At 68.8% G+C, this 57,241-nt stretch carries 54 protein-coding genes and 3 pseudogenes (1 of these 57 cut by a window edge); 6 read left to right on the forward strand and 51 right to left on the reverse strand.

The genetic code is table 11. From position 1 onward, the window contains the following. Positions 1–1,323: pseudogene (locus tag ACFWGJ_RS03600) on the forward strand (hypothetical protein); the annotation flags it as partial. A gap of 130 nt (positions 1,324–1,453) precedes the next feature. Here the strand turns inward: ACFWGJ_RS03600 and ACFWGJ_RS03605 are convergent. Further along, positions 1,454–4,840 (reverse strand): hypothetical protein, encoded by a 3,387-nt coding sequence (locus ACFWGJ_RS03605; protein ID WP_387320683.1) that lies wholly within the window; start codon positions 4,838–4,840, stop codon positions 1,454–1,456. Positions 4,841–4,845: 5 nt separating this feature from the next. Further along, a complete protein-coding gene (locus ACFWGJ_RS03610; RefSeq protein ID WP_381832917.1) occupies positions 4,846–5,208 on the reverse strand; it encodes a hypothetical protein in 363 nt (120 codons plus the stop codon). Positions 5,209–5,402: 194 nt separating this feature from the next. Here ACFWGJ_RS03610 and ACFWGJ_RS03615 point away from each other — a divergent pair. Both ACFWGJ_RS03615 and ACFWGJ_RS03620 read left to right on the forward strand, forming a co-directional pair. Further along, positions 5,403–5,936: pseudogene (locus ACFWGJ_RS03615) on the forward strand (DUF4262 domain-containing protein). Positions 5,937–6,215: 279 nt separating this feature from the next. After that, positions 6,216–7,067, forward strand: coding sequence for a pentapeptide repeat-containing protein (locus ACFWGJ_RS03620; protein ID WP_387320684.1), 852 nt, complete (start codon positions 6,216–6,218; stop codon positions 7,065–7,067). A gap of 196 nt (positions 7,068–7,263) precedes the next feature. On the opposite strand, the gene ACFWGJ_RS03625 is transcribed toward ACFWGJ_RS03620, so the two are convergent. The 21 genes and pseudogenes from ACFWGJ_RS03625 to ACFWGJ_RS03725 all read right to left on the reverse strand — a co-directional run bounded on the left by ACFWGJ_RS03625 (position 7,264) and on the right by ACFWGJ_RS03725 (position 28,883). Continuing rightward, positions 7,264–7,725, reverse strand: a complete 462-nt coding sequence (locus tag ACFWGJ_RS03625) for a pilus assembly protein (protein ID WP_387320685.1) — start codon at positions 7,723–7,725, stop codon at positions 7,264–7,266. A 53-nt stretch (positions 7,726–7,778) separates the two neighbouring features. Beyond that, positions 7,779–8,195, reverse strand: coding sequence for a TadE/TadG family type IV pilus assembly protein (locus ACFWGJ_RS03630; RefSeq protein WP_387320686.1), 417 nt, complete (start codon positions 8,193–8,195; stop codon positions 7,779–7,781). A gap of 2 nt (positions 8,196–8,197) precedes the next feature. Beyond that, on the reverse strand, positions 8,198–8,404 hold the full coding sequence (locus ACFWGJ_RS03635) for a hypothetical protein (protein ID WP_387320687.1): 207 nt from the start codon (positions 8,402–8,404) through the stop codon (positions 8,198–8,200). Between the two features lie 50 nt (positions 8,405–8,454). Then, positions 8,455–9,354: a type II secretion system F family protein gene (locus tag ACFWGJ_RS03640; protein ID WP_387320690.1), complete on the reverse strand. Its 900-nt coding sequence runs from the start codon at positions 9,352–9,354 to the stop codon at positions 8,455–8,457. Then, positions 9,351–10,265 carry a type II secretion system F family protein gene (locus tag ACFWGJ_RS03645; protein ID WP_387320692.1) on the reverse strand — a complete coding sequence of 305 codons (915 nt, stop codon included), beginning with the start codon at positions 10,263–10,265 and terminating at the stop codon, positions 9,351–9,353. Before ACFWGJ_RS03645 ends, ACFWGJ_RS03640 begins: the two co-directional genes overlap by 4 nt. Next, positions 10,262–11,623 carry a CpaF family protein gene (locus tag ACFWGJ_RS03650; RefSeq protein ID WP_387320694.1) on the reverse strand — a complete coding sequence of 454 codons (1,362 nt, stop codon included), beginning with the start codon at positions 11,621–11,623 and terminating at the stop codon, positions 10,262–10,264. Before ACFWGJ_RS03650 ends, ACFWGJ_RS03645 begins: the two co-directional genes overlap by 4 nt. 232 nt (positions 11,624–11,855) lie before the next feature. Then, entirely contained in the window at positions 11,856–12,758 is a 903-nt protein-coding gene (locus tag ACFWGJ_RS03655) for a hypothetical protein (protein ID WP_387320696.1), read from the reverse strand. A 2-nt stretch (positions 12,759–12,760) separates the two neighbouring features. Continuing rightward, positions 12,761–13,363, reverse strand: coding sequence for an SAF domain-containing protein (locus ACFWGJ_RS03660; protein ID WP_387320697.1), 603 nt, complete (start codon positions 13,361–13,363; stop codon positions 12,761–12,763). 136 nt (positions 13,364–13,499) lie between these two features. Beyond that, positions 13,500–14,399 carry an ATP/GTP-binding protein gene (locus ACFWGJ_RS03665; RefSeq protein ID WP_387320698.1) on the reverse strand — a complete coding sequence of 300 codons (900 nt, stop codon included), beginning with the start codon at positions 14,397–14,399 and terminating at the stop codon, positions 13,500–13,502. Beyond that, on the reverse strand, positions 14,393–14,986 hold the full coding sequence (locus ACFWGJ_RS03670) for a hypothetical protein (RefSeq protein WP_387320699.1): 594 nt from the start codon (positions 14,984–14,986) through the stop codon (positions 14,393–14,395). The genes ACFWGJ_RS03665 and ACFWGJ_RS03670 overlap by 7 nt, the downstream gene beginning before the upstream one ends. A gap of 247 nt (positions 14,987–15,233) precedes the next feature. Further along, positions 15,234–16,162 (reverse strand): annotated as a pseudogene (locus ACFWGJ_RS03675) (replication-relaxation family protein). Further along, positions 16,153–18,783 (reverse strand): ATP/GTP-binding protein, encoded by a 2,631-nt coding sequence (locus ACFWGJ_RS03680; RefSeq protein WP_387320700.1) that lies wholly within the window; start codon positions 18,781–18,783, stop codon positions 16,153–16,155. The pseudogene ACFWGJ_RS03675 and the gene ACFWGJ_RS03680 overlap by 10 nt, the downstream one beginning before the upstream one ends. Further along, a complete protein-coding gene (locus ACFWGJ_RS03685; protein WP_387320702.1) occupies positions 18,759–19,400 on the reverse strand; it encodes a hypothetical protein in 642 nt (213 codons plus the stop codon). The genes ACFWGJ_RS03680 and ACFWGJ_RS03685 overlap by 25 nt, the downstream gene beginning before the upstream one ends. Further along, on the reverse strand, positions 19,397–20,506 hold the full coding sequence (locus ACFWGJ_RS03690; RefSeq protein ID WP_387320704.1) for an NlpC/P60 family protein: 1,110 nt from the start codon (positions 20,504–20,506) through the stop codon (positions 19,397–19,399). Before ACFWGJ_RS03690 ends, ACFWGJ_RS03685 begins: the two co-directional genes overlap by 4 nt. Before the next feature lie 38 nt (positions 20,507–20,544). After that, entirely contained in the window at positions 20,545–23,271 is a 2,727-nt protein-coding gene (locus ACFWGJ_RS03695; protein ID WP_387320705.1) for a hypothetical protein, read from the reverse strand. Further along, the gene (locus tag ACFWGJ_RS03700) at positions 23,272–23,658 is read right to left on the reverse strand and encodes a hypothetical protein (protein WP_387320706.1); all 387 of its coding nucleotides are present in this window, start codon (positions 23,656–23,658) and stop codon (positions 23,272–23,274) included. Positions 23,659–23,675: 17 nt separating this feature from the next. Next, positions 23,676–26,330, reverse strand: a complete 2,655-nt coding sequence (locus tag ACFWGJ_RS03705; protein ID WP_387320707.1) for an ATP-binding protein — start codon at positions 26,328–26,330, stop codon at positions 23,676–23,678. Next, a complete protein-coding gene (locus ACFWGJ_RS03710) occupies positions 26,327–26,893 on the reverse strand; it encodes a hypothetical protein (RefSeq protein ID WP_387320709.1) in 567 nt (188 codons plus the stop codon). The genes ACFWGJ_RS03705 and ACFWGJ_RS03710 overlap by 4 nt, the downstream gene beginning before the upstream one ends. Further along, positions 26,890–27,222 carry a hypothetical protein gene (locus tag ACFWGJ_RS03715; protein WP_387320711.1) on the reverse strand — a complete coding sequence of 111 codons (333 nt, stop codon included), beginning with the start codon at positions 27,220–27,222 and terminating at the stop codon, positions 26,890–26,892. Before ACFWGJ_RS03715 ends, ACFWGJ_RS03710 begins: the two co-directional genes overlap by 4 nt. Continuing rightward, positions 27,219–27,776, reverse strand: coding sequence for a conjugal transfer protein (locus ACFWGJ_RS03720; protein WP_387320713.1), 558 nt, complete (start codon positions 27,774–27,776; stop codon positions 27,219–27,221). Before ACFWGJ_RS03720 ends, ACFWGJ_RS03715 begins: the two co-directional genes overlap by 4 nt. Before the next feature lie 885 nt (positions 27,777–28,661). After that, a complete protein-coding gene (locus tag ACFWGJ_RS03725) occupies positions 28,662–28,883 on the reverse strand; it encodes a hypothetical protein (protein WP_387320715.1) in 222 nt (73 codons plus the stop codon). 1,056 nt (positions 28,884–29,939) lie between these two features. Between ACFWGJ_RS03725 and ACFWGJ_RS03730 the strand changes: the two genes are divergently transcribed. Then, on the forward strand, positions 29,940–30,932 hold the full coding sequence (locus tag ACFWGJ_RS03730) for a hypothetical protein (protein WP_387320716.1): 993 nt from the start codon (positions 29,940–29,942) through the stop codon (positions 30,930–30,932). 29 nt (positions 30,933–30,961) lie between these two features. Beyond that, positions 30,962–31,408, forward strand: coding sequence for a hypothetical protein (locus ACFWGJ_RS03735; protein ID WP_387320717.1), 447 nt, complete (start codon positions 30,962–30,964; stop codon positions 31,406–31,408). A gap of 334 nt (positions 31,409–31,742) precedes the next feature. On the opposite strand, the gene ACFWGJ_RS03740 is transcribed toward ACFWGJ_RS03735, so the two are convergent. The 7 genes from ACFWGJ_RS03740 to ACFWGJ_RS03770 form a co-directional block, all read right to left on the reverse strand. Further along, complete coding sequence (locus tag ACFWGJ_RS03740) at positions 31,743–32,657, reverse strand: replication-relaxation family protein (RefSeq protein ID WP_387320718.1); 915 nt, start codon at positions 32,655–32,657, stop codon at positions 31,743–31,745. 117 nt (positions 32,658–32,774) lie between these two features. Continuing rightward, positions 32,775–33,032: a hypothetical protein gene (locus tag ACFWGJ_RS03745; protein WP_387320719.1), complete on the reverse strand. Its 258-nt coding sequence runs from the start codon at positions 33,030–33,032 to the stop codon at positions 32,775–32,777. 222 nt (positions 33,033–33,254) lie between these two features. After that, positions 33,255–33,971, reverse strand: coding sequence for a hypothetical protein (locus ACFWGJ_RS03750; protein ID WP_387320721.1), 717 nt, complete (start codon positions 33,969–33,971; stop codon positions 33,255–33,257). A gap of 158 nt (positions 33,972–34,129) precedes the next feature. After that, positions 34,130–34,288: a hypothetical protein gene (locus tag ACFWGJ_RS03755; protein WP_381833199.1), complete on the reverse strand. Its 159-nt coding sequence runs from the start codon at positions 34,286–34,288 to the stop codon at positions 34,130–34,132. A 220-nt stretch (positions 34,289–34,508) separates the two neighbouring features. Continuing rightward, the gene (locus ACFWGJ_RS03760) at positions 34,509–35,099 is read right to left on the reverse strand and encodes a hypothetical protein (RefSeq protein WP_387320723.1); all 591 of its coding nucleotides are present in this window, start codon (positions 35,097–35,099) and stop codon (positions 34,509–34,511) included. Between the two features lie 275 nt (positions 35,100–35,374). Beyond that, positions 35,375–35,716 (reverse strand): hypothetical protein, encoded by a 342-nt coding sequence (locus tag ACFWGJ_RS03765; RefSeq protein ID WP_381833048.1) that lies wholly within the window; start codon positions 35,714–35,716, stop codon positions 35,375–35,377. A 43-nt stretch (positions 35,717–35,759) separates the two neighbouring features. Next, entirely contained in the window at positions 35,760–36,194 is a 435-nt protein-coding gene (locus tag ACFWGJ_RS03770) for a hypothetical protein (RefSeq protein ID WP_381833045.1), read from the reverse strand. A gap of 310 nt (positions 36,195–36,504) precedes the next feature. Here ACFWGJ_RS03770 and ACFWGJ_RS03775 point away from each other — a divergent pair, with 310 nt between their 5' ends. Next, positions 36,505–37,386, forward strand: coding sequence for a hypothetical protein (locus tag ACFWGJ_RS03775; RefSeq protein ID WP_387320724.1), 882 nt, complete (start codon positions 36,505–36,507; stop codon positions 37,384–37,386). 139 nt (positions 37,387–37,525) lie between these two features. Here the strand turns inward: ACFWGJ_RS03775 and ACFWGJ_RS03780 are convergent, their stop codons facing one another. The 21 genes from ACFWGJ_RS03780 to ACFWGJ_RS03880 all read right to left on the reverse strand — a co-directional run. Continuing rightward, positions 37,526–40,165 carry an ATP-binding protein gene (locus tag ACFWGJ_RS03780; RefSeq protein WP_387320725.1) on the reverse strand — a complete coding sequence of 880 codons (2,640 nt, stop codon included), beginning with the start codon at positions 40,163–40,165 and terminating at the stop codon, positions 37,526–37,528. Next, on the reverse strand, positions 40,162–40,587 hold the full coding sequence (locus ACFWGJ_RS03785; protein WP_387320727.1) for a hypothetical protein: 426 nt from the start codon (positions 40,585–40,587) through the stop codon (positions 40,162–40,164). The genes ACFWGJ_RS03780 and ACFWGJ_RS03785 overlap by 4 nt, the downstream gene beginning before the upstream one ends. 276 nt (positions 40,588–40,863) lie before the next feature. Continuing rightward, positions 40,864–42,264: a hypothetical protein gene (locus ACFWGJ_RS03790; protein ID WP_387320728.1), complete on the reverse strand. Its 1,401-nt coding sequence runs from the start codon at positions 42,262–42,264 to the stop codon at positions 40,864–40,866. Positions 42,265–43,403: 1,139 nt separating this feature from the next. After that, the gene (locus ACFWGJ_RS03795; protein WP_387320729.1) at positions 43,404–43,787 is read right to left on the reverse strand and encodes a helix-turn-helix domain-containing protein; all 384 of its coding nucleotides are present in this window, start codon (positions 43,785–43,787) and stop codon (positions 43,404–43,406) included. Next, complete coding sequence (locus ACFWGJ_RS03800) at positions 43,787–45,016, reverse strand: tyrosine-type recombinase/integrase (RefSeq protein WP_387320730.1); 1,230 nt, start codon at positions 45,014–45,016, stop codon at positions 43,787–43,789. The genes ACFWGJ_RS03795 and ACFWGJ_RS03800 overlap by 1 nt, the downstream gene beginning before the upstream one ends. A 632-nt stretch (positions 45,017–45,648) precedes the next feature. Then, positions 45,649–46,551: a hypothetical protein gene (locus ACFWGJ_RS03805; protein ID WP_387320732.1), complete on the reverse strand. Its 903-nt coding sequence runs from the start codon at positions 46,549–46,551 to the stop codon at positions 45,649–45,651. After that, entirely contained in the window at positions 46,548–47,066 is a 519-nt protein-coding gene (locus ACFWGJ_RS03810; protein WP_387320733.1) for a DUF6248 family natural product biosynthesis protein, read from the reverse strand. The genes ACFWGJ_RS03805 and ACFWGJ_RS03810 overlap by 4 nt, the downstream gene beginning before the upstream one ends. Continuing rightward, the gene (locus tag ACFWGJ_RS03815; protein ID WP_387320734.1) at positions 47,063–47,332 is read right to left on the reverse strand and encodes a hypothetical protein; all 270 of its coding nucleotides are present in this window, start codon (positions 47,330–47,332) and stop codon (positions 47,063–47,065) included. Before ACFWGJ_RS03815 ends, ACFWGJ_RS03810 begins: the two co-directional genes overlap by 4 nt. Positions 47,333–47,413: 81 nt before the next feature. Next, positions 47,414–47,650 (reverse strand): hypothetical protein, encoded by a 237-nt coding sequence (locus ACFWGJ_RS03820; protein WP_387320736.1) that lies wholly within the window; start codon positions 47,648–47,650, stop codon positions 47,414–47,416. A gap of 126 nt (positions 47,651–47,776) precedes the next feature. Further along, a complete protein-coding gene (locus ACFWGJ_RS03825; RefSeq protein WP_387320737.1) occupies positions 47,777–48,997 on the reverse strand; it encodes a hypothetical protein in 1,221 nt (406 codons plus the stop codon). Between the two features lie 8 nt (positions 48,998–49,005). Beyond that, entirely contained in the window at positions 49,006–50,124 is a 1,119-nt protein-coding gene (locus tag ACFWGJ_RS03830) for a DNA-processing protein DprA (RefSeq protein WP_387320739.1), read from the reverse strand. Between the two features lie 134 nt (positions 50,125–50,258). Further along, complete coding sequence (locus ACFWGJ_RS03835) at positions 50,259–50,729, reverse strand: single-stranded DNA-binding protein (protein ID WP_387320740.1); 471 nt, start codon at positions 50,727–50,729, stop codon at positions 50,259–50,261. Positions 50,730–50,745: 16 nt separating this feature from the next. Next, complete coding sequence (locus ACFWGJ_RS03840; protein ID WP_387320741.1) at positions 50,746–51,585, reverse strand: hypothetical protein; 840 nt, start codon at positions 51,583–51,585, stop codon at positions 50,746–50,748. A gap of 30 nt (positions 51,586–51,615) precedes the next feature. Then, positions 51,616–52,227: a cell envelope biogenesis protein OmpA gene (locus ACFWGJ_RS03845; protein WP_381833785.1), complete on the reverse strand. Its 612-nt coding sequence runs from the start codon at positions 52,225–52,227 to the stop codon at positions 51,616–51,618. A 62-nt stretch (positions 52,228–52,289) separates the two neighbouring features. Then, on the reverse strand, positions 52,290–52,721 hold the full coding sequence (locus tag ACFWGJ_RS03850) for a hypothetical protein (RefSeq protein WP_387320743.1): 432 nt from the start codon (positions 52,719–52,721) through the stop codon (positions 52,290–52,292). Positions 52,722–52,882: 161 nt separating this feature from the next. Continuing rightward, entirely contained in the window at positions 52,883–53,245 is a 363-nt protein-coding gene (locus tag ACFWGJ_RS03855) for a hypothetical protein (protein WP_387320745.1), read from the reverse strand. Between the two features lie 84 nt (positions 53,246–53,329). Further along, positions 53,330–54,802: a ParB/RepB/Spo0J family partition protein gene (locus ACFWGJ_RS03860; RefSeq protein ID WP_387320746.1), complete on the reverse strand. Its 1,473-nt coding sequence runs from the start codon at positions 54,800–54,802 to the stop codon at positions 53,330–53,332. A 174-nt stretch (positions 54,803–54,976) separates the two neighbouring features. Further along, entirely contained in the window at positions 54,977–55,327 is a 351-nt protein-coding gene (locus ACFWGJ_RS03865) for a hypothetical protein (RefSeq protein WP_387320748.1), read from the reverse strand. Positions 55,328–55,716: 389 nt separating this feature from the next. Further along, positions 55,717–56,208, reverse strand: coding sequence for a hypothetical protein (locus ACFWGJ_RS03870; RefSeq protein WP_387320749.1), 492 nt, complete (start codon positions 56,206–56,208; stop codon positions 55,717–55,719). Positions 56,209–56,350: 142 nt separating this feature from the next. After that, the gene (locus ACFWGJ_RS03875) at positions 56,351–57,049 is read right to left on the reverse strand and encodes a hypothetical protein (RefSeq protein ID WP_387320751.1); all 699 of its coding nucleotides are present in this window, start codon (positions 57,047–57,049) and stop codon (positions 56,351–56,353) included. 45 nt (positions 57,050–57,094) lie between these two features. Then, positions 57,095–57,241 carry the 3' portion of a hypothetical protein gene (locus ACFWGJ_RS03880; RefSeq protein ID WP_387320753.1) on the reverse strand. 93 nt of this gene lie beyond the right edge of the window, so only the last 147 of its 240 coding nucleotides appear in the window; the start codon falls outside the window, past its right edge; its stop codon occupies positions 57,095–57,097.

A 57,241-nucleotide genomic window follows, 5' to 3' on the forward strand; every position in this document is an offset into this window, starting at 1 on the left:
AAGCTGGAGCAGGAACGACTCGTCTACCAGGCGCGGCTGCGCTCCCGCTTCGGCCGCTCCTGGCGCCGCAAGGCCCCGGTGGAGTCCCTGATGCCCCTGCGGCTCGCCCGCTACGGCGTCCCCCTCGCCGAGACCGCGCCCTCCGGCCTCGCGGCGGCGGGCATCGAACCCGCACTACTCCCCCCAACGCCGCAGCAGCAGACGGAGCTTGAGCGTATCGAGGCGCCTGCGGCCGTGACGGATCAGGGGCAAGAGATAGCGGAGCCAGAAGCTGCAGCAGCGCAACCGGTGAAGGCGTCCACAGCACTGTCGGAACGGCCAGGGGGGCCGCAGGGGCCGCCATCCAGCGCAACGGAGGAGCGGTTCACTGAGGCGTACCAGGAGTTCGTCGCACGGTTCCAGGCGGAGCCCACTACAACCCAGTGGGCCCTATGGCTCCGAGACCAGCACGGCATCTCCAACGGAGCCGGCGAACCGCTCTCCGAGGAGCAGCTGCAACCACTGCTCCTTGTCCTCCAGCACCGCTACGACGTACCCGACGAGCAGGCCAGTGCCGAGGAACAGGCGTCGGACCAGTCCTGGTCCGACTACTTTCTGAGCGCCTGGCACAGCTACGAGCAGGAATTCGGTATCTACCCTGACGCGGCCAACCTCGCGTCGTACGTGTACGAACGGGACGGCATCACAGGCGCCGATGGCCAACCCATCGCGGGCGAGGACCTCAAGGCTTTCGTCGCGGACTTCCAGCAGCGCGAGTTCGGCCGTTCAGAGCCCCACACTCAGATCCCCGCAGTCGATCCGGCCGAGCAGGAGGTCGACGAGCGGGACGCAAAGGAACCCGAACCGCAACAGGCACTCGTCAACCTTCCGGCCCAGGCGGCCAAGGAACTGCGCGACCCTCAGGCGGATGCTCCTGCCGGCGAACCCTCACACGCTTCGACCGAGGCCTGGGCGCTTACTGCTTCGGATCGGTACTACCTCGCGTGGATGAAGTACCAGGACGAGCAGGGGAGCGAGCCCAGCGACGAGCAACTGTCGGTCTACTGCGCACAGCAGGGACTGCTCGGCCGCGGGAACAAGCCCATCAGCACGGCGAACCTGCGCCGGCACTTCGTGCGCTGGCGCGTCTACAACGTGTGGGCCGAACAGCGAGAGCACACCGAGAACCCTGCGCATTCGGACGTTGCGCAGATGTGCGCGGATCGGGGGATCACTGCCCAGTACAAGCGGCCCCTCACCTCCGTTTACATCGCTGAAGAGGCCAATGACTTCGAGCGGCGCTGGCAGGCCCTCACCCACCACCACGCTCGAACTCAGCTCTAGACACCGCAGTCTCGCCGTGCGCACAGGCGCTCACCTTGTTTGCGCACCCAGAAGAAACACCTGCTCAGAGCCACAATGCGCAGGTCTGAGGACTCTTGCGCAGACTTGCCCGCACCGGCACTGCAGCCGGCTAGGACCCAGCGCGGACCGTCGTGCCCGAGCGGCTGAGGAGCTCGTTGATGAGTTGCTCGGTCTCGATCTCCAGGGAGCAGTCCAGCATCCGGTTGATCTGTTGGACGCGGGAGATGACGGTGTGCAGGCCCGAACGGTTTCCTGCCGCGGCCTCGATCCGCATGGCGTCTCGGTAGAGCAACTCCGCGGTGTCGTCGATGTCGAGCCCGGTCGCGACGGCTCGCCGAGCCGCGTCGAGGTCCTGGTGCGGGCCCGGTGCGGTGCGGTGAGTGGCCACGGTGTGCGCCACGTCGATGATGCGGGTGGTCATCTCCTGTTGGTGGGGCTCGGCCCAGGGCAGTGGCCTGCCGCCGAACGGCCGGCCCCGAACCATGGCAAGCGCCCTCTCCAGATCCGGCAGCCCGTCCGCCCCCAGGGGCAGGGTGTGCTCGACGACGTGCAGGAAGTGTGTCCAGTCGCAGCGCACACCGGGGGAGAGCCGGTAGGGGGACTCGCCGGAACGGCGGCGTGGCACGTAGGGATGGCCGGCGGGGTCGTTGCCCAGGGAGCGGCGCAGTCCCTGCAGCCGGGCGTTGAGGGTGCTGGACGTCCACGGGCTGGCGGGGTCCATGTTGGAGCACAGGACGTCTGCGCTGCGTCCGGGCCGGAAGTAGAGCAAGGCGGCGAGCTGTGCCATTCGGGGGCCGTGGCCGGTGCTGTCCACGCCCGTCACCTTGACCGGGCCCAGCACCTGGATCTCCGGAGCGTGCGGGTCATGCGCCTCGCCCTCGCCACCCGCTATCGCCGGACTGCCCTTGACGGACTCCTCCTGTGCGTCGCCAGCCCCGGCCTTTTCAACGCCGGGCGCCTTCGCGAGCGACGGGGGCCCCACCTCGCTGCCCGGGCCGCTCCCAGCGGCGGTCGGATGCGCCGTCCTGGCGGTGGGCAGGCGAAGTCCGGACGGGTCCGTAGTTGCGGCGAGCAGGGCTGGGAAGACCTCACCGCTCGCGTCCGCCTCTGATGAGGAGCGGGTGGCGTCGGCGGCTGCAGGTGGGCTGGGCGCCTGCGCAGTCGGCTCGGCGGGCTCGCGCCCTCTGACGGTCTCCTTGGGGACCCCCTTCCAAGGGCCCTCGGCCGCGTGCGGCGGCTGTCCGGACACCTGCAACGCGGTGATGATCTGCCGGTAGGCGGCGTGTTCCAGGCGCTGCACCGTGATCCTGGTGTCGGCGTAGCCGAGGGTCTGCGGCGCACTGAGTGAGGCGTCCAGGACCTCCGCGTCGGGGAAGTGCGCGGCCGTCGAGGACGCTGGAGCCACCAGCGCGACGGGAAGCGTTCCTGCCTTGTCGATGACGTCGGCGAACGCCCAGGCCGTGTCCGCATCCAGAGCCGACGCGCACAGCAGCAGATACGGCTGATGGCGGGTCTGCGGCAGCTGGCGGGCTTCCAGCAGCCGTTCGCTCAGGTCCCGCAGCGCGTGCTCGGGGTGGCGCATGTGGGCGATCCGTGCGGTGGGCAGCAGCTGCGGCAGGTCCTCGCCGAACCCGATGGTCACGATCTCGACCTCGCTCGCCCATGGGCTCATCCCGAGTTCGAGGGCGAGGGCGGTGCACACCTCGGTGATGTGGAGCGGGTCTCCGTCGAGCAGCAGCGTGCGCAATTGGGGCAGGTTCACCAGAAGGAGGCCACCGTCGTCGGTGCTGCCGAGGGTCACCAGCCCCGCATACGGCGGCGCCACTCCGCGCGCGGCCCCGTCGTCCAGGAGCTCGGCGTCTTGTGGCAGCACCCACCAGCCCTCGCGTCCGGCGGTGAACGGATTCGGCGCTTCCACGGTGAGATCGTCGGGCAGCACCTTCAGCGATCGTGTCCCAATCCGTACGGCCCGCAGTGCGGGCACAGTGGTGCCGTCCTTCACGTGATGGGCCAGCGTCCGCAGGGCCGCATCCAGACGGGACGGCCCGGCAGACTCGGCGGCCGCCGCCAGTTGCGCTTCGGCCGGCGCGGTCTCCGACGCGATGGCGATCGTCTCGCCGGGCTTGCGGCGTCGGCGTTGCAGCATGCGGCGCGTGGCAAGGGCCCCGGTCACCGCGGCGGCCAGCAGCGCACCGGCGCCCAGCACCAGCCGTAGTCGCGGCTCCTGGCCGTCGGGCGACGACGAGGGCGGCTCGGACTCCGACGTCGTGGGCGTCGCCGATCCGGCCGACTCGCCCGAGGAGGGCGCGGTCGACGCACCGCTGCTGGCTGACGGTCCGGCAGCGGCGCCCTGGCCCCGGCTGGGCCGCTCGGTCGGACCGCTCGACCCGCTCGGCGCGGGAGGTTTCGCTCCCGAAGTGGCGGACCGGCTCGGTGCCGCCGACGGGCCACCGCCCGGAGCCCGCTCTGCGGCGTCCTCGCGCGGGGGAACGGAATCCTCACCGGCGGAGCCGTCGTCCGTGCCCGGTCGAGGACGATCGGGTCGCTCAGGTGCCGCCCCGGGAACGGTGACCTGCTGCCCTGGATAGATCAAGTCCGGATCCGTGATCCTCGGCAACCCATCGGGCTGCGGACTGCCCCGGCTGGCCTCGAACAACTGCGGCCACTTATTGCCGTCATGGAGTTCCTCGGCCGCGATCTGGGAGAGGGAATCGCCGGGCTCCACGGTGACGACACTCCCTTCCTTGTCTGGCGCCGCGTCCCGCGCGTTGGAGACGAGCTGAGTATCGAGGCCGGAGTCCGGCGCTTCGCTGAGCACCACGGCGTTCTCGGGCACGCGCAGGGTTGTACCCTGCGGCACCACTGTGGCGGTCGTGGGCACCTCGGGGTTGAGGCGTTGCAGTTCGATGGAGCGGGTGCCGTCTCCCAGGAGCTGCTCGGCCAGTTCCCACCAGGTGATGTCCTCCGCGCCTACGGTGAACTCCTGGACCTTCCTAGCCAGTGCCGTCTCCTCCGATGCCGTGCTCGGGGCGTGGGTACTCTGCGCGCTCTTTGTCGCCTGGTCGGCCGGCGGCGCGTGGGGTGCTGTGGCAGTGACCGCCTGGGTGGCGGCACTGGCTGCTGCGGCGGGGGTGGCCAGCACGATGCTGCCCAGCAGGAGGCCGGCCAGCCGCTGACCGGCCGCCATGCCCGGAAGCCGCGGTGTGGTCCGCCGGGCCAGGACGGCGACGACCTCGATCAGGACGGGGACCACCAGCCACAGCCATGCGACCCACGCCGCCACGGTCATCGTGGCCAGCAGCCCGGATCCATCCTCGTCCGGGCGCAGCAGCATCTCGCGTGCCGCGTCCAGCGTCGGCACCGCTGCGGGCAGCGTGCCGGCGGCCAGCAGCAGCACGGGCACGCCGCCGAACAGAGCGGCCAGCGCGGCGAGCGCGACCAGCCCGCGCACGACACCGTGGCCGCGGTGGTGTAGGGGGGTGGGGGAGTGGGGCATGCGGGTCAGCCTCCGGGCTGGTGGAGCAAGGTGGCAGAGCCGGTCCCTGTCAGCGACAGCTCGCCGACGCCGAGCAGGGATGCGAAGTAGGGCTGGTAGTTGGCGTGCACGGTCACCGTCAGGCTCTGCCTGTCCTCGGCGACCGCGACGTCACCGTCGACGCCTTCGTTCCTGAGGAAGGCGCCGGCGGCTGCCTGTGCGGCGTCCGGGTCGACCATGAGGGCTTCCCCGGTGATGGCCTGGCCCGGATCGATCTGCTGGGCGCCGGCCCGGGCGGCCTCCTGCGCGAGGTAATCAGCCTCGGACATGCGGTCCAGGGCCAGCCCGCCATCGATGACCAGACCGATGATCAGGAACGCGATCAGCACGGTGCCCGCGTAAAACACCTCCAGCCCGCCCCGATCCGGGCAACTGCCGTGCAGGCCAGGGTGCCGACCCCATCTGGTCATGTGCCACCCCGTGTCAGAAAAGTCCTCAGTTCGGCAGCCATCGCCACTCCGTCGGCGCGCCCCAGCCCCTCCCGCCGACCCTGCGGCCAACCAGCCCCCATAGCCTCACGGCTATGCCCACCGGTCACACCGCCTGCCACTGCGTCGTCTGCCAGGACGTCAACGAACTGGATCCCCGTACCCAGTCGACCGTCGACACCATCCATCAGCACGGCTGGCAGGTCATGATGATTCCCGCCGACGACCAGGGACCGGGCTGGGCCTACACCATCGGCCTGTGGCACCAGCACCGGATACCCGAGCTGGCACTGTTCGGCCTGGACATCTCGCAGATGCAGACACTCCTCAACGATCTTGCGAAGCGGGCCAGTGAGGGGTAGTTGCTGGAAGCCGACCAGGAGTGGCATGACATCGCGAACGTCCCGGTCGTCCTCAAAAGCGTCGACTACCGCTGCTACAAGGCGTTCTTCGGCACCGCGATCGGCTACTACCGCAAGCCCCCGTTCCCGTTCCTCCAAGTCGTCTGGCCCAACCGCGACGGATCCTTCCCCTGGCAGCCCGGTGGAGACGACTTCCTCGACCGCCAGCCCCACCTGTCGCTGCGCCCAGACGAACACCCAGTCGGGGTCTGGACCCAGGATCTGTGAGAAACCTCCACCACTGGAAACGACACCCGCTGCCTGTATGACGTGTGCGGGTTGAGCATCTGCGCTGGCACCTGCTCCCGTCCTTTCAGATACCGCCCACATTCCTGGCGGCTTCCAGAGCACGGAGACTGACGGCCCTTGTAGTTGGGCAAAGGTACGCGTCCAGACTCGTCGGTAGGGGGGAACGTGGCACCAATGCGGTCGCATCCAAGGGCGCTTGGCACATTGGGTGGAGTTGCCATACTGATCGCTCTGGCTGCCGTCGTCTGGCTGCCCCGAATGATCTATCCACCCCTCACGTCGCGCGAGCTGGGTCATGTGGCAAGCGCAGAGAAGCGCGTCGAACTGCAACAAGCCCAGTCCCAGGTACAGAATGACTTCCGCGGCCAATTGCTGCAGGCCATAGGCGGGTTGGTCGTAGTTGCGGGCGCAGCCGTCGGCTGGCAGCAACTCCGGCTCGCCCGCGAGGGGCAGATAACGGAACGCTTCACCCGCGCGATCGATCACCTTGGCAGCGAGACGCTCGATGTTCGGCTCGGGGGCATCTACGCCCTTGAACGGGTCGCCAAGAACTCCCCTGACGACCGGCCGACGGTCACCGATGCCTTGTGCGCATTCGTCCGTGAACACGCTCGGTGGCCGGTCGGAGCCCCTGACGGACCAGAACACCCCACGCCCACCGTGGACCGCCAAGTGCCTTGGCTGACCACCCGGGCCCCAGACGTACAGACCGCCATGCACGTGCTGGCCCGCCGTCCTGGGCATTCTCAGGAGTACACGTTGTACCTGTCGCGAGCAGATTTGCGCCGCGCACAGCTCTCCAAGGCACAGTTGAAGGGCGCCAACTTGCGCCATTCGAATCTGTCCCGTGCCTACATGCCCAATAGCAACTTGGAGGACGGCCAATTGGTGAACGTTGATCTCCGGCACGCCCACCTTCGAGGCGCCCGGTTGGCGCACGCTGACCTGCGCGACGCGCATCTGGAACACGCTGACCTGCGGCAGGCAATCTTGCACGGTGCTGATCTGCGGGGAGCCAACCTGTCGGATGCCTACTTGGATGGTGCCGACCTCACCGATGTCCGCGCCGACGGCACGACGACCTGGCCCGACACCCACCGCCGCACATAGTTTGCGCAACTGAGCTGGGCGGAAGTGCTCCCCTGACTCCTGCCAGTCGGTTTGTACCGGTGGTTCCAGGCCGACAGAACACCGCAGCTTCCCACACGGAACGAACTGGCGTGGCAGCCACGGTGTGCCGTCACCGTCGCCACCGATGCTGGACTGTGTCCAAAGCGGGGAGGATGGAGTTAGCGAACCCATGTGGTCAGCCACCATCCTCACATCCCTCGGCGCCTGAGTTCCGCAACAAGGCCACCTCGGAGTTGGCGAACCCAAGAGCTCTCGTTGCCCAGGTGTCAACGACGGACGTCCTCGTGCTGGTGAGCGTTTTCGACCCGGCGACGCCGGGCAGCGCCAGTTCGCTCAGCGGTGCGGTGCATGACACGGTGGCCGTCACCCGGGCGGCCTGCCCGACCGGCGCGGCGAGTCCGCTGGTGTCCAACTCGACGCGGATGGCGGCACAGCGGATGCCGGAGATGGCCAGACTGCTCTGCGCCGCCCGGCGGGCGGCCGCCTCGCCTAACGCCGGGTCGCCGGCCAGTGATGCGGTGCGCGCGGCATCCCGGGCGGCCGCGTCGGCGGCGCCCTCGGCCAGAGCCACCCGCCCGCAGGCGATCGTCAAGCCGATCAGCATCAGCGCCACGGGCACGAAGATGGCCGTGGTCAACGCGGCGCTGCCGCGGTCACGGTCTCCCCGGCTGGGCCACCGCCCTCGGCAGGTCATGGCCGGAACTTTTCGACGGGGGCCTGCACGCTCTGGTGGACGTGTCCGCTCCATCCCGGCACCAGATTGATCACGCTGCCTTCCACGAAGACGCTGACGGACTCGCCGTCGTCGCTGACCTGTACGGACGCGCCGTTCAGGGAGCCGCCCATCCGGGCCAGGAATGCGTCGGCGGCCGCCTTGCCCGCGCCCGGCGCGGCGTTGTAGGCCCGCTGCGCGTCCACGGCCTGCTGAGCGGCGTGCTGCGCCACCGACCGGCCGTGGAACCAGAGGCCGCCCTGGATCAGGGTGAACAGCAGCAGAAACGCGAGCGGAATGACCATCGACATGTCCAGGGCCGTAGCGCCGCGGTCTCCCCTCCAGCACCGTCGGCCGGCCAGATGCAGCCAGGGGCGTGTGCGTGTCGTCGGCATGGTCAAAAGCCCAGTATTTGTGCGGCTTTCTCGCCGACCGTGGTGTTGGCCGCGGCGTACACGACGCCGACCATCGTGCCCCCGGCGGCGAGGATCAGGCCCCACTCGGTGGCTGAGGCGCCACGGTCCTGCACCTGGGCCCGGGCCAAAGCGCCGTGCCGACGCAGCGCGTCCAGCAGACGGGATAGGCGGGTACGGACGGTGTGCATGGTCTCCTCCAGAGATTCACGGCCCGGCCGCGACGGCACCGCCGGGCGAGTCAGAACGACAGGATGCGGACGAGGGCCGGAGCCAGAAGGAAGACGGCCATCAGGAAGACGATCGCTAGCGACGGCATATGCATCTTCTCCGTGGCCACGTTCGCCCTCTCCTTGCGGTCCGCGAGCAGACCCCGCCGCACGACCTCGGCCTGGGCCTCCAACTGGTCGTAGACGGCTGCCTGTTCCTCCCCGGCGAGACTGAGTGAGGCGGACAGGCGGGACATGTCGGGCACGCCGAGTTCGGTACCGAGCCGGCCGAGCGCATCCCAGGGGCTGAGGCCGGCCAAGCGGGCGTGCTCGACGGTGTCCCGGATACGGACCGCGGCGCGTCCGTCCCCCGACTCCACGGCCCGGGCGAGGGCCTCGGCCGCGCCGGCGTCGGAGCTGCGAGCCAGGGCGACGCGCTCCAGAACGGAGGCGATGTAGTAGCGGTACTCAAGGCGTGCGTCGGTGGCCTTGTCACGGACGTCGTCCAGGCACTTGAACACCATGAACAAGGCGACGCCCACCCCAGCGGCCGCGGGAATGACGAACGGCAACGCCAGCCCGCCCACCCGCAGCAGAAACAGGATCCACTGCGGGATGAGAAACCCACCCAGCCCATACAGGGCGCAGCGGCCCAACAGCGAAGCAGGCGCCATCTCCAGCAGACTCAAGTCCCGGGCGGGCAGCCGGGCCAGGAACGCATCAGTCTCCATCAGCCGGGCACCGACCCGCTCCGCCCACCCCGCAGACCCCTTCGTCACCCTCCCCGTGGATGCGGCACGTGGGGCTGGGGCGTGCGTACGGTCCAGGACCTGATCAAGCGGGGTCCGCTGGGGCAGCAGGCTGCGCACCGCGAGCGTGCCACCGAGCGCGGTTACGGCGCCCAGCAGCATGCCGGGGACGGACACACTCATGCCGCCTCACCCTCTTTCTCCTTCGCCCGTTCCTCGGCGGTGAGCAGGGTGCGCGGCTCGTCCTCCAGCATGGCCATCCGGCGCAGCCACAGCAGTGACGCGACGAACAGCACCCCCAGCACCAGCAGCCCGAGCTGGCCCAGCGCGGTCGCGAACGGCTGTGAGTAGGAGCCGTTGACGAGAATCACCGTAACTACGGCGATCGCGAACAGGGACACCCGTCGGGCCTCGGAACGGGCCTTGGCGCGCTCGGCGTTGATGTCCCGCAGATCCGTGCCCTGCCGGGCCACCAGGGCGGCCTGGGCGGACAGTGCGCGTGCCAGGCCCGGGCCGCGGCTGGTGACGTGGTCCATGAACAACTGGGCGATGTCGTCGCCGATCCGGCTGTTGAGGTCATCGGCCAGTCGCCGGTAGGCCCGCCGTGCCGGCACGCCGGAGCTCAGCCGGTCGGCCAGCTGGCGGACCGGCCGCTCCAGCAGCGCCGGGGCCGTGTCCAGGTCCACGATCGTGGCCTCCAGCGGTTTGCCGCCGGCCCGCACACTGGCGAGCTGCTGCAGCCACTCCGCGATCGCCTCCAGCCGGGCCACCTCCCTACGGCCGGAACCGCCCGGGTACAGCACGAACGGCAGCCCGGCCACCGCCGCGAACGCGAGCAGCCCGTGCACCGGCCACCCGGTGAGCGACCACATCAGCGCGCCCGCTCCCGCGGCCCCGGTCAGCAGCAGCCGGTAGTTGTCCCGCCAGCCGGGCGGCAGCTCCTCCACCACCCGGACCAGCCGGCCCCGTATCAGGCCGCGCCGCACACCGCGCACCTCGGGCCGCCAGCCGCGCAGTGCGGCGACGACCCCGGTCAGGCCCAGGGCGACCACCGCACCGGCGAGCATGCCGAGCGCAGACAGATACGAGGTCACGCGGCACCTCCCGCTCGGCGCATTGGCCGCCACTGTCCGTTCGGGTAGTCGACGAGCCAGCGCCGGTGGAAGCCCTTGCGTTCCAGCTTGCGCATCCGGCGCTCGTTCATCGGCGTCCGGGCAGGCATCGCGCGCATCTCGCCCTCGTCCTCGCGCGGCCCGAAGAGCTGCGACAACGCCACACCACCGCCTTCGCCGCGGCCAGCTGTCTCCCACACGTGCGAGACGAACCGGTGCACCTGGTCGCCCCGGTCGGTCTCGTCGATCGCGTCGACGTACACAATCAGGTCGACGGCAGCGGAGATGAGCCGGTAGGAGGCCTGGTCGCTGAGCCCGGCCCGGGCCAGCGGCACCATCAGCCGGTCGATGACGGCCTCGGGGTCCTTGGCGTGCAGCGTGCACATCGAGCCCGCCCCGCCCGCGATCATCGCCTCCAGCATGGCCACGGCCTCCTGGCCGCGGACCTCGCCGACCATGACCCGGGTCGCCTTGTAGCGCAGGGACACGGGCACCAGGTCGGCGAGCGTGACCTGTCCGGTGGCGTCCTTCTCGCCGTTGCCCTCCCGGGTGCGGAAGGCCAGCACGTGTGCGTGCCGGTCGGGGGCGTCGTGGTTCAGCCGCAGCTCCGGCTCGCTCTCCAGCGTCGCCAGCCGTTCGTGCGCGGGGACTTCGCGGCCCAGGGCCCGCATCAACGTGGTCTTACCCGTCGCCATGTCGCCCGCGATGATGATGGACAGGCCAGCCTTCACCGCCGCCGACAGGAACGAGGCGACGAGCGTGTCGAGGGCGCCCCACGCCTCCAGATCAGCGAGGGTCGCCGCTTCCGCCACGTGGCGGCGGATCGCGATCGTCACGTCGTCGGTCAGCAGGGTGGCTGCCACACGGGAGCCGTCCGGCAGGTCGAACTCCACCTTGCCGGTGGCGTACGACAGCAGCCGCTCACCGTGCCCGGACGTCGCGGCCATCTGGTTGACCCACTCCACGGCCTGCGTCTTGCCGGAGAACGGCGAGCGGACCCGTTCCCGCGGCCTGCCCTGCGAGTCGACGTACATCCATGCCCCGTCGACCAGAATGTCCTCCACGCCCGGCCGGTCAAGGACCCGCTGCAGCGCACCCGCCAGGAAGATCAGATTGAAGACCTCGATGCGGACCCGATCCAACTCCTCGCCCGACAGCGGCGGGTGCGTCAGCGACCACGCCTGCGCCCACTGCGCGACCCGGCTGCGCACCCGTGCGCGCACTGCCTCCTCCAGATCCTTGGCGCCTAGCGGGGCGCCGGCCTGGCGCCGGTCCCTCTTGACCTGGTCGGCGTCCTCGGCGACCTGCTGCCGCAGTTTCGCTATCTCACCCCAGGGCACCGGAAGCGCCCCAGGCAGCGCAGCCGCCGCGGCAGTATCGGCAGGCCCGGCCTCCGGCGAGGCGTGTACCGGCATCGAAGGTCCGGACGATGCCGGTACCAACGGTGCAGCCCCCGGGGCGGGATTCTGAGGTTCGGGGTGTGCGGGCGGGCAGGTCGCGGCATGGTCGGCCAGCAGACCTCCCAACCGGGTGGCCACGTGCCGTCCGTTGACCTCATCCGGGTAGTGCCGCTCAGCCATGACGCACCGCCCGCTGTCCGAGCTGCTGGACGATCCGCTGCACCGCCGGGTTGGCCGCCTGCACCTGCCGCATCTGCAGGTGCAGCCGCCGCCGGTCGGCGTATTCCCGCAGCGGCTCCATGGCGTCCCGGGCGGCGCGCATCAGTCTCGAACGGGATACCCCGCGCGGCATCCGCCCGCCGGTCCGCAGCCACGCGGCGGCCGCCGCATCCCACGGCAGAGCCGCCAGTACCGGCGCTTCCAGGCCCCGGGCGACGTCGTCGGGCCGGTAGCCCTCGCCAAGCACGAGCAGCCCCAGGGCCCGGGCACCGGTTCCCTGCGCGGCGAGGTCGTCCTGCAGCGCGCGCACCATCGGGTGGGCGAGCGCCTGGGATGCCTCGGTGGTGCGGACCACCAGCAGCACCAGGTCCGCCTCCCACAGCACGGGCGCGGGGGTCAGGACCGGGTGCAGGTGGCCGCCGTTGAGCACGATCCTCCCGCCGTCGACCAGGACGTCCCAGCCCAGTTGCTGGTCCGTCAGCTGCAGCACGTTGAGTAGGGTCGGCCAGGTCGACGCCAAGGAGGCGGCCTGCCGCGGATCGGTCAGTCCCGGCAGCGCCGTCCGGTAGTCGCTGTCGTCCAGCGGCCACAGGTGCTGCGCGACCTGCGGCGTGAAGTCCTGCTCGGCGCTGACGCGTTCCCAGTCGGCCTGCGGCAGGCGGTGCAAGCCTATGCTCCCGTCCAGGCGTTCGCGATGTTCCCCGCGGGGCACGTCGCGCAATAGGCCGTGGCGCAACGTGCCGCCGGCCATGTCGAGCTCGGCGAGCAGCACCGGTCTGCGGCTGGCCAGGGCCAGGGCCGCCGCGGAGGTGGTAGCGCCGTCCGACTTCGCGGACACCAAAGCGATCAGAGCCACGGTCAGCTCCCGCTCTGCCGGGGCTGCCGTACGAGCGCGATCTGCTTGGCCGCAGCCTTCGTCGCCAGCAGGGGACCGTCCGCGGGCGCCACCACCAGGTTGACGACCAGGGCACCGGTCGAGTCCGGGGTGCCGACCGACTTCACCGTCGCGTCGATCGTGTCCGGTACTTCGCTCCCCGTGACCCCAGATCCCGTAGATCCCGAGTCCGCTCCCTGGGCGGGAAGGACAACGGCGGCTACCTTGTCGCCCGGCCGCAGCTCGCCGCGCGGCACGAAGCCCCGCTTGAGCTCGACGCCGACCACCTGATCGGTGTCTCCCAGCCCGCCACGCGTACGCAGCTGCGAGCGCGTGAGCAGCTCGCCGGGGTGCAGGTCAGCTGCTGCGCGCTGGCCTACGACCGAGGCGCGCTGGGCGGCGGGGATGGGGGACAGGCCGGGATCGTCGGCGAACGACACGACCTTCACGTCCTGTGCGGTGACCTGCTGGCCGACCGGGACGTCCCGCGCGACGGCGAGGACATCGACCCGGTTTCCGGCCCGCGCCACGACGACCGCCCCACCGAGCGCACCGATCAGCGTCACCAGCACCAGCAGAACGGGCACCGACCATGTACGGCCTGATCGTTTCTTCGTGCCGGTGCTGACCGGCAGATCAGTCGGCCGCTGTGCTTCATGACGCGGCGCAAAGGAGGTCTGAGTGCTGTCCATCGGACTGCAGCCCTTCCATCGTGTGCGGCGTTTACGAATTGACGGCTTGCGACTCGATGATGGCCACCGCCACCGAGGAGGTGCGGATCTCGGTCAGTTGGCCGCTCGCACCGCCGCCCTGCCAGTTGATGACCCAGGTCGACGTCGCGGTGACCGTGTACGTGCCACCGGATGTGTCGGCCGACGGCCGGGTGTAGACGTGACCGCAGTCCGGCGAAGCCTTCAGGCCATACGACTTCCGGTAGACCGTGCCAGGACCTGTGCAGGTGACCGAGGAGCCGTCACCCATCGCCCACATGACCTTCGCCACCTTCGCCGTCGCGGTCACGGTGACCCCGCCGGCCGCAGCGCTTGCCGTGTTCGGCCCCCAGGTCGTCGGCGCCTTGTCCACGGCCATCCACACCGGCATGCCGACCAAGCCCGTACCGCCGGGCCTGGGATTGATGTTGATGTCGGGGCCCAGCAGCGTCATGGAGTCGACGGCCCGCTGCGCCAAGACAGCCGGGGCGACGGCCTCCTGCCCGGGCGGCTCAGCCAGCCACACCATCTCAGCTACCCACAGATCCTCTTCGCCGTCGGGGGCCACCGAGCAGGACTTCTCGTACACGGCTCCGTCACCAGGCTGGTGGCCTTCCCAGTCCAGGCTGCCGGCGGGTGGCTGCGGGTCAGCCAGGGTGTAGGTGCACACCTTGTCGAGAGTGCCGTCAGGATTCTCGTAAGAGCCGCCGGCATCGCCGCCGGGTGATCCGCTGCTGCCGCCTTCCTGGCCGCCGGCCTGCCCGGGCACCTCGACCTCGACCTGACAGTTGTACAGGCCGCACTCGATGCCACCGCCGCCCTTGGGGTCGTCCTCCGCAGAGCTGCTGACGGGTGCGGCGAACACCGTGGCTACGACGATTGCTGCGGTGACGGCGATGCGGCGGGTCAGCATGTCGTCCCCTGCGGCTCATCGCGGGTGACGCGCCACCCCTCTGGGTACTTCTCCACGGTGCTTTCGATCCGGTACTTCGTCAGCCGGTCGGCCGCGAGAGACACAGGCCTCTTTGTTTTGGCATCGACGGTCTGCCAGTTGGAGATGTCCAGGCAACTGGAGACGATCGCGTTGGGGATCTTGCCTGTGGCGTTGACCTCGGTCACCGTCTGGTCGGTGACGACGACGCTGCCGGTGTAGATGCGGCCGCGGTCATGGGCGCGCTTGGCGTCTGTCTCGGCGTTCTTCAAGGCAGCGGAAGCGGCGTACTCATCAAGGCGCCCGCTCTTGCCCGTTCGGTCGGCGTAGAGCTTTTCCATCTCCTGCCAGTAGGCCGCGTACGCTGCGATCGCTTCCCTCTTCGCGGTCTCCTTCGGATCGGCGCTGGCGGACGCTGTCGGCGACTGTGTGACGGATGACGACTCGCCGCTGGCCTCGTCCTTCCCGTCGGACGAGCTGCACGCGGCCAGGGCAAGTGCAGCGCACAGCGTGAGGGACGCGGCGGTCTGTCGGTATTGGATAGCGGAGTGGGTTGCGCGTCGTTTCACGATGCCTCCCCGTACGACGCGGTGCGGCAGACCGCTGCCCCAGATGCCGTTCTGCACCCCAGACGTGCGGGCTGATCCAGCTGCGGATACGCGTGTGCGTAGTCGCAACGCTACGCATCCGCTTCTCAACAGCCCAGCACGGCCAGCTCGTTCACCCGTACAAATCGGGATGTATCTACTCTTTTTCGGCAGCCAAAGTCGATTTATCTTCTAACCTGCTTTTGTGCCCCTTGCGTGAACAACCTCCTCAGGCAAACGCGTCTCCGAATGCGGCCGTTCGGCGAGCCGTTTGGTGTTCCAGCCGCGTCCACGGGCACGGCTCGCCGCCGACAAGCGGCACCCACACGTCGGAGGTGGGGCCGTGCTCTTCGAGGTCGTCCAGAGAGGCCGCCCCCAGCGGCACCTCATGGGCCAGGTCGGATACGAGCGGATGGTGGGCGACCGCGGCCTGGAGGTCGCTGATCCGGTTGGTGATCACCTGTCGTCCCGTGTCGGTCAGTACGAAAAGGATCCGGGGAAACACCGGATACCAGCGCAGCCAGCCGGCTGTGGCTCATACGCCCACAACCTCGCGTATTCGATCAGCTTGGCTGTCAGGCGTTCGCTGCTCATGGTGGCCCGGTCGACTTCCACGAATGCCCACAGTTGTTGCCGCTGATGGCCGTCGACGAGCGTGTAGTGCATGAGGGCGTCAGCGACGGTCTTCTCGTTGTCGTCGATCGGGTGCACCACCTCAGGGGGCCAGTTGAGGCGGTCGTGCTCGTCGCCGCAGCGGCGGGCATCGGCGACGAACCCCAGGTGGGTGCGCAGGACAGTGAGAGAGTGCGGGGCCCTCAGTGAGGCGGCCGTGGCCGAGGTGATCGGGTATGGCGGGCGGCCGCGCAGCGCCGGCCAGGCTCTGGTGAGCCGGGCACCCCTCGCAGTGAGGTACCAGACGCGGGTGTGGTTGGAGCGGGGGAGGACCAGGAAGTCGACCAGGTGGTCTCGCAGCAGCCGGTTCAGCGGCTTCGACACCACCTGGCGGGAGCAGCAGGGCCGCAGCAGTTCGAGGAGCTGGCGGGTGGTGGCCATGCGGTGTTGGGCGAGTGTGGCCAGGAGCCGATGCGGGAGCGGCTCCACGGGGCTGGGCGCGAAGCCGGGCGACGTACGGTCGGGTTGTGTGGTGGTCAGGTCCATCCGTTTCCCTTCGACAGGTGGACGGCTGTGGTTCTGGCGGGGGTGAGGTCGGTGAGGAGGGTGGTGACGCGATCGAGCTGGGCTGCGGCGCTGGCGGTGAGCTCATTGAGGGGGAGGGTCCCGGCGTGTGCGCGGGCGGCCCGCTCCAGTGCGGGGATGTCCTGCGGGCGGGCGTGGTCGGCGAAGACGTCGTTGAGGTGGGGTCCGCGGAGCTGGACGGGGCCGATGCGGTGTCCGTGGACGGTCATGGACACGTAGTGCTCGAAGCGCTCCATGGTGGCGATCCGGTGTGGGCTGGGTTCATCGCCCCACTCGGCGGTGACGGGCGCGATCGCGGACATCGAGCCGGCGGTGGTGGCCAGCGTGGACGCGTTCTGGACCAGGGACAGCCGGACCGGTGTGGGCAGGCGGGCCAGCAGCTGGGTCATGCCGTGGACGTGGCACCGGTACTTGCGGAAGTCCTCGAACATGGCGGCGATGGTTTCCGGTGCCGCGCCGGTCAGGGTGATCAGTTCGTCGAAGTACGGGCGGAACGGCACCCGCCGCTCCTGGGGTGTGTCGCGCCGGGAGCGTGCGGCGCGCAGCAGGTCGCGGGCGAGGAGGGCGGTCAGGAGCCGGTGGGTGGGTCCGTTGCCGCCGGGGCACACCCACACGATCTTCTGGGTGTCCATCGCTGTGCGGATGTTGTAGGCGCCGGCGGGCTGGCCGAGGAAGGCGCGGGTGACGGGGTTGGCGGCGAGGCGGGCGATCGGGTTGAGGACCACGGCGAACGCGTCGGGCGGCAGGGTGGGGAACACCGCCTGCCACCAGGAGCGGGTTTCCGCATCCAGCCGCTCTGCCACCACGGCGAGTGCGGTCCGGCGGAAGGCGGTATCGGTGAGCAGCGCCCGGACGTGGAAGAGCGTGGCCTGGTCCTCGGGCCGGCCGGCCCGGCAGGCCGCCTCGTTGACGGCGACCAGGACGGTCAGCGCGGCGGTCAGGATGGTGAGCGCGCGCGGCGCCGTCGCGTCGTCCCAGGCCAGCACCGAGGCGTAGGCGTCGGCGACGGCTTCGACAACCTCATGCGCCACCTGCTTTTGGTGCATGCCGAGCGGATTCCACGCACCCATCTGCGGGTGTGGGCCGAGGGCGTTGAGGTCGAACAGTGCGATCCGCTCCATCAGGGGCTCGTGGGCCAGGAACGGGGCGGCCCGGGGCCAGGAGTCGCGGTGCGGGTCGACGAAGACCAGTCCGCCGTCGGCGTGTGCCCAACCGATCGCCTGCGCGAGGGCGCGTTCGGTCTTGCCGCCGCCCGCCTTGCCCACGGCGACCTCGAACAGGGTCTCCTCGGCATAGGTGGCGACCAGCCGCGGTCTGCCGTCCGGGCCACGGTAGGTGCCCTGCAGCAGCAGCGCGGGATCGCCGAAGGCGAAGGTCGGCAGGTCCCTGGCGAACATGGGCAGACGGCAGTGCACGGTCGGGGGCTTGAGCAGACCGGTGATCTCTTCCAGCCTGACCCAGTTCGCGCGGGGCGGCTGGCAGTGCCCCCGATCCCAGCGGCGTATGAAACCGCGCCGGGTGGGCCAGCGGTCCGCGCCGATCCGCCACGGCCCGATCCGCCATCCGCGCATCGCCCACCGGGAGCGGCCGCCGAACACGTCGAGAGCAGCCTGGACTTGGGCGAGCCGCGCCTGAGCACGGCCTTCGACGTTGGACGCGCACATCACCAGGAGCTGGACGCGAACCAGGTGGTCGTTCTCGGCGAGCTTGCCCAGCGCCTCGGCAGGCTCCACCCGGCGGGGCACCGGAGGCATCACCAGCCGCCGGCTGGTCCCCGGGCCGGGCCTGTTCCACAGGAGCTGCTGTAGCTGCCCGCTCCAGGAGTCCTCGATGCCGCCCGCATCCTGGCGCAGCCAGCGCGCGGCCCGCTGAGCCTCCCGGCGCTCGGTGCGGCGCGCGGCACCCATCAGCTGCAGGCGACGCGCCCGCAGCGCCCACTTGGGGGCGCGCTGGATGTCGAGCCGGAGCTCGGCGAGGTCGCCGAGGTCGGCACGCAGGTCGGCCACGGCGTCGACGAGCGGCTGGAGCGGATCGGGGGAGAGCGGGACGTCGCGCAGCGGAGCGGTGGTCTTGCCGCGCAGGATGAACTCCGCGCGCACCACATGCTCACGCGGCTTGTCGGTGATGGGCCGGGCGCGGTGGACGGTGACGTCCGGCCCGAACGGAGTGATGGACAGCAGCCGTTCACCGCCGGCGGGGCCCTCGATGCGGTAGCGCAGCGGGTGAGAGCCGTCGGCACGCAGCCGGATCTGTACGGTCTTCGCCCGGCGGGGCGCCGACCAGGGCACGGACGTGGACGCCCAGGCGAGCTGCACGCCACGCCGGAAGATTTCCTCCAGACCTGGGTCGAAGTGCCGGCTGGAACGCAGTTCCAGCGCCATCCGCTGAGCCGAAGCGCGGGCGGCGAGATGACGCACCAGCATCTCGCCCCCGCCCCAACACACGGCGACGGCGAGAGCGGGCAGGTACCAGTGGCCGTAGAGCCAGCCGACGGCCTTGATCAGGCTGGTGACCAGGCCGACTACCTCACCAGTCAATGGTTCGGCGGCCCGGTCCGTCAGGTCTGGGGTAGCGGAGTCCACGTGGTTGCTCCCTTCTGCATGGTGCGGGTGAAGTACCAGTCGGTGATACGCAGGTCGGTGAAGGTGCCGCCGCGGTCCGTGCCGGCCCACACCAGGTGCACGACCGCCCTGTCGCGGCCGCCGTGGGAGCGGGCGATGGCGGCCTGGATGCGAAAGCGGGCAGTGGCGAACGCCGGGGCCACCGCCCCACCCGAGCGGCCGGAGAAGACGTGGGGCCACCGCGAGCGGCCGACGCCGGTGGCATCCGCACGCAGCAGTTCGCGGCCGGGCGCGAGTAATTCCCGTTCGTCTTGGACGGGAAGGTCGGCGGGCCAGGCCTTCTCCAGTGACCGCTGGACGGCCCGGTCGCCGACCACGCTCTCACCGTGCAGCGGCAGCGCGGAGCCCCGCACCTGCGGCGCCGATCCGGTGAGAGTGGTGGCGGGAGCACGCCCGACGGTCGCCTTGTCGTCGGTGGGCGCTGGACTCGCCGACGGCGGGTCCGAGGTGGCGACCGACGACGGCTCGGGGTGTGGAGGCTGTGGGCCGTGCGGCAGGCCCAACAAGGCGACGCCCAGGGCGGCGAGCGCGAGTGAGCTCACCAGCAGTAGACGCGGTGAGCGGGGCAGGGTGGTCACAGCAACCGCGCTCCCCCCGCGAAGCCCGGCATCGCACTGACCGTGTCCACCCGTACGACGGTCCCCGGGCGGGCGGCGTTGATCATCTGTCCGCTGCCCAGGTAAATCCCGACGTGGTAGATCGTCTGATCGCGGCCGGGAGCCGTGGCGTAGAAGACAAGGTCCCCGGGCCTGAGCGCACCGGCGCCGTGGCTGGCGGGGATCCGCTGGCCGACTCCTGCCTGGGCAGCCGCGGTGCGCGGTAGGCGGACACCGGCTTTCGCGTACGCGTACACGGTCAGGCCCGAGCAGTCGAAGCCTTCGATGTGCGCGCCGCTCTTCCCGCTCGGCGAGCAGCAGATGCCGGCCGACTTGCCCTTGGCGTTGCCGCCGCCCCACGCATACGGGACACCCCGCTGGGCGAGCGCCGCCTCGATGACGGTGCGGACCTTCCCGGACACGTACTTCAGGTCCGGGTCCTTAGCGGAGGCCGTGTACTGGTCGATCCACCCCAGCACATTGGCGAGGTACGCACTCGAGTGGTTGTACTGCCAGATCGCGGCCTTCAGCTGCGCCGGCTTCGTCAGGTCCCGGCCCTGGCCGCACAGGTAGACCGCGGCGCCGAGCGCGGCATCGTCGGCATTGTGCGGGTCGGCCACCTCGTCGCCGTTGGCGTCCTTTCCGACGGCTTCCCAGGTGGAGGGCAGGAACTGGAACACACCAACGGCACGCTCACCTCCAGAAGTGCCGTCCCACACGCCGCCGTCGGTGTCCGGAACGATGGTGGTGTTGCCGCCCGCTCCGGAGCCGTTGAGGAGCACTCCGTAGATCTTCGGGCGGATGTCGCCGCCTGCAGCGATGTCCCGCCCCACCGCGTGGTTCGACTCGACCTTGGCGATCCCAGCCAGGACCGGCCAGCGCATGCCCTGGCACTTCGGCACGTAGGTTCCGACCTGCCGGACGGCCTTCTTGTAGGCGGTCAGCATCCGGGCGGGAATGTCTGCGGCGCTGCCGCCCGCCGTGATGTCCCCGTCGCCCCGGGAGCCCGTCTTCAGAGCCGTGTAGGCGCTGATCGCGTTCCCGACCGGTACAGCACAACACACGGCCGCGAACCCCAGCAGCAGCACCACACATCCGTATCGCGCGATACGGTGCCGGGCCCGCCTCACTCGTTCTCACCACCGTCGTCATCGCCGTCGTCGCGCTGGCGCTGTTCCCGTTGCCGGCGCAGCCGCTCGGCGTCGGCCGAGGTCCGCCGCAGCAGCTCCTGGAACTGGGCCTGCGCCTGGGCACGGGTGCTGCTGCTCGCGCCTTTGCCGCCGGGGAAGACCGGCCGGGAGCTGGCCGGTGGTGGGATGGCCGAAGGAGGGGGCGAGGCGGCCTGCGGGGAGGCTGGCATGGTGCGGCCCGGGGAACTGGATGATCCGGTCTGCCGTGGGCCCGGTGCCGCACGGGTCGGCAGGCGGCGGCTGACGAAGGGGCCGGGTCCGCCGCTATCGTCGGTGTGTTCCCGCAGGACACGGGCCACGTGACGGCCCGTGTCGGCCCAGGCCCGGCTGTCCTCGCGGACGGTGTTCGCCCACACCCGTACCTGCTGGCGGGCGTCCTGGGAGTACCGCGAGCCTGCCGAGCGGGCCCGCTGCACGCCTGCCGGCAGACCGACCGTGGTGCCGTAGGCGGTGCGTCCGCCCCGGTTGAGGATGCGGTAGCCGCGGAAGCGGACCAGCCGGTTGTGGGCGCGGGTGGACAGCAGGGTGCGATCGCTGTGCTGGTCGTGGAGTACTTGGCCGGTGTTGCGGTTGACGACCTCGCCGTCCTCGTTGCGGTACCGGTCGGGCGGACCTCCAGGACGGCGCGGCCCTCCGCCTGGACCGGCACCGCCAGCCACCGGGCCGCCCGCATCCAAATCCCCGTCGGCGGTGGGCTTGCGCCACTTGACCAGCTGCTCCCTATCCGGCCGGCGGCCGATCAGGAGCCCGTACGCGGCCTTCCCGCCGAGCCGTACTCCCAGCCCGCCTACTGCCGCGGCCGCGGTGAGCGGGGCCAGACCGCGCCCGGCCTCGGCAGTGGCCTCGGCGAGCATGCTGCCGGTGTCCACGGGGAGGCCCGCCCCGTCGGTCAGCGCGCCGAGAGCCCCCATCAGCCGATGCCGGGTGCCGAGCATCCCGTACCCGCCCCCACCGGCACCGACGCCGATGAGGGGGCGCAGTCCGCGGTAGCCGGCCGTCGCGGCGGGGGAGTGCATGGCGAGGGCGGCGCCGAGTTCGGAGGTGTCGCCGGGCAGGTGGGTGCCGCCGACCTTGGCGTAGCGCATCCGCAGTGCCATGCGCCGGCCGAAGGAGGTGATGCCGGTGAGCATGCGTCGGTGGCCGGCCGTGCCCGCGATGGCTAGCACGTCGATCAGCAGGATCCGTTCGACCATCAGGTCGGGTCCGTCGGTGATGGTGGCGTCCACGGCGATACCGAAGGCCGGGATGAACGCGCACACCCCGACGAGCGCGAGGACTGAGACCCCCCACAGCGACAGCCATTTCCACACCGACTGCCGGGCGGGCCCGGGCAGCATGCCTGCGACGAAGACGACGCCACCCGCGGCCGCGGCCGCGGCGCAGATGCCCTGGGTCCCCAGCAAGACGATCGCCGAGGACAGGAGCATGCCGCAGATGAACAGGGCGGCGACCAGCAGGAGCACGGCGCCGCCGACTCGCCACCAGGTGGGCTTCTCGGCATAGGCGGCAGCCGCCTTGCCGACCGGCCCGGCCCGGCTGAGATCGGCGAGGAAGTAAGCGAACTCCCGATCCTCCTCGGACACGATCGGGCTGACGGAATCCAGCAGCTCACCGCCGGGCGTCAGTTCAGGCAGCCCGCGATCGGCGTCGTCCTCTCGTTGGCACCACTTCTTGGCCTGTTTTCCGATGACCCAGCGGCAGGGATCGTCGTCGGCGTGCTCACGGCAGTAGTCGCCGACTGGGCTGGCCTGCCTGGCGCAGTAGTCTTTCCCGCCGCCCTTCTCGGTGCTCGTCTTGTAGCCGCCGCTGATCCACTTCAAGTGAACGGCGTAGGCCTTGGCATCGCTGGTCTTGGCCGGGTCAAGGATCCGTCCGTACTGCAGCAGCATGTACGGCTTGACGATCACCGCGTTGCTGACGGCGTCCTGCAGGGGGCGGGCCACGTCTGTCGAGGAGACGGGGGCCTCGTTCTCCCGCTGCTGGCATTTGACCTCCTGCATGCCGGCCATGCCGTCGCAGGGGCCCAGGCTGGCGAGCTTGCCGCCCCAGTGATAGGAATCGACGCTTTCCTTGGCGACCTCGGCGGCCACCTGCTGGGACCGCCCCAGCGGGCCGTCCTGGGCGAGCAGGTAGTCGGGGCGCACGAACGCGGACGCGGCGAACGCCGCGATCAGCAGCGTCAGGAAGATCTCCCCCAGCCCGCGGCCCACCCGCCCCCGCACGATCATGAAACCGGCGAAAACAAATGCCCAGGCCAGCAGCAGTCCTTTCAGCCCGAGTGCGTCGACGACCACCGTGCTGTAGGCGTCGGAGACCTTCTGCGCCGGGCGGATCAGGATCTTCAGCAGCGGAAATCTGAAGGCCATCTCGATCGCCCATCCCGCCAGCCCGACCAGCAGGCGGATGAGGGTGAACAGCCCGGACAGCGCGAAGGCCAGGGCCTGGGTCTTGAGGCTGACGATGGAGCCGCCCTCGGCGTTCAGCTCGTAGCCGTTGATCGGCACACCTTCGGAGGAGGTGATGTTCAACGGAGCGAGGAAGTCTCCCGTCTCGCTGTTGCTGCTTGCCGCGTACACGACCTGGCTGTTGACCAGAAGGAACATGCCGGAGAGCAGGACAACGGTGCCAGCCGAGCGGAGCGTGCCGCGGTCTGGGCGCCACATTCAGCGCCGCCCGGGTCCGCCAGCACCCCGGCGCCGCCACACGCCGACGGCGGCCAGTCCCGCCACGGGCGCAAGCACCCTCCACACCTTGGTGCCCTCGGGGGAGGCCTCGCCAGCAGAGGCGGACGACGTCGTGGCGGAGTGGTGGCCGCGCTGGCAGTACTCCTTGGCCGGGCCCACGATCAGATCGCACGGATCCCGGCGCGCCGATTCGGCGTGAGGCTGGTCGGCGGCGAAGGCCTGTCCGGTCTGCGGCCACCACGCCTTGGGCGCGTCCGCCCCCACGACCAGGGCGAGCAGGACGGCCGGGAGGGCGATCACCATCAGGGTGCCCGCCGCGCGGGCGATGCGCTGGGTGCGGAACGAGCTGAAAGACGACATGGTCATGAATCGTGTTCCTTCGGTCAGGCCGTGTCGGTCCCAGTGGAGGCGTGCGTGATGCTCGCGTTCGTACGACGGCCCGGTGTGGTGGCGATGGAGGTGGTGATCCGGCCGATGCGGGGGATGACGGCCTTGATCCGGCCCGTGTTCTGCCGCGGGCAGGCCAGCAGGAACTCCCCTTCGCGGCCGCGCTGCCCGACGGGGGACAGGCCGGTGGTCACCAGCCGCAGCAGCTCCGGATCGTCCGGATCGAGCCCGACGAACTCCAGGCCCCGGCGGGCGCGCTCACGGTCGGCGGTGCGGGCGAGCCCCCGGTACGCCATCAGCCCGCGGTCCGGGCCGAGTTCCTCAGCGTCGTGGGAGGCGGCGAGCAGGCCGGCGCCGTGCTTGCGGCCGTCGTGGAGGATCTCGTGAATCAGCGCGGTGCCCTCAGCCGACGAGGTGAGCCAGTACAGCTCGTCCGCGACCACCGCGGTGAACCGCTCCGGGTCCTCGAACGCGGTCTGCCTGGCCAGCGCCGCGATCAGGTAGAGCACGGCGCGCCCGATCAGGGCCTCCAGCGGCTGCTGGTGCAAGACCTCCGGGTTGGCGAACGCCGCCTTGGGCGGCAGCTTCAGACCCGCGGTCGTGATCACGATCATGTCGGAGGTGCTGGAGGCGTTGAGCCGCACCGGGGGCAGGCTGGGGTCGAACACCATCGCTGCCAGGGAGTTGGTGGCGACGACGCGAACGAGACCGGCGAGTGTGGACGCCGCGTCCTGCCGCTTGCCCACCTCGCTGGTGGCCATCTCCTCCAGGACCTCCAGCACGCGGCGCATGGAGGGAGCGGCGCCGGCGGCGGCCCTCTCGACGGCGTGGTGCAGGACCTCGCCGTTGGTGCTCATCGGGCCGATGCCGAGCTGCAGGGTCAGGTAAGACAAGGCGTAGTGGCGGCCCTCGGGCCCGTCGAACATGCGCAGCGGGTCGATGGACACCTCAGCCTGGGCGGCGTCGATGATCTGAACACGGCCCTGCGCGGCGGTACGGGCGAAGGTTGCCCACTCGCGCACGGGGGTGCGGTCGATGCAGATCGCGCAGCCGCCGCGCGCGCACACCGCCTCCGTGATCAGCTTCTGCAGGACGCTCTTCCCGGCCCCCAGGTCACCCACGATGCCCAGGGAGGCACTGGCGTCGTGCTTCGGCGCGTCCGCCACGTTGATCATGACGGGGCGGGTGGTGCCGCAGTCCAGGTCGAGGCCGAGGAACATGCCGTTGGGGTCGCCGACCTCGCCTATGGTGAAGGCACCGCCCAGCGCCCAGTCTTCCGAGACCTGGTGCTGCGTGAACTCCCGCACCGCGCCCGGCCGTGTGGTGCCCGGCAGCCCGAGCAGGAACATTGCCTCCTGCAGGCCGGCCGGGCGGACGGCCCGGTAGTCGGCGCCGCCGAGCAGCGAGGCCAACGCCCGGGCGCGGGCATCACAGATCGCCGCGGTCGGCCCCCACACGCTCAGCACGGTCACGGACTGCACCTCGACCTCGACCGAGGTGCGCGACAGGCGGGCGTCCAGCTCACCCAGGTCGCGGGCGGCGTCCGGGAGCGAGGCGGGCATGCCGGTCGGACGGGCGTCGTACTGGTCGGCCTGGTCGACGAGTTCGCTGCGCTTGCGCCGCACCTGCTCGCGGGCCTTCTCCGCGGGGACGAGCGTCAGGTCGACGGTGTAGTCGACGGGGAAATCGAGCGTCTCCAGCTGAGCGAACAGATCGGCGGCATCCACACTGACCGCGGGCGGGCACTCAGCCAGCGCCAACTGCGCCTGGTAGCCGGTGCCGGCGTCGGACTCTATCTGCAGCCACCGCCGGCGCAGTGGCGAGGCCGTCTTCACCCGCCACCACGCCTTGCGTCCCGACCGGGTGAGCCGGTCGGCGCCCTTGAGCTCTTTGACGTCGTCGAGATCCGGGTCGATGCCGCCCTCCTGGAGGCGGGCCTGCCCGAGATCGGCGTAGCTGGGGGAGTGCAGCACCCCTTCGCGGACCTGCCCGCCGTACAACTCGCTGCTCTCGGCCTCGGCCAGCAGCGGCTCGTCCATACCGCGGTGCAGAGCGTGCTGGACCATCCACACGATCTCCGCCGGGCGAGCGGGGCGGAACGCGGCGCCGCCGGCGAGAGCGGCCTCCACCCGCGCGGCCTGCTCCTGGTACGCGGTCACCTCCCGCCTCGCAACCGGCGTCGGCCGCAAGCCCAGCGCAGGGGCGATCTCGGCCCACATCGCGCCGACCTGAGCAGTCATCTGCAGGCAGGCCTCGGTCTGGAGAGGGACTGCCAGCCAGAGGGTGCGGCGGTGCATCTCCTGCCCGTCCAGCAGATCCAGGGTGGCCTCGATGTTCTCCACCCACGGGTGCGTTCGGCCCGGCGGAGTTCCGGGGGGCTCGATGCCCTCGATCATGCGCAGAGCGACTTCCCCGGGATCGACCTGGGCGCAAAGGCCGAACAGCCGCGGTGCCCCGGTCAGGGACCGCACCAGATGCGTGATCTTGGCGAGCTGTTCTTCGCGTACGGCGGCCGACACAAAGGTGCCCTGCACGGTCTCCTCGTGGCGGCCCTGCGCGTCCGGGCCCGGGTGCAGGCGGTAGACGGCCCACACGCTGCCGTGCGTCGACCACACCAGGTGCCCGGCGATGTGACGGATCGGCACCCTCATCGCGCACCCCCCTGTTCGGCGAGAGCGAGCAACTGCTGCACACCCGACACCGGCCGGACAGGCTGAGCGTCGGCAGCCGCCGGGCGAGGGCCCGACCGCGCCCGTGGTGCCTGCCGGCGCTGCGTACGCTCGGCAACTCGCGGCCGCGGAGCCGAAGGGATCGGCGCGGCCGGGCCGTTGCCCTCGACGACGAAGCCACCGGCCAAGGGGCGAGCAGTGTGGTCGCGGGCCGCGCGGCCGCCGATCCGGCCCCCGCGCGGCTGCCAGAACAGCAGCAGCCAGCCCAGGGCGGCCGGGAGCGGTGCGCGCCCTTGGATCCTCGGACGGCGCACTGCCCATATGCCCAGCAGCCAGGCGGCGATCGGTACGGGCCCCAGCCACGACCACAGCGGAACCGTCTTGACCAGAACGAAGCCGCCGCCGACGGCGAGCAGAATCTGGGCGGGCGTGAACGGGCCGAGCGGGATACGCCAGTCGGCTACCTTGCCCAGCACCCAGGGGTGGCGGCGGGCCGAGGTGTAGAAGCGGCCTATCCGCACGGAGGCGGTGGTGGCGGCGTTCACAGCCAACCTCCGACGCCTGCGGAGTGCTCACGGGCAGCCAGCAGCTCGCCCCGCACCATGCCGGGGACGGCGGGCGCCGAATTCGACGGGTTTTCGACCTCGTCCTCGAACATGTCGGCAAGATCGTTGCGTGAGTTGTACAGGCCGAGCGCGATCACCATCAGGATCAGCGCGCCGATCCCGGCCTTAAGAGAGAACTTTTGGATCATGATGACGACGACGAGCACGAGCAGACCGGCCTCCAGGCCCTTGGTTGCCCAGTTCTCGAACATCGTGATCCACGAGTCGCCAAGGTCGTCAAGCTCCCCGGCGAGCAGCACACTGGTCATGACAGGGCGCCTCCCGCCTGCGCGGTGCCGGACTCCAGAGAGGCGACTTCCCAGCGGCCCGAGCGAGCCTTGAGCGTCAGCTCGTACGCCAGCGGCCACCGCCCGGCACCGTCATCGCGGGCCTCTACCTCGGCCATCACCCGCACCCGGGTCCCGTCCGCCGGCACGGACTCGGCGGCCGCCTCCTGGTCGGCGGCCAGCATCTGCTGGACGGCGACCGTTTGGTACGGGGCGGGGGAGACAGGCGACAGGCTCACCCCGGGAGAGAGGTAGCGGTCGACTTCACCGGCCCCCGCCAGATATGCGGCCAGGAACTCCCCAGCCGCGGACGACAGACCACTGTCTGTCGGGACGGTCACCGTGTACGGCGACCGAGCCCCCTCGGCGCGGACCGGGCCGGCCACCACCCCGGGGGCCCCGGACACGGTGAACGAGGCGCCGCCCGAGTCGGCGACGACCGGCACCGCGAAGTAACGCACCGAGCCGTCGGCGTACTGCGCAGCCAGCGTCACCGACCACGCCGTGCTGGTCTGCTGCGCACTGCGCACCGCCACGACTGACTCCGGCTCAGGCTGCGCATCCGAAGCCTCGGGAAGATCAACGCCCGGGCCCATCGACTGCGTAAGCCCGGACTGCGCAGTGCTTTCGGCGCCTGCGTGGCTGCGCAGCCACGCAACGAGGAACACCGTGGCGTACCCGGCCGGGTTGGCCGGCACGGTCGTCTTCACTGTGGTCGGCTTCGTCGCGGGGGCAGCACGGACCACCGTCGCGGGGGTCGTCACAGCGACGGCCAGCGCGATGGGGCCAGCCGCCACCGCGGCCCACATACCCAGCTGGCCTAGGCGGACCCGGCGCCGCATCTGCTGCAGCCGAGCCCCCGCAGCGGTGGGAGGAGCAGCGTGCTTCTCCGCTGCTTGCTTGCCAGGAGACATACCAAACTCCCAGGTCAGAGCGAGCTGTTGCTTCTGACCCGAGACAACCCGTAGACCCCGACCCGACCACCGACCACGAAGGCCCGACCACGATCACGAAGGGGACACAAACCCGTGGTCGGGCCCATGGTCGCCCCGACCACAGACCCGACCATGACATTTCGCACCCCACGGAGGCCCGCTCCGACACGGCGGATACACGCCGATCGGGGCGGCCGGCGCCGTGTGCGCACGTCGTATGAAGCCTGCGGGCGCGCACCCTCCGGACTTCAGCACTTGGGAATGCGCAGCGGCAGGCGGATACGCAGCCGGATCCCGCGGGGCTGCGCACCCCCACGCGCACGTCGGTTGCGCACGATTCCTGACCCGGTGCGCAACGTGTGCGCAATGGCCCGCCCGCGACTGCGCAGTCGGCAGCGCGCACCGATTGCACAACCGGGATCGGACCACCATTCAACGCGGGCCGCGGAGCACAGCGGGCAACCAGACCGCCCGACGCGGGCGGCCTCATTCCGTCCCGGAGTCCCCAAGGAGGGCGTCGCGGATCGAGGAAGCCACAACACGGAACGTTCCGGAGAACGCTCCGCCGATCGCAGCCAGGCCGGCCTTCTTCGCGAAGTCCTGCCGCTCCGGGGCCTTGTCCCTGGCCTCCCGCGAGGGCTGTGCCGGACGCCCACCGGCCGCTGCGCCGGACGGATCCGGCCTGAGGATGCCCTGCTGGTTACTCACTGCTCCTCCAAGAGCTGTATCGGAAGGGTGCGCCGTACCGGACCGGGACGGTGAACAGGACGATGGAGAACCCCGGGGTTAGCCACGCAACTCGACGTGGGTGCACGTTCAGACTTCCGTCTGTCCCAGGGATCTCCCTCGGCGCTTCGACGGCAGGCACGGAAAAACCCCTGCCGATGTGGCAGGGGCTCGCGTGAGGCCAAGAGATCAGACCCGAGCCAGCCATTCAATGGCGGGCGCGCAACACCTCGTGACATGAGATGCGACGGTGCACCGCGTCGGCCCAGACACACCTGAGTTGAACAACCGCATCCTGCGGCCCCGAGCGACTACGCCGCGCGTGCGGCGCCGGACCGAGGCTGGTCGGGCCCTACCACGGCAGTCCAGCGCGCATGTTGCTGGATCGTGATGGATGGTCGGGGGTTGTGGCCGCCGCCTTGGTCGGCGTCGACGGGTGAGCTGCCTGTATGCATCTCACGCACATCCCCGTGACCGCAGGCACCGGCCGCCTCGCTTCCGTGAGCGGTTTGGGATGCCCCGGCTGTCGATCGGGTCGGCCTACCCTGAACTGCTGCTGCAGGAGAAGGCCTTGTACGACCAGGGCGGGGTCGTGACCGCGATGGTGGAAGCCGGCTGGAGCTCAGAGCAACTGAGCCACGTCATCACCAGTCGCCCACTGCCGAGCAGGATCCGCGCCTCTGTCGATGCGATCGTCGCCGCCCTACAGCGCTCCGCTCAGCTCTACCTGCCTCCTGTTGCCTGCGTCAACGACGTCGGCCAGGGCGAGGCTCGTGGGCGGCACACCCCTCCACGACATCCGCCGCGGCCCGCACGGTCGACCAGGCGATCACCTGCCGGGCGCTCATCGAATGCGCGGGCTTCGGCAGGCCCGGCACCACCCCCGCTGAAGACCTCTGCCCGGCCTGCCGTGACTGACCGCTGTGCCGCACCTGACCGGGCTGACTCCCCGCCGTGCGCACCCCGACGGCGACGGCGCTGTGCCACCTGCACCTCCGCCCTGGCCGCAATGACCGACCCTCTGGACGGGAGCACTTCATGACGGACACGCGCCGCACACGCTGGACGGCACCCCAGCAGCCTCTCCGTCCCTTCGCTCGTGAACCGCGGCGATGGGAGGAAGAACGTTCCCGCGCGCTGCTGGCTGGCCACGTTTGCCACGACACCGCGTGCACCGGCACGTGTGAACCCGTGCTCGTGCACGAGCGCACAGGGTGGGGCTGGCTGACCTGGACCGTGCCCGCGGACGGCACGCTGCCCGCCCTCCCCCGACAGATCGGAGTGCTCACCCCAGGCGCGACGCTGATACAACGGCTGGCTCTGCGCTGGCTGACCAGGCGGCCCGCCCATCGCATCGCCCTCACCAGCACGGGCTCCGCCTCCATGCGGCTTTCTGTGGTCCTCGTGGGCGTCACCAGCCTCTTCGCCGCCCTGTCCACCCTCCGCCGCGGCATCCCCATGGACCTCGTGCTCCTTGCGATGTTGCTCGCCCCGCTGCTTGCCGGGCACCTGCCCGGTCGGCTTGACGGCTGGGCTCGCGAACACGTCCGCAGCGTCGAAGGAGACGCCGCCCGCCAGTACCTGCAGCGCCTTGCCGCCATGTACACCTACATCGTCCAGGCTTCCGCTGGCAGCGACCGTTACGAACTGCGCCGCTCGGCGGAGATCGGCCACAACCTGCTGTGGGACGCCGCCGATTTGCTCCAGAGCCAGGACATCCGCTCGGCCTCGGCTCGCCTCATTGACAGGGAGCGGCTGATGGTCCAGCTTGCCGACCAAGTCGCCCAGACCCTCAAGCGCATCCGGGCCGAGTCGGCTGAGGGCGAGGCCGACCAGCTCCGCGGTGTTGAGGGTCGGTCCGTTGGGTCCGCTCCCGCCCGCCTTCGAACCAGCGAGGCGGCCCACCCATCCGCCCCCATTCGGCACTTCATCTCGGAAGGGGATATCGACCCATGGCCCAGGCTCAGCCCTCCGACCCTGTCTGTACTAGGGACGTCTATCTGCTCTTCGCGCACGAGCCCTGCTACCTAGACAATGGCGCCCAGGAGATCAACACCACCGTGATAGCCGCCGACTTCCTGCTCCATCCCCAGGTGCAGCAGCCCGACGGCGCTCGGATCCACGACCGCCTCACCCAGGGACGTCAGCCGGACGAGATCGTCCCGCTCTCCACTCTCACCCACGAACTGGACGGCGGCGCCGAGTGGCCGAGAGTCGGCGACTGGGAGAAAGTCACCACCGACATCGTGCAACTCGTCCGTGCAGGAGAGTGCGACGCCGTGAGCCTCGGCCTGCCGGAAATCGCGCGCGCCTTGCTCTGCACCGGACCCCACGGCCACGTCCGCACCCTGGATGCTGAGTCCGGCAAATTGATCGACCACGGGCCCGCGCAGCGCGACGAAGTCCTGTCCCAGATCGGCGGCGTCCTCGCGGGCCTGGTGGCTGAACGGGACCTGTGGCCCGGAGACAACCTGCTGCCTGCGCCAGCCCCGGACGAAGTCCGCTGATGTTCGGCTACGAACCGCGCCGTCTGGGCCAGCCTTCGGTGACTGCTCCACCAACGAGCAACCACTCACTCAAAAAAGCGGCGTCCCAGACACCTGGGGTGCGCCTCGTTTGGTGGCCGTGCTGATGTACCCGAACAGATTGGCCACCTCCTGCTCACTCAGCAGCTCATCCTGTTCAGCCCTTAAAACCGCAGCTGGCAGCGTGCGCTGCTTCGGCGCGCGCCGTGCGACAGATCGGCACGGCGGTGCCGACACCCGGGCCGACCACGGCAGGTTCGACAATGGTGGGCCCAGTCCGCAGCTCAGGCGCCTGACCCAGGCAGGGGCGAAGTGATCACAAGTCGGTCCACGGGCGGGGCTCGCCCCCAGTTAAAGGCACCCACACCGACCCGGATGGACCGTGCTCCTCGATGTCCTCCAGAACAACGGCTCCCAGCTGAACCTCGCGGGCGAGGGCCGCAACGAGCGGGTGCTGAGCGACCATCGCCTGCAGATCGCTGATCCTGTCGCCCAGCCGGGACCGGGAAGCTCCGGTGAGTACGAAGAGGACACGAGGGAAAACCGGATACCAGCGCAGCCACGCCGGGCCGGTGGAGGGGGACCTGCGTCGACCGACGGGCTGGGCTTCGTACTGGAAGAGCCGCGCGTACTCGATCAGCTTCACGGCCAGGCGCCCGCTGCTCATGGTGCTGCGATCGACTTCCACGAACGCGCGCAACTTCCTCCGGCGCCCGCCGTCGACGACGGTGTAGTGCATGACGGCGTCGGCTACGAGCCGCTCACCGTCACCGATGGGGTGAGCCACTTCAGGGGTCCAGTCCCATGGGCCGTGCTCGTGCCCGAGGCGGCGGGCGTCTGCGGCGAACGGAAGGTGGGAGCGTACGACGGTCAGCGTGTGCGGCGTCTTCAGGGACGCTGCGGTTGTCGAGGTGATGGGATACGGCGGACGCCCCCGAAGAACAGCAAGATCCCGAGTCAGACGCGACCCTTCTGGGGTGAGGTACCAGGCGTTTGTACGCGATCGGTCCGAGTCCGGGAGCGGGGTGAGGTCGACGAAGCCCGTGGTACGCAGCTTGTTCAGCACGCGGGAGACCAGTTGGCGGGAGCTGTCCGGTCGCAGCATCTGGCGCAACTGGCCGGTCGTGGCCATGCGGTGCAAGGCGAGCGCGGTCAGGACCTGTAGGCGCAGCGGTTCAGCGGGGCTGGGGGCCAATTCGGCGGCCGGAACACCTGATGTGGAATGAGTCATGGGGAGGAGGCAACCCCTAGTCCCCGACCCAACCCCCGACCACACGACCCCGACCAAGGTCACGGCTCAAGAACGTTGCTGTAGTTGGGCCCGTGGTCGGCGGAGCGTTGCAGGGGCTCACCGATTCTCGGCAGCACGATCAACGAATTTGGTCCCCGAATTAAGGAGCGCGACGATCCCGTCCTGCATCTCCCTGTACGCGTTCTCGATGGACTTCCACCGGTTCAGTTGCCCACGGGGAATCTCATATGCTCCGCTCGGGTCCTCACGGAAGTACGGCCCTAGGGAATCGTCTTCATCTAGGTGGACCTGCACCGTTTCGTTGGGCTGCTGATTCACGACGATGTCCTCTCCTATGGGCAGTGTGGCGGGCACGGCGCTCTGTCTGTTGCCCGGTCGGCGCCGAGGCTGATTCGGTATCCATCGGCTTAGAACCGGACGATGGCCGGTCCGCAGCAGCATCTGCTGCTGCGGGGCGTGGTGGCGAGCCACGCCATTCCGGCCATCGTGCGACTCCCGGCCCGCAAGGGACCAACTCCCCAAAACCGGGGGCCGCGTTCATGGGGCGGTGGGCGGGGGTCCGCTCACCGCCGGGTACTACTTCTTGGACCGCTGGGCGGCCTGCTGGAGGATGCGCCGGCGCGTCCACCGCCGGCGCCCGTTCTGGCGCCCGGCATTCTCGGCAACCCCGTCTGTATCTTTCAGTAGCGGAAGGTTGCCCTGGGACAGGCTGCTGGAGAAGGAGCCGATGCTCTTGTAACCCAGCAGAGCGGCCGCCTGGCTCGCCCCCAGCAGTTCGTCGGGATCGCCGTCGGCGGAAACGTCGGGCAGGGGCGGTGCCTCCTTGACCCCGGCTCGTCTACCGCGGCCGGGCCGGGTGGCCATCCACTCCTGCAGGGTCTGCACCTTCCACAGCTGTCGGCGGTAAGGGGTCTCGGCCGTGCCCTTCTCTTCGACGTCGTCCGGTTCGGGGAAGTAGCCGGGGTGGTCGCGGAGGAAGGTGTTGACCTGGTTGGTGTTCTTGTAGCCGAGATACCTCGAGGCATCCGAGGCGTTCAGCAGCGTCTCCGGGGCGAGGGAGGGCGGTGTGTGTTGAGTGAGCCGCGCTGGCGCCCGGTGAGCGAACCACTCGGTTACCTCCGCGTGGTCCCACAGGCGGGCGCGGCCGCGCTTGTCGACAGGCTCGGGGAACGCTTTACCGACCATGTTCTGCGTGTGCTCGGTGTAGAACTGGCTGATCCGTGCGGACGTCAGACCATGTTCAGCCGCGATCTCGGCAGCGTCGGCCAGGCGAGGCTCACGGCGCGAGGTCATGGCAGAACCGTCCGTTCTGTCAGCGGTGCGCCGGCCAGCCCGGCTCACAATCCAAAATAATGGCAGAAGTTTCGGAGAGTGGTCCAGCCCGTGGCCCAGGGTCTTTCGCCGGCGGTCTGCGACGGAGCACGATGGTTGTTACTTGAGCGGGATAACTGTCACCGCGCGGCTTGGCGGACTCCCGTGCAGGCGAGGACTGCGCGGGCGTCATCGGCGAGGAAGAGCATGAAGGCCCACGTCCGGTCTGGTGAGAAGACGCAGCCGATCTTGACCTGAGCGGCTTCGAGCCGGGTGAGGATATCGACGGTGGATGGCAAGGCGAGAGTCTCAGTACCTCGCTTCCTCGCACGTCGGAGACGAGCCGTGTAGATGCCGGCAAGCTCATGACTGGGAACGCTGCCGTCCCATACGACGAAGTCGCCTCCGTCGAGAAGCGCCGCTCTGGCGGGTTCGCAGGCCGCGGTCTGGCCGCCCAGCATCCCAACGAGTTCTGCCCGATCCACCTGCCGTCCTCTCGCGTGCTGCCCCAGTGTCCGCTCAGTCGTCAAAGTGGAGTTCGGGCCGGGTCCAGAGAGTGAGGTCGCTGCTGGTGGCGACCGCCAGGGTCCGGCCGGAGGGAGAGAACCCGGCTGCGCGGAGTTCCGAGTACTCGGAGTGGAAGATGTGCCACCAAGTCCTTCCTGCCGGGCTTTTGTGGGACCCGCCGTCGGCGGAGAGGATGACACGGTCGTGGGGCCACTCAGGGCTGACGACGTTCAGGGTCCAGCCGTCCGGGGTGGTGCTGTGAAGGCCGCCGCCGAAGAGCCCGGCGATACGCACCGGGACGCCTGCGACGGGGCCGAGCCCGGGGCAGGCGAGGTCGGGGTGGGCGTCGGGGCTACTCGTTTGGTCAGGGTCCCTGTCGCGGGCGATCTTCTCGCCGGTGACTGCGTCGAAGAGTCCATGGCCATCGCTGGACACGACCATGACGAGGTCGTGTCCGCTTTCTGGATGGACGGCGAATCCGATGCCAAGCAGACCACCAATAGGGGTCCTGCGGTCCAGCACCGGCTGCCACGGCTCGGGAACCGGCATGACGGTGGCGGCGATGTAGCGCTCGCGCAGCTTCTGCTGGTAGTCCGTGATCAACTTGCCTCCTCGGCGCGATTCACGTCGAGGGTCTCTCGCGCAGCGGCCCATGTCGACTCGAATTCTTGACGGTGATCTCGGCTACTCCGTCCGCTTCTCGCCAGCCCGTGCAGGGCGTCCTCCGCGAGGACGCCGTACTGCCGCTCAAGGTGCCAAGAAGGATGCGCTTTCAGTGACAACCATCCTGCTCACGCCCTCTCGGAGGGCCAGGATGGAACAGCTGCCAGATGACAACTGGCGTGCTCAGTCACACGGTCGCGCTGACAGCCCTTGGTCTACTCCTCGGGGATTAAGCAGACCCCGCGGCGCGCGGCGGCCTCAGCCATTTCCGTGAACGCCATGGCGGCCGGAGTCATCTCCCACTCGGCCAGGGCCAGCAGGAGGATCACCTCGTCGCGATCCTGTGAGGCATCACAGGGTATGCCGGCCGTCTCCGCGGCGATCATCAGGTCCGCGGTGGCTAGTCCGCCGATGCGCTCGGCCACCTCCCGGTGCAGAGTCTGAAGGCCCTGCTGGTACAGCTCGTTCGCCTCTCCCAGGAGCAGCACCAGGTCCTCCCCTTGGCTGGCCGGTGCCGCCGCAGCGAGGTCGAGGATACGCTGGGTCGTCGTCATCATCCTTGAGTATCCCTCCCCGATGGGGTGCTCGCCGGCGTGGTGGTCAGCTGCAGCCATCGCACCCGGCGGCGCTGTGCAGGAGCTCGCCCGGCCCGGTACGGGCCTTGGAGTCCCAGGTGGGCGGCTTGCGCAGGGCGGCGTGGACGTCGCGCTCCATCCGCTCGAAGTCCTCGGGCTCCTCAACCTCGACGCCAGGGTCCGGGGCATCGTGCCGACGGGACAGCGCGATGAGCTCGGTCATGGTGATGTTCGGGTTGAACGGCACCTGGCGGACGTGTTCGACCAGCGCGTACAGCTCGGCGAGCCGCGGGCGGCGCCCGGCGGTCAGCAGCAGATCACGGTGGTTGGCCAGGGTGCAGGCCGAGCACGAACAGCGACTGGAACCACTCCGGTCTTTGGCGCCTGGGTACGAGTTGTAGCACCAGTGGTAGGGCAGCCCTGCACTGATCGTGCGGTCCCAGACTCCTTCGGTGCTCACCTGGTGGGCGGGCAGCCACTCGTCGACGACCCGGGCCGAATTGTCGGTCGTACGGCGCCACGGCTCCTGCTGGCGGAGAGCAATACTCGATTCTGCCGAATGCGTCGAGGGTGTACATACGGACAGTTACCGTCGTCGGGACAGCATCGGGCCCTCGTCCAATCTGCGCAGGATGGTGGTCTGACCTAGCGTGAATGCATAGAGGGATAGCGCAAGGCGCGCGAGGGTGGTGTCTGATGGCCTCGATCTCGACGGCGTTGTTGACTGCGTTGACGGGCGATCTGGGTAGCTAACCAGAAGGAGCGATGCCATGACGCTAGTAATTACATTGGTCACGCAGAACGGTGTCTGGGCAAGCACAGATCACCGGTTAACTGGGTACCCGGGCGGTGATGTGATCACGGACGGCAGCGTTAAACACGTCATCGTGAGATGCACCGATGGTGCTGCTCTTGTTTCTTACACGGGAATCGGACGGGTGGATAACCTCGATGTTTCGACCTGGATGCGCGAGGTTCTGCGTGGGGAGTCACGCACCGTTGATGAGACGCTCATGGACCTCCAGGAGCAGGCAACTGCTCGGATTGGTTCGCAAGCGAAGAGACTTAACGTGCCACATGCCTTCCTCGCCGGCGCTTTCCTTGGGGAACGGCCGTGGGCGGTTGCGATCACCAATATGGGATCACCTACCGGTTCCTCGCCGGAGAGGATCCAGTCCGTCTTCGAAACGACAGCCCTATTTGCTGACGAGCCGATTGTGTTTGCAGCGGGTTCCGGTCGCGATGCCATCGTTGAAGCGGACCGCGAACTGCTACATCGGGTTAGCACCCGCAAGCCGCGCCGCCCAGAAGAGTTCATGAGGTTGCTAGGTGATGTGAGTCGACGCGCCGCCGAGAGCGGCCATCCTGGAGCGCGTTTGGTGAGCCGTTCATGTAGCGTCGTGTTTATGCCCCCTTCAGGGGATGACGTAAAGCGCGAGTGGTACGGCCCGGAAGAAGAACGAGCCAACGCACCAGTAGGCTTCTCGCACATGCTCTTCGGTATCGATCTAGGCGAGCTGGCGAGACCCATGATCGAGTTTTCGCGGGCATTGTGGAATGGAGATATTACAGAAGAGGAATTCAATGAAATGACTGAGAGCGCCGCCAAGAAAGCGGTGCAGTCGCGGCAACGACGTAGACCGGCCAAGTGAGCGACCGGACGGCATTCCAGTTTCCATTACTCCCCTTGGCGTCGAGACGCCCGGTGGGCACAGAGGAAGAACTATGGCGGCCAAAATGCGGTTTTCCGAAGGCTGGCGGAAACTAGGGTTGCTGCCGCCTGCGCTGCCGCTAAGAACTACTTAAGTGCGCAAGTAAATTGGCAGCTTTGACCGCATCGGCAGCGTCAATGCGAAGATAGATCTCGACAGCCGCACGCAGATTTAAAATGGCATCTCGTTTGTCGCCGGTATGAAGCATGGCACGGGCTGAACCTTCCAGAGCTCGCGCCTCGTCCAACAGGCTGTGCACTTCGCGCGCCAGCGCCAGAGCCTTTTGGTACGCCGTAAGCGCTTCCTTCGGGTCTGCTGCGGCGATCAGCCTCATGCCAATACTATTCCAAACGTCGGCCTGACCTTGACGATCTCCGAGTTCAAGGAAAAGTGCAAGCGCCTGCGTTTGTAGATCGGCAGCCGTGTTTAGGTCGCCTAGTAGCACATGTATGTGAGAAATATCATTGATAGTGCAGGCGAGGCCAAGTCGGTGCCCAATCTTTTGATACAGGTTAGCGGCCTGCATCTGTAGGCTGCTGGCTAGATCTAAATTTCCAGCTTGCAGTCGTAAAATGCCCAAGTTATTGAGTGCGTTTGCATGCCCGAGGTGGTTGCCAAGTTCTTCATAGAGGTTTAGGGCTCCCTCGATCAAGACTGCGGCTTCATTCATGCCTCCAGTCAATAGACGCGCTCGTCCCAGACTGTTTGCGGCATTGGCTTGTCCTAGGCGGTTTCCGAGAGTTTGCATAAGCTTCAAAGCCGGTTCATGGGCAGCGATGGCCGCTTTGAAATCTCCTGAAAGCGACCGCACTCGACCCAGGTCGTTGAGTGACTGGGCCTCTCCGATCTGATTTCCGATCTTTCGATAGAGGGTGATGGATCGTACCTGCAGCTCCGCAGCCGCTGGATATTCTCCGGTCAACATTCGCACGCGACCCAGGTCATTGAACGACTGAGCCTTCCCTAGCTCAAATTCTAGTTCACTGTAGAGGTTAAGGGATTTCGTCAGAAGCCCTTCCGCCTCTTGCAAATCTCCAGTCAGCGCCCGGGCGCGACCGAGGCCATGTAACGCATTCGCTTCCCCGAGCTGGTTACCAAACTCGCGATATAAGGATAAGGCATGTGTTTCCATCTCTGCGGCCACTCCGTAGTCGCCAGTTAGTATATTTATTCTTCCCAGATTGTGGAACGCATCCGCCTGCCCTAATAGGTCTCCAGTGTCCCTTGCGGCTTTGATGGCTCGCTCGTGGACTCTGGAGGCTGTCGTCCACGGGCCTTCACTGTGGAGTATTGAAGCCACTGATGCAGTCATTTGAATCAGACGAGAGTTTTGGCCGATCCTGGTGACATAGTCTAGACAGGCCAGAAGGTTTGGAGTCTCAGATTTAAGCCAAGTGAATGCCTCCGAGCGGCTAAGGAACTTCTGACTGCTCGTCCGCGTGGTCGTGACATCAAGAGATTGCGGGCCGGGTGCATGGTTGAATATTTGATCTGCAGCCTGCGCAGTATGTAGATAATGGTCTAGTAGTCGGGCGATCGCCCTATCGCGATTTTTCGGCTTATCATGCCGAAGGGCCAAGACGTGAGCATAGGCGCGCATTAGGTCGTGGAGCCGGAACCGGCCCGCAACGGGCTCTTCGATGAGATGGTCCGTGTAGAGTGCCTCAATGTCCTTGCCAACTTTGTGAATCGGGATGCCAACAAGTGCTGCTGCGGCGCAGACGTCAGTGTCATAGCCTGGGTGGATTCCCAGACTCCGGAAGAGGCGTTTTCTCGCATAATTCAGGCCGCGATAGGAGAGCTCGAAAGCCGCGGCTACGGCCCGGTCGCCAGCTGCGAGTTCCCCTAGGCGATCTTTCGTCCGTGAGAATTCGTCAGCATATTCGGTGAGGTTCCATGTGGGGTGGGAGGCGATCCTTCTAGCAAGAAGGACGATTGCGAGGGGCAGGTAGCCACACAGCCGTACGATCTCGGCAACCGCCTCCTCCTCTGCTGCCATGCCGAGAGTATTTCCGGTTCGGTCGGCGAGTCGAGTGAATAGTAGTTTGGCGTCCTGTGCTGGAAGTACGTCAAGTGCCAAAGGGGTAGAGCCATCGAGATTGATGATTCGTCGACGGCTAGTTACTAATACCAAGCAGCCCTGAGTTCCAGTGCCGGGGAGCAACGGCTCGACCTGATTGGTATCGAAAGCGTCATCGAGTACCAAGAGTACTCGCCTTCCTATAAGGCGGTCACGCCACAGGCCGGCACGGTCTTCTAGAGATTTTGGCAGGTAACGAGGGTCAACTCCGAGGCTAGCTAGTAGCGTTGCAAGAACAGCAGCTGGGTCTGCGGGCAACCGGTCTGGTATGTGTGCGTTCAGGGAGATGAAATGCTGCCCATCAGGAAATTGATCGGCAAGGAGCCAGGCTGCATGTCGGACAAGTGCCGTCTTTCCGACCCCAGGCATGCCGTTTACTGTGTGGATATCCACAACACCCGTCGATGTGCCTGTAGCAGCCGAGAGTAGTCTTTGCACTTCATCAACACGACCGGTGAACTCGCGAACGTCGCGTGGCAGAGTGTGGGAGGCGGCCGCCGGCGGAGGGTCAAGTGCCTGTTCGTTCACTATTACGTTGTGGCCAGCCGCATAAATTCGGCCATGCCCTTCTGCAACCGCTTCAATGTGAACACGAACAGGAAGATCTCCATCGACGCGCCTGGGGACGTTGCGGGTCATGTGCCGTTAATTTGCTGATCGTTTCCTGCCATGTAGATGCGCGCATTGTCTTGTGCCTCAGCGTGCATGACCACCGATCGAACCTGGCCTTGCTCTGCCTTGGAGAGTTCGGGGGTGAGATGTACATCGACCAGTTGACGCAAGCTTCCGACCAGATCCGGCTCGTCGGCGAGTAGCGTCTGGAGCCTTAACCTCCACGCGCCAACGAGGGCGTCCTCGGTATCGATGTCAGCCGTAGAGCGTGCTTCAAGGATGGAGAAGTGCAAGGTCTGCAAATCTGCAGCGAGCTCGTTAACCGCTTCGGGGCTCGTAGCTCGGGTTCGACGCCACCAGTTGGTGACCGCATCGCGGGTCCTCTGCCAACTGTCCGTGGCCATCGCCCCGACCAACGCCGTTCCCGCAGCCACGACAATAGGATCCATCGAGTGCTCCCACCGTCGCCTCGCCATTTGAGGAGCCAATTCTATGAACTAAGGGTGCAGAGAGGAAGGCGCACGAAACTCTGCACGGTGCACTTAGGGGGCGCACGCGCCTCACCCCGGCTACCCGTCAAGATTGTTTTCTATGGTCTGCTCTCACTGCGACTATGCGGCAGGCCGACCCTTTGGCTGACGTGATTATTCCGGCCGATCCGAGAACAACTGAGTCCTGGTGAGCCGAGTGAAGCGGTGGAGCCGGACGTCACGTGCAGCGGGTTCCTACTCGGGTTCGGTAGGTGCTTGAGAGGCTTTGAGCCGGCTGGCGACATAGCTGGCGCGGTCTCCCCCGTTGAGCTTGTGCCAGTTGTGAGCTGTGCCATCGGCGAGGCCGAGGAGATCGGCGAGCATCTTCCAATGGACAGCGCCAACCATGGCCAGCCAGGCCCCGTTGCGGGCTTTGCTGGTGCTGGGGATGCCCAGGCGGAAAAGTCGTCTTTGCAGCGTGGTGGAGGTCATGGGCTGACTGGGTCGGAGGCCGGGGAAGAGGTAGGGCGTCTCGCGGGTCCTGAGCGGGGCGGCCAGTGAGCGGCGTTCGTTGATCAGCCGTTGGAGCAATGCCGACAGCCGCGGCCGAAGCCAGAGCGGGTCCCGGCCGAGTTGGAGACCGAGGACGCCGGGCTCCTCTGGGTGGACCAGGACGTGGTCGGTTGTGAGGCTCACGAGTCGGTCGGTTCGCAGCCCGTATTGGAGGACGAGACAGCCGGCAACGCGGTCGGTGATGTGCTCGGACTCGTCGGTCTCCAGGCGGAGAGCGGTGAGGATCCGGTCGGCATCGCTCATGATCGACCGGTCGACGGTCCTGGTCGCGGTGGCGATCGCGACGTTCTGAGGGATCAAGTGGGAGGTGGCGGCCCAGAGCAAGAAGGAGCGGGCTTGGTTCTGGCGGGGCTTGTTTGCGATCAGCCATCGGTCGACGAAGGCCTGGGTGACGTTGTCGAGTGTGGTGCCGCGGCGGCGGATGTGGGTGAGCAGTACGTGTGCCGTCTGCAGCTTGCGGCGCAGATGCTCGCGCTGAAACCGGTTGAGACCGGACCGTTCGAGGCGGTGGTGAGCGAGAGGCATGAGATGCCAGCGTGCGTATCGGGCAAGGACAGTCTTGTCGTGCGGGTCCGTCACCTCATCGAGACATACCTTGACGTCCCGCCTGAACTGGGCCAGTTGCTCCTCGCGCGGCTCCAGCACCTCGGCCAGTACCAGCAGTCCGCGTAGGTGCTGAACGGACGCTGTCTGCCGCAGGCCGTCCAGGGCCGCGTGTGAGCATTCCAGGTCACCGCTGGCCATCGCCCGGATCAGCTGACCGCCGGGCCGTCGCAGGTAGAGGACCAAGGAGTACGGCTGCTCATACTGCTCCAGGACTTCGGCCAGCGGGGCAAGCTGGGGCGAGCGTTGGCCGTCGGGGCCTGCGAACGTCTCGTCGAGCTCCTGCAGAGCCCGACAGCGGGGGCACTGACCGTGCAGAAGTCTGCCCATCGCGCTGCACGTCGGGCAGCGGTAGGCGAAGTTGACTCCGGCGCACTCCGGGCAGATCGGACCTTCCTCCTCCTTGCGGAAGGCGGCCGCCAGCTGGCCGCATCGATGGCAGTCCGCGTGGGTGAAGCGGACCTCGTCGACGCAGGGCAAGCAAACCGGGCCTTCCGGCCATCGACGCTCGGCTCTGGCGAGCGTCCCGCAGCGGCTGCAGGGGACACTCGCTGCCCCGTAGCACGAGACGCAACGTGGTATGCCGTCCCAGCTCGGCATCGGCATGGACGGGTTCTGTCCGCAGTCGCCGCAGGTGGGACCGGGGCGAGCGTGCTGCCAGCAGGCCGAGCACCACGGTCCGCTGGCGTCACGGGCGGTGACCACCTTCGTGACGCCGCAGCCGGAGCACGGTTGCGCGCAGTCGCGACGACGGCAGTTGTCGCACCAGGGCTGGCCCTCGGTGTCGCGAAAGGCGACCGGCATGCTCCGGCGGCATATGCGACATGGCTCGCGACGCCGCATCTGCTGGGTGCAGGCCCGGCAGACCCCGGTGCTCAACACGCCGACCTTGCGGTGCTTGCCGCAACGCGGGCAGAGCACGATGGGCGCCCGCCGGTCGTTGCACTTCTCGCAGAGCGGTCCGTCGTCTGCGATCCGGTACACGGCTTTCATCTCGCCGCAGTCGACGCACTTGTGCCGGGGCCGATCACCGCGATGTCCCCGCTGGTAGCAGGCACTGCAGACCGGCCTCCCGTCCTCCTCGCGGGCGGTGATCGTTCGGGTGATGCCGCAGCGGGAGCACGGCTCGGCGAGCGCCCGCTTGCGACAGGTTTCACACCAGGCACCCTCTTTGGTGTGAGCCGAGGCCACGACCATGCGACCACAGACCCAGCACTCCTCCTTGGGCAGAGTCTTTCGGTGGCAGGTGTAACACATCCGCCCCGTGGGCGTGTTCTTCGTCGCCTTCATGACGCGGCCGCAGACATGACACGGACGCGGGATGCGACGCTCGCGCTGCGAGCAGCGACGGCAGACCGGCTTCCCGTCCCGCCGTTCTGCGACTCTCCCGCCCCGCCCGCAGACGCAGCACGGCTCGGCCAGATTCCTCGCCCGGCAGAGCCGGCACCAGGACCCTTTCTCGTCCCGGAAGGCGGCCGGCTCCTGACGTCCGCACTGCCAGCAGGTCTCCGTCTCCCGGAGCTTGGTCCAGCAGGTGTAGCACAGGCCCTTCGACTTCAGCGCGATCGAGCGGTCCTTGCCGCAGCCCTTGCAGATGCCGCGTTCCTTCCGCCCCACCCTCAGCCCTCCGCATCGAAGAAGTCCGTCGACAGCAGCGGCATATCCGGGACCACAGGCCGCGGGCCCTTCGGCGTCGGCTCCTCGACGTCCGGGTCCGGCTCGACCTCGACGACCAGGTCCTCGAACGTGCACTGAAGGATCTTGCAGAGCGCGAGGATCAGCTCCACCGGCATCTTCGGCGGACGGTCGGTCTTGACCAGCCGGTAGATGCTGCTGCGGTCCAGCTCGAACCCGAACTTCCGCAGCTCAGGCCCCAGCTTGGTGGTGCTGTACCAGTTCTTGCGGACAGCCATCAGCTCCTGCAGCCGCCACTCATAGCGTGGGTGGAGAGCCTCCTGCCCCGCCTTCTCCTGCGGGTTGTTGCCAGCGGGAACCGCGGTCATCACATCTCCTTCGACCGACCGGCGCCGACAAGCTCGCCAGTTGCCTGATCACTGAAGTCGTCGTCCATCTCCGCCTCGGCATCCGCCCTGGCGAACGCGGCCGCAAGCTGAGCCTCCTCGGCTGCGTCCAGGAACTCTCGGACCTTGAGGTTCTTGAAGTCGCTGCTGAGCGCGGTGTAGATCGCGGTGGTCGCCGCGTGGGAGTGGCCGACTTGCTCGGTCACGAACTGGCCGTCGTAGCCCGCCTCGATCAGCCTGGTCACATAAGTGTGCCGCAGGCAGTGCGGGCCCAGGCACTCCGGCAGCTCGGCGAGCTCGCGCCAGTGCTGGAATCGCTGGTTGAACGCACGCTCGGAGATCATCTCCTCGCGCTCGGTCGGGAACATCACCCCGTCATCCGGGCGGTCGAGGTAGAACTGCGGGCGGATGTGTTCCATGTAGAGCCGGACGGTCTGCACTGCCCAGGGCCAGACCGAGATCACCATCCGTCGCTTTGGCGGCTGCCCCGGACCGGCCGGTTTGCCCCAGCGGACGGCCAGGCCCGCGTAATCGCCGAACTCCGGCAACTTGGCCTGTCGCCGCCAGTCGTGCGTCTCCAGCCGGGCAGCTTCCCGCCGTCGCAGACCCCAGCCGTACGTCGTGGTGAACATCGCCAGGTCACGGGCGGCGGCCAAGGCGCCCTTGTGTCCTGCCGCCCGCAGCCGCTTGATCTCCGGGTCCATCTGCCCGAAGAGCTTCGTGATCTCGGCCCGCGACAGCGGCCGGTTGCCGCTTGGCTGCCCCATGTACTCCTGGGCGTGCCGGACTGCGTTGAGGTCACGCAAGGCGAAGCCGGCGAACGTGCCGAACGTCTCCATGCAGACTTGCGGCCACTCATAGGCCGGATCACACAAGTAGGTCAGATACAGAGCCAGATCGCCCTGATAGCCCCGCAGCGTGGAGGTGGTCACCTTCTTCGCCTGCATGGCCGACCAGCGGTCGAACAGGGCGTGGTTCCAGACCGGCTCCCACGGATAGCCGTCTGCGAACGCCTGCACCTGCCGGACGATGCGGGCACGGGACCTGATCGTCTCTGGGGCCAGATGGCGGGCCCGCTGGTGATCGCCGAACCCTTGCAGTGTCTTCTCGAAGATCGCGGCCTGCGGCCGCAACATCGACACGCCCTCGACGACGTGCAGCCTGGCGACCCCGGGCACGGTGGTTGCATCGCCCGAACTCCCGCGAGCCATCCATCACCCTCCGCGATCGGAAGCTACTCGTGACACCCACCGGTGATGCAGCCGCTGCACCACCGGTGCACGGAGTACACCAGCCACAGGAGTCGCGCAGGCTGGAGGCAACAAGGAACCACTCCTTCGAGGGACCATTCGACGCGGCTGGCCACGAGAAGCGGTACTGTCCAGGTACTTCACGGCGAACCCGTTGATGCAGTCCGCGCAACATTGCCCAGAGCGGTTGCGCCGGTCCGGGCTCTCCTCGGCCCGCATCCCGAGCACGTTGGCGAACAACAGTGGGCCGTCCGTTTCCCTCCTGAGCGCGCGGACCTGCGGGGTGAACGCCTGATACACCATCTTCGTCGTCTCCGTCGGCGATGACGACGCTGCTGATCGACAGGAGGAACTGGCTCTGTGCGGTGTCGACGGTGTGGATGCTGTAGCGGCTTTGGTTCTCGGGCCGCGTCGACCAGGGGCGGTGTCCTTGGAGCCGTGCGCGTGGCCAGTCACGGGAAAGCCTTCGAGCCGATGCACTGAGAGGGTCGGCGGCGGATTCCAGAGGACGGGTATGGGCCTGTTCCCGAGGAATGACGGGACAATGGGCGGCGACCGCGGCGGGCGGTACGGACTGCGCGGCTGAACAGCCCTCAGACCACGATCGCTTCGGGGTCGGGCTGCTTGGGATAGGGCCGTTGGGCGGGGAGGCCGAGCTTGATCTGCTCACGCTCGCGCCGGCTTCGGCCCAGCCGCCATACGTAGCGGTGTGCTCCGCGATGCCGTACGTTGCGGGTGCCGACCGCGAGCAGGGCCTCCCGAAGCCAGACGGCCGGGTTGCACCCGGCCCGCGGCACCGGAGCCCCGAGCGCGATGAGCTGGGCTTCGGCGTACTGGTGACCCTGCTCCTGACGGCGGATCTTCTGCGCTGTGCGCTCGTGGAAGACGGTGCCGTCCGGCAGGAGCTTCACCGTCCGGGCGGTGGCCCGGCTGGCGTACACGGCATTCGTCGCGGCGTAGATCGTGCCGACGTGCCCGGGCATGACCAGAACCCCCGAGGCTGTCCGGCGCGGGACAGGGTCCGCGAACGAGACGACTCCGTGTACACCACTGGCGAGCAGGTGCTTTAGGCAGTTCGCGAGGAACCATGACTCCGAATTCGCCGGGCACTCATCCAGCAGGACGAACCGCGAGCACACCAGCGACTCGGTGTACGGCCGCAGCTCCGGCAGCGGTTTGGTGAGCACGGCGGTGCTCACCGGCACCCCGAACACAGCCACACCACAAAGCCGCCGCTCGCCGTCGACGTCGTCGTACAGGCCGAACTGCACCTTCGCCGCCGGGTACGAGCCGGAGTAATGGTGTGCGAGCACGAACCCCTTGCCGGGCTCCTCGTCGGGGATGACGTCCACGGTGTAGCGGCGGGCGTCGAAACCTCCGTCTCGGACATGCGCCCAGGAGTGCCTCCGCTCGCGCCACCGCTGGCACCAGGGTGACGTGGTCGGTACCTCCCGCAGCTCCGCGAACGGCAGGGTTTCCTGGACAGGGGAACTCACGGTGCCTCCCCGTCCCCGCTCTCCTGCGGGTCGTCGGCGAGGAGCGTGAGCTGGTCCTCTGTGTTCGGAGCAGGCCCGGATGTGGGCACGGCCCGTCGGGCGGCGGTGGGTTTCCCGGGGCCGCCGGTGTCGGCAGCCTCCTCGACGTCCGCTGGGTGAGGGCAGGGGCAGAGCCACCGGCAGGGCCGCTGGCCCGGTTTGTACAGGATCACGGCGACAACGAACCCTTGGGTGTCGGTGACCGTGTCGGCGTGCTCGTCGATGCGGGGGCCGCCGGCGCTGACACACCGGTCGTGGTGCCCGGAGGCGCAGCCGGGGCAGATGCCGCGCTCGCAGGAGCACCAGCGGTGGAAGCCGTGGGGGTAGGCGTCGTCGATCTTGCGCAGTCCCTTGATCCAGGCGTGTGCGCGGACCCAGTCGCCTTCCTCCTCGGTCATCGGGGAGGGGTAGGTAGAGGGAATCGGGTCGAGGATGCCCATGATCGCGGCGCCGATATGGCGCAGGCGGGTCGTCATGATTCGTCTCCGAAGAGCGTTGGGGTGGTGTGGAGTTCGTTCATCCAGGCCAGGAGGCGGGGGAGGTTGGTGTCGGGCCCGAAGGCGAGGTAGGTGCCGTCGCAACTGGTGCAGCCGAAGGCCTGCGCGATGCGCAGGCGCCGACGGGAGTTGACGCGGCCCATGTGGACGCCCAGGCCGCGCTCACGGGCTTCCAGGGCGAGGCGGTGGGCGGCCGGTGAGGTCTTCCAGTTCGTCGAGCCCGCGAGGAACAGCACGTCGGCCAAGTCCCAGGGAACGAGGCCGTGTTCACTGCCGTCCTGGGCGGCGAACGCGGCCGGGATGCCCAGAGCGCGGATGGGCTCCAGTCAGGGCAGCGACTCGGCGAGGGTGGCCGTGGCGTCCATCGGGACGTCGGGGGCGACGGCCCACAGACAGCGGTCGGGGCCGTAGCGGTCGACCGTTGCCTTCAGCCAGGCGAACCAGGCCGGCTCGCCGGGCCAGCTCTTGCCGAACCTGCCGTTGTCGCACGCGTACAGGGCGCCGGGCGGGAGCACGTTGCCCTGGGCCGGGGTCGTCATGCAGGCCAGAAGTCCGGCCTGCATGACGGCCTGTACCTCAGTTCCGGAAGGCGTGGCCACGTACAGCACGGCGGAGAAGAGGAGGAGCAGGGGCTGAGGGCATGGATGGGCGCACGGGATGTCCTTCCGGAGGCGGCGGTCGGGGGCGGTTCAGACGAGGGGGAGCTGGGCGGCGGAGCCCGTGACGAGGGCGTCCCAGTCGTGCTCGAAGTTCTTGTCCTGCTTGTTGATCACGCGGGCGGGTGCGGTGGCGAAGAGTTCCTCCGCCATCGGCCGGCCCTGGGCGCGAGGGCGGACCCAGGCCCGGGCGCGCCCGTACACCGGGTCGTGCTCGACGTCGATGCCGTGCCGCTCGGAGATGGAGATCAGCCGCTGGGCGAGCTGGTGGGGGTGGCCGAGATCGACGCGCTCGGTGGAGCGCTTCACCGGCCTGTTCCTGCCGTCCTTGGACAGCGGGAACAGGCGGCGCACGTGGTAGAGCGCCCACGGCATGTCGAGCTCGCGCTTGAACGCCTCCAGGCACGCCCGGTCCCGTGGCTGAGTCGGGTCGAAGAGCTCCAGGAGACTTTTGCGGCCGTAGAGCTTCGCGTTCGGGTTGAGGCTCATCGCCGTGTACTCCAGGCGCAGCACCTCGCCGGCGATGTCTGGGTGGGAGCGCATGCGCTCCATGTGGGCGGGCAGCGCGCCCCTGGAGGAGGAGAAGCAGCAGAACGTGCAGTACGACTTCGGCCAGAGCACGCCAAACCGCTTCAGCAGGTAGGCCTCGCATTGCTGCCGGTGCCAGCCCCAGTCGATCAGCGGGAACTCCCCGGTGCGGCCGGGCATTTTCGAGGTGATCTGGTCGCTGAAGCGGCGGCCTTCCTCGTCGGCGTTGAAGCCCATGATCTGCCTGAACGGCCGACCGCCGAAGACCTGCTTGAGCCACCAGTCCCCGACGTCGCCCTTCGCCCACAGGGAGCACTTGCGGGTGCCCGCGACCTGGGGCACCGTGCCGACGGACTCCTGGTCGTCCCACAGCGTCCACGGCCCGCGCGCGAAGAGCTGCTCGGGGCGGCGGGAGTCATCCAGGATCGTGATCCCGTCGGACAGGAGGTGCCCGTTGCGCGCCAGCTGGACGAAGCGCACGCCGTTCTCGCGCAGCAGCGGGAGCATGAACTCTTCGACCAGGAGCCGGGTCTCGGGCCACTCGCTGCCGGTGGCCATGTAGAGGACTGCGGTGCGATCGAGGTCGATCCTGTGCGCCTCCGGGGCGGTGAGCATCCTGGCGAGGTACGCGGTGGAGTCGGCGCCCAGGCCCCAGTTGATGATGGTGTCCAGGTCGTCGTCAGCGGTGAGGCCGGGCAGTGACGGCGTGTACGTCGTACGGGTCATGGCGGCTCTCACTCTTCGAGGGGCTGGTCGGGCAGCCGCGGGGCGGAGACGACGAGCAGCAGGTCGTCGGCGGGCCACGGGTCGCAGGACTCCCAGGGATCGCCCTGGGACAGCACCACCACGTCGCCGGGCTGGGTGACGAGGCAGCACATGCCGCATCCGCACGACGGGTCGAAGGGCTTGGGGTGGGCGATGTAGGGCGCGCTGAAGTAGTCGGCTCCCTCCTCCCGGACCGCGGCAAGGAGCAGGTCGCCGTCCGCGATGTCGCCGGCGCGGGACACACGCGCGTGCGGCAGGGCGACCGCGAGACGGGGGTCCGGGCTGATGACGGCGAGCTGCCCGTCAAGCAGCCGGGCGTTGCCGCTGGAGCGGACGTCGCCGGTGGCGGGCGCGGCGAGCAGGGGCCGGTGGAGGTCGACGGCCATCTCGGCCGCGTACATCGCCTCGACGTGGTCCAGGGCCTCGACGAGGATCAACGCCCGGGCGAGCGCGGCCAGCAGAACGGCACTGGCCTTCAGCGTCGTGCCGCTGACCGCTGTGCCCGGCGGGTAGAGGCTGGCCGCCGCGCCGCCGCTGTCGAGGATGGAGCGCAGCAGCGGGGCGTGCGCGTGGGGGTGGGCGCCGTCCAGGCCCCGCGGCAGCACGGCGAGGGATGCCCGGCCTGTCTCGGTGGCGGCCTGGTGGACGGTGGAGTCGACGCCGTAGGCGAGTGTGGCGGTGACCGTGTGATCGGCCTCCGCGAGGGCGATGGCGAAGTCGTGCGCGCGGGCGACGGCCTGCTCGGTAGGGACCCGGTTGCCGGTCACGGCGACGGCGCTGTCGGCCAGCTGCGGCAGTCGCTCGCGGCCGCGGACCCACAGGCCCAGCGGGCAGGCGGGCCCCAGGTCGGCGAGGGCGGTGGGCCATTCCTTGTCCGAGGGGATGACGAACGGGCAGGTCAGCTCCGCTTGGGCGAGTTCGTCGTGCGGCCGGTAGTGGGCCAGGCGCCCGCTGGCGTCGCCGCGCACGCGCCGGTCCCACACCTCGGCCGGGGTGTACTCGTCGAGGTCGGCGGCGAGTTGGCCGGGGGCGAAGTGGGCGGCGAGCGCGGCGCGTGCGGCTCGGTCGGACAGGGCGTGCGCGGGCATGGATGGACGGCCTTTCGGGCAGGGCGCGGCACCGGCAGGCGAACCGGTGCCGCGCAGGGGCGGGCGAAGGGAGGAGTGGCCAGCGGCCGACGGGAAGGGGAGTGCCGTCGGCCGCTGAGCGGCAAGAGCCGGGGCTAGGACCAGCGGGAGGCCCGCTTCTGCTCCCACCAGGCGGGTGGGCTACCCGGTCGCCCGGTGGCCGGGCGGGACGCGGCGGTGGGCTGAGGCGCCGGGGGTGCGGTGACCGGGCGGGCGGCGATCGGACTGGGCAGGCTGGTCTCGGTGTAGGCGATGCGCCTGCGCAGGCTGATGCCGAGGTCGTCGACGCTCAGGTAGATGGAGTTATCCCTGATCTCGGTGATGCGCCCCTTGACCAGGACGTTGACTCCGTCGACGAGCGACTCGGCGGCGTTGCTGGCCAGGTCCCGCCAGGCGGTGCAGATGTAGGGAATAGGGGTCCCGTCACGCCACTTCTGTGTGGCGGTGTCCCACTGGGTGGGGGTCTCCGTGAGGCGGAACCGGCAGACGGCGATGCCGTTTTGGGTGAAGCGGACTTCGACGTCACCGGTGATGGTGCCGGGCACGTGCGTGACGGACGGGGCCATGCAAACACTTCCTAATTCAAATACTAGTGTTTCTTGATGGATGGTCAACCCCCTGTCGCGACTCCCCGCTGCCGGAGAGCGCGGCACGGCGGCCACTCTGGCGGAGCCAGGCCTTCCATCCGGTCGGCGCCTTCAGGGCTGGCGGTGGGGTGAGGTTGTCGAACACCGTGGCGGTCTCGACCTCCACCTGCATCGGGACTGTGCCGTCGGCCCGGACCAACTGCTCGTCGGTGGTGTCCAGGTGAACGGATACCCGGACCCCCTCGCGGTCAGGATCGAGGTAAACGAACACGAGGATGCCCGCGATCTCGATGCACGGGAGTCCTTCGTCGTCGGGGCCCGCCATCGAGTGGAAGACCGCCGCACTGTTCGCCTCCGCGCAGGCCTCGGCGTCCAAGAGGCTGAGACTGAGGGGCGCGCGCACGTGGCGGGAGATGTCGGCGGGGTACAGCGTGTAGCCCGCGTCCCCGCGGCTCTTGTCCGAGCCGTAGTAGAGGTCTACGACCGCCTGGTCGTCGGCGGGAGGCCGGTAGGGGACACCGTCTGTGCCGCCCACGTCGTCCCAGGAACTGCGTACCTCCTGCGCGAGTGAAGCCAGCGCGGAGGCCTCATCGGACCAGAGGGTCACCTCATCGGTGTGCCGGTCCCACTGGCGCAGAACCCACGCCCGGCCGGCTGTCTTCGTGGTGAAGTTCCCGGGGACGGCGAAGGTGAAGCGGCTCAGCCACCCTCCGACGATGTCGAGGGTGTCCGCTCCCGGCCATTCGCCGGTGCGCTCCTGGAGGCCGTCCATCAGGTCGGCCAGGTCGATGATGGCCTCGCCTGCGGGCGTGGCCGGGTCCGGTTTGATCAGCATGGCGGTTTCCTTCCGTGCGGTTCGGGACGGTCAGGTCCCGTCCATCAGGGCGTTCCAGAGGTCCATCAGGTGTTGCTGGTCGGGGGTGAGGGTCGCGGTGCGCAGCACGCGTTTACGCAGGACGGGCACGTCGAGCCTGATGCCGGAGGGCGCATCGGGCCGCTCGGGCAGCGAGACCAGCTGGTAGTTGTGCGTGTGGATCATCCAGGCCTCGTACCGGTCGGCGCGGCTGCCGCTGCGCGCGGAGTGACCCTCGTCTGGGGTGCTGGGCGGGCAGGGGCAGGACGGATCGGTGCAGGGCCGGCCGGCGGGGTGACTGGCCAGGACCGGGCTGCGGCGGTAGTGCGTGGCACTGCCGTTCAGCATCGGGCAGTGCTCGGCCGTGTACGGCAGGCACTCGGGGTGCAGCGCCGGTTCCGGGGAGCAGCTCTTGACGACGTCGGCGGGGCGGACGAGCAGATAGCCCCGTTCGTCCAGCGGGTGTGCGCAGATCTGGCACAGGCGTCGCCGGAAGGCGCGCACGGTCTTGTCGGCGTCGAGGACACCGAAGGCCGCATGGCCGTCGTGGACCAGGGTCACGTACGGCACCACCAGGCCGCCCGCCAGTGGCCGGTGGGCACAGCGTTGGGGGATCGCGTGCATGAGCAGTTCCTTCGGATCGCGGTGGGCGTGAGGCGGACGCCACAGGGCTCGGAGGCCGGGCGTCAGCTGATGGCCGGTGGGGGAGGGTCGGCGGGGCCGCCGGCCAGGAGCGCTTCCCAGTGCGCGTAGCGGCAGTCGGTGGCGGCGTGCAGGCGCAGATGCAGCCAGTTGAGGTTGTCTCCGGCCCGGATCACGGCCTCGGCGCCGATGGCGGCGGCCCGGGGATAGATGGTGCCGTCGTCGGGGGCGACCAGGACGACGATCAGTCCCGGCCGGGGCGGCACGTGGCGGAGCGTGAAGTCGCTGTAGCTGCGGTCGTCCAGGAGCACGAGCGGAGCACGGTGGTACTCCTCGGCGCTGAACGACGGCGACGGCAGATGCATGCGGGGGACCGGGCTCGTCCGCAGACCGACCGGATCGTCGTCGGGGCTGTCGCTGATGACCAGCACCAGGGCCTGCTGTCCTTCCCGGGGGGCTTGTGCTGGCGCGGACATGGCGGTGAAACGTTGCTTTCGTGAGGGCCGTGGCCAGGAAAAGGCCTCGGAAGAGGGAGGAAGTTGGCGGCCTGCGGGCGGGGTGGCCCGACGGGGCGGCCCCGTCCGCAGGCGCTCGTTCAGCCGGAGCGGCACCGTCAGGCCCGGTCAGCCGTCCTCGATCACCTCCAGGCAGGGGACGGGGATGCCGCTGCCCGGGTGCGGAAGCGCTTGGTGTCCTCGGGGATGCGGTACTTAGTGTTGCGCGGGTCGCGGCGCAGGATGCGGGTGGACTCCTCGTCCAGCAGGAAGCCCGCGCGGCTGCCGGTGCGATTGCGCTCCTGCACGGTGCCGGTGAGGCCGCGCAGCAGGGCCGGGCGCAGGGAGTCGTTGATGCGGGCCCGGCGTCCGGCCACGATGCCCGTGAAGGCTTCCTTGTCGATCGCGCGGAGCTGCTGCGCGGAGGCCTCCTGGACCTTCGCGACCTGGATCGCATCCGGCAGGTTGCCGATGAAGTCAAGGACCTCGTCCATGGTGACGGTCATGCTGGTTCGCCTATCTGTGACGCGGGGGTGGAGGAACCGGCCGGGCACGGGCGTGCCCGGCCGGGGGCTTGCGGGGAGGTTCGGTCAGGCGGCGGTGTCGGGCCGGTGGCGGGCGACCGCCTGGTCCTCGACCTCGGACAGCCGGTAGCTGCCGTTGTCGTTCTGGCCGAGCGCTTCGAGGAGCAGCAGGTAGCGGGCCTGCCGCGCCGTGAGGTTCGACCACGTCTTGGGCTCGCGGATGTCGTACTCGCAGGCAGAGGCGACGTGCGCGAACAGCGCGTTGACGACGCGTGCCTTGGGCAGCTGCGCCGCTGTCTCCGCCAGGTCCGCGTGCTCGGGTTCCTTGATGCCCAGGAAGCGGGCGACGGTCTTGGACTCGTGCTTGTCGGTCCAGGAGCTGTAGAAGTACGGGAGGGTGAGCACGACCTCCTGTGCGAAGACGCGGGCCGCGTCCGGCAGGGTCTTCTGGCGCACCAGGCGGGCGACGAAGTCCTGTCGGGGACCGGCGGCGGCTTTCCAGGCCCGGTTACAGGCGATGACCTTGCGGCGCTCCTCCGCCCTGGCCTCGTCCTCCTGCGTCCTGGGCTTCTTCGGTTGCGGGCGAACCTTGTGGCCGTGCGCGGCCGGGTCGGAGCAGTGCCACACGGGCTGGTGCTCGTCGTCGAGCCGGGCACTGTGGCCGGGGCAGTTCCTGTGGTTGTCCTCGGTGAGCGGATTGCCCAGCCTGGTGGTCAGCTCGGCCAGCGGCTTGGACGGGTCCTTCTGACCCCACCCCGGCTGCCGCAGCAACGGGATCTCCGCCGTCTTGAGGTCTTCCTCGGCCTTGGTCCGGGCCGCCATGTCGTCCTGCTCGGCCTTGAGCAGCGCCATCTCCTGGTCCCAGTGGCCGCGCCCGCCGTTGCCCTCCTCGTGGTCGCGCTTCAGTGCTTGCAGCAGACGGCGTTCCGCGCCGGGCACGTGCTCGACTTCGGCGAGCTGGGCGGTCTGCTCCAGGTCCATGCCTCCGGCGGTTGCCCGGCGAAGGGTGGCGTCGTCGAGCTTCTGCGCTGCCTTGGCCTGCTTGGCGGCATTGCGGCTGACGCCGAGGGCCTTGGTGGCCTGGCGTCGCTCGACGTCGCTCATGTCGATCAGGGACAGCTCCTGCGACTTCAGGATGTCGCGCTCGCTCATCCCTTCACGGTGCTTGTTCTCCACCAGAGACAGGAACCGGGTCCAGCCGTCGCGGCCGACCAGGTCTTCCCGGACGTGCGCCTTGATCCTGCGGACCGGGCGGCCGTCCTGGTCGGCGGTGGCATTGGCGATCTGCTGCGCCTGCGCGCGCCGCCAGCCCTTGAACGCGCCGTAGGTGCCGTCGGGCCGGGGCCGGACACTGATGGTCTCCTCGACACCGATCTCCTTGACGGAGGCGATCAGTTCCTCGTCCGGTTCGGTACCGGTTTCGCGGGCGTTCTGCTCGTCACGCACCACCTGCGCCGGATCGAGCAGGACGATTTGCGGCGTGGCTCCCTCCTCAGGCGTCGCGGGTTCGGTGGGCGGGGTCGAGACGGCGGTTGCCATGGGGCTCTCCTTCTACGTGCCTGTGCGGCGAATTGAAGCGGTGGGGTATCGCCGCTTATATCGAATAATAGTGTTTTAATGTGGGGGCTAGATACCATCTGACCTGCATAAATGCGGCTCTGCTGGAGGTCTGTGGTGCTGGGCGCGGTGGAGCGCAGCCGACGGCTCGCGGCCTCAGCTCAGGTCGTGCACGACCAGCCAGCATGGACCGGACCGGACCATGAGTCCCAGGTCTCTCACGTGCCCGAGCAAGGCGTTGTCCCACGCGGCGCTGACCGGGAGGGGCGGCACTGCCCGGTACGTGTCGGGCCCGAGCTGCTCATAGCCCGTTCCGAGGATGGTGTGCTCGGCGTCGCCGACCGTGAACAACTGCACGCGCACGTCGGCAAGGTTCCCGCTGGCAGGGCGGTGGGCCTGGGTGTCCAGCGACTCTTCCAGCGCTGCCTGCTCCTGGAGCGGCGCGACCACGACGCCGTAGACGGCGTAGACGGCGTAGACGGCGTAGACGGCGTGGGACACGGACATGATTCAACCTTCTTGGCCCGGAGGCCGGTTCGGAGCGCGGGCGGTACGGGGCCGGCGTGGACGGACGGGTGTGAGCTGTGTGCGTGGGCGGCCCGGATCGCGGCGTCGAATGGCCCGGATCGCGAGGCTCAGGCTGGCTCCCAGGTGCGGGGCATGGCAGCGCCGGTCGGTGAGGGCCTGGAGGACGCCCACGAGCGCGACGAGCCCTTCGTCCCTCTGGATGGTGAGCGTCCACTCCAGGGCCCGCTTGTCGCAGGAGCAGCACCGGTAAGCGCCCGGGCTCTCTGGCTGGTAGCGGTCCACGTGGCAGGCGTGGCAGAGGTTCGGAACGGGCACGGTGTGCCTCCGTACGGGCGCCCCTTCAGCGGGGCGCCCGTCCGCATGGGCGGTCAGGGCTTCACGCGGGTGACGCGGGAGGTTGGCAGATGGACATGCAGGACGTCGTCGTGCTGGGGAGGGTCAAGTGCCGCGAGCCGCTGGAGCGCTTCGGTCAGCTCCGGGTCCGCGAAGTCCTCCTCGGTCCTCGCCGCTTCGCCGACCGGCACCATGATCGCCGTGGTCTCGGTGTGCCTGAGGTCCGGCATCTCCTCAGTGGGCGCGAGCGCCGCGATGAACGGGCTCCAGCAGACGGGCGTCCCGCTGTCCGTTTGCTGCTCCGTCGTTGTGAAGTACGCGGCCACGGCCTGCGGTGCGTCTCCCGGCTGCTCGTCGGCGCAGACCCGGACCCGGTCGACGATCACCTGCCGCCATCCCTGTTCTGCGGCCTGGTCGGCGACGGTGGCCAGGGTCTCCAGGGTCTTGGGTGGAAGACCGCGGAGCGCGGCACGCATAAGGGGTGTGGTCGGCTCGGCCAGCAGCGCGGCCAGTTCCTGGTGTTTCATTGGCGGTGTCCTTCCGTGGTGTGGCAGTGAGGGGGTCCGTACGGCGGGGCAGCGGCCCCGCCGTACGGGGCGTTCCGCAGAACCAACAAAAGCAATAATAGTGTCTTTTGGGGGGATGTGAACCCACCTCTGACCTGCCGCTTTACGGCCAGTCGTGCTCTCGGCCGGGCGGCAGCGGGAAGGTGCGCCCAGGGTCCATGCGTACGCAGCGCTCGCAGTAGGCCGTGACGCGGTTGGCGGCGCACTCGCCCCGCTGACACTCGAAGTGCTCGCGCGGCCCGCAGAACAGGCACCGCCACAGCGTGACCCCGTGCAGTTCGCACGGGGCGTAGCGCTTGCGCGCGGGCAGCAACTCAATTGCGGGGCGCGGGCGTTCGAGGCGTGCGACGTCTGCGGCCGGCAACGACTCGTCGCCGTCCCGAATCCAGCGGGGCGACAGCTGTGCGTACCGCTCGGGCGTGGTGTAGTACGGCAGACCGGCCGGGCTGAACGCCATGGCCAGATGTCCACCGGAAATCAGAGTCTCCAGCCGGTCAGGGCTGAACTCCCCGCGCAGGGCCATCAGTTCGTCCTGGCGCAGGCTGAAGTCGTATCCGTACCGGCGCAGGATCCGACGCTCGGTGGCGGCCGGGCCCGTCTGGGCGGCGTCGAACTCCTCGACGGCCTCGATCGCGGCCGTCGGGCTGGCAGTCAGCTCGTGCACCGCGTCCTCGGCGGCCGTGGCGGTGGCGTAACTGCTGAGCTCGTACCCGTGGAGTTGGTCCACGACCTGGTGGCGTCCGTCGTGCTCCACGGCGGCGTACCGGACGGGCCGCCGCGGCGGGGCATGGCGGAACTCCATCTGCGCAAGGGTGGGATGTGGCGGCGGAGGCTGGCCGGGCGGGGGTCACCTCCTGGGCAGTGGCCTGTAGGCGGAGAAGACGTAGTGGCCCAGATCGCGCAGCATGCGGGCGGTGCCGTCCACGGCCGCGGGGTCGTAGCCGGCCTGGCGGGTGTACGCCTCGATTTCGTCGTTCCAGGTGAACCCCTGGGC

This window comes from Streptomyces sp. NPDC060205 (assembly GCF_042728395.1).
Taxonomy (GTDB): Bacteria; Actinomycetota; Actinomycetes; order Streptomycetales; family Streptomycetaceae; genus Streptomyces.

Coding starts and splice junctions, on each gene's coding strand:
- ACFWGJ_RS03605 (WP_387320683.1), bottom strand. CDS start 4,840: ATGCCCCACTCCCCCACCCCCCTACACCACCGCGGCCACGGTGTCGTG.
- ACFWGJ_RS03620 (WP_387320684.1), top strand. CDS start 6,216: ATGATCTATCCACCCCTCACGTCGCGCGAGCTGGGTCATGTGGCAAGC.
- ACFWGJ_RS03630 (WP_387320686.1), bottom strand. CDS start 8,195: ATGCCGACGACACGCACACGCCCCTGGCTGCATCTGGCCGGCCGACGG.
- ACFWGJ_RS03635 (WP_387320687.1), bottom strand. CDS start 8,404: ATGCACACCGTCCGTACCCGCCTATCCCGTCTGCTGGACGCGCTGCGT.
- ACFWGJ_RS03640 (WP_387320690.1), bottom strand. CDS start 9,354: ATGAGTGTGTCCGTCCCCGGCATGCTGCTGGGCGCCGTAACCGCGCTC.
- ACFWGJ_RS03665 (WP_387320698.1), bottom strand. CDS start 14,399: ATGCTGACCCGCCGCATCGCCGTCACCGCAGCAATCGTCGTAGCCACG.
- ACFWGJ_RS03695 (WP_387320705.1), bottom strand. CDS start 23,271: ATGTGGCGCCCAGACCGCGGCACGCTCCGCTCGGCTGGCACCGTTGTC.
- ACFWGJ_RS03700 (WP_387320706.1), bottom strand. CDS start 23,658: ATGACCATGTCGTCTTTCAGCTCGTTCCGCACCCAGCGCATCGCCCGC.
- ACFWGJ_RS03705 (WP_387320707.1), bottom strand. CDS start 26,330: ATGAGGGTGCCGATCCGTCACATCGCCGGGCACCTGGTGTGGTCGACG.
- ACFWGJ_RS03715 (WP_387320711.1), bottom strand. CDS start 27,222: ATGACCAGTGTGCTGCTCGCCGGGGAGCTTGACGACCTTGGCGACTCG.
- ACFWGJ_RS03730 (WP_387320716.1), top strand. CDS start 29,940: ATGACGGACACGCGCCGCACACGCTGGACGGCACCCCAGCAGCCTCTC.
- ACFWGJ_RS03740 (WP_387320718.1), bottom strand. CDS start 32,657: ATGACTCATTCCACATCAGGTGTTCCGGCCGCCGAATTGGCCCCCAGC.
- ACFWGJ_RS03750 (WP_387320721.1), bottom strand. CDS start 33,971: ATGACCTCGCGCCGTGAGCCTCGCCTGGCCGACGCTGCCGAGATCGCG.
- ACFWGJ_RS03765 (WP_381833048.1), bottom strand. CDS start 35,716: ATGATGACGACGACCCAGCGTATCCTCGACCTCGCTGCGGCGGCACCG.
- ACFWGJ_RS03775 (WP_387320724.1), top strand. CDS start 36,505: ATGACGCTAGTAATTACATTGGTCACGCAGAACGGTGTCTGGGCAAGC.
- ACFWGJ_RS03780 (WP_387320725.1), bottom strand. CDS start 40,165: ATGACCCGCAACGTCCCCAGGCGCGTCGATGGAGATCTTCCTGTTCGT.
- ACFWGJ_RS03785 (WP_387320727.1), bottom strand. CDS start 40,587: ATGGATCCTATTGTCGTGGCTGCGGGAACGGCGTTGGTCGGGGCGATG.
- ACFWGJ_RS03795 (WP_387320729.1), bottom strand. CDS start 43,787: ATGACCGCGGTTCCCGCTGGCAACAACCCGCAGGAGAAGGCGGGGCAG.
- ACFWGJ_RS03800 (WP_387320730.1), bottom strand. CDS start 45,016: ATGGCTCGCGGGAGTTCGGGCGATGCAACCACCGTGCCCGGGGTCGCC.
- ACFWGJ_RS03810 (WP_387320733.1), bottom strand. CDS start 47,066: ATGACGACCCGCCTGCGCCATATCGGCGCCGCGATCATGGGCATCCTC.
- ACFWGJ_RS03820 (WP_387320736.1), bottom strand. CDS start 47,650: ATGCAGGCCGGACTTCTGGCCTGCATGACGACCCCGGCCCAGGGCAAC.
- ACFWGJ_RS03825 (WP_387320737.1), bottom strand. CDS start 48,997: ATGACCCGTACGACGTACACGCCGTCACTGCCCGGCCTCACCGCTGAC.
- ACFWGJ_RS03830 (WP_387320739.1), bottom strand. CDS start 50,124: ATGCCCGCGCACGCCCTGTCCGACCGAGCCGCACGCGCCGCGCTCGCC.
- ACFWGJ_RS03835 (WP_387320740.1), bottom strand. CDS start 50,729: ATGGCCCCGTCCGTCACGCACGTGCCCGGCACCATCACCGGTGACGTC.
- ACFWGJ_RS03840 (WP_387320741.1), bottom strand. CDS start 51,585: ATGCTGATCAAACCGGACCCGGCCACGCCCGCAGGCGAGGCCATCATC.
- ACFWGJ_RS03845 (WP_381833785.1), bottom strand. CDS start 52,227: ATGCACGCGATCCCCCAACGCTGTGCCCACCGGCCACTGGCGGGCGGC.
- ACFWGJ_RS03850 (WP_387320743.1), bottom strand. CDS start 52,721: ATGTCCGCGCCAGCACAAGCCCCCCGGGAAGGACAGCAGGCCCTGGTG.
- ACFWGJ_RS03855 (WP_387320745.1), bottom strand. CDS start 53,245: ATGACCGTCACCATGGACGAGGTCCTTGACTTCATCGGCAACCTGCCG.
- ACFWGJ_RS03860 (WP_387320746.1), bottom strand. CDS start 54,802: ATGGCAACCGCCGTCTCGACCCCGCCCACCGAACCCGCGACGCCTGAG.
- ACFWGJ_RS03865 (WP_387320748.1), bottom strand. CDS start 55,327: ATGTCCGTGTCCCACGCCGTCTACGCCGTCTACGCCGTCTACGCCGTC.
- ACFWGJ_RS03870 (WP_387320749.1), bottom strand. CDS start 56,208: ATGAAACACCAGGAACTGGCCGCGCTGCTGGCCGAGCCGACCACACCC.
- ACFWGJ_RS03875 (WP_387320751.1), bottom strand. CDS start 57,049: ATGGAGTTCCGCCATGCCCCGCCGCGGCGGCCCGTCCGGTACGCCGCC.